Source organism: Planococcus sp. VCh962 (assembly GCF_057748275.1).
Genome location: NZ_JBYLHS010000001.1, coordinates 918,027 through 975,697, shown reverse-complemented (window position 1 = coordinate 975,697; position 57,671 = coordinate 918,027). Strand labels below are relative to the sequence as shown.

At 41.9% G+C, this 57,671-nt stretch carries 59 protein-coding genes, 2 pseudogenes, 1 riboswitch and 1 other annotated feature (1 of these 63 only partly in view); of the genes and pseudogenes, 46 read left to right on the top strand and 15 right to left on the bottom strand.

Annotated features, from left to right (window positions below; genetic code table 11):
• Positions 1-153 precede the first annotated feature (153 nt).
• The 13 genes and pseudogenes from AC3AQ9_RS04925 (at position 154) to AC3AQ9_RS04865 (ending at position 14,215) form a co-directional block, all read left to right on the top strand.
• Entirely contained in the window at positions 154-321 is a 168-nt protein-coding gene (locus AC3AQ9_RS04925; protein WP_488306327.1) for a DUF1541 domain-containing protein, read from the top strand.
• A 30-nt stretch (positions 322-351) separates the two neighbouring features.
• Complete coding sequence (locus tag AC3AQ9_RS04920; protein WP_488306326.1) at positions 352-1,794, top strand: MFS transporter; 1,443 nt, start codon at positions 352-354, stop codon at positions 1,792-1,794.
• 123 nt (positions 1,795-1,917) lie between these two features.
• Complete coding sequence (locus AC3AQ9_RS04915) at positions 1,918-2,205, top strand: metal-sensitive transcriptional regulator (protein ID WP_488306325.1); 288 nt, start codon at positions 1,918-1,920, stop codon at positions 2,203-2,205.
• 78 nt (positions 2,206-2,283) lie between these two features.
• Complete coding sequence (copZ, locus tag AC3AQ9_RS04910; protein WP_488306324.1) at positions 2,284-2,487, top strand: copper chaperone CopZ; 204 nt, start codon at positions 2,284-2,286, stop codon at positions 2,485-2,487.
• Between the two features lie 71 nt (positions 2,488-2,558).
• The gene (locus tag AC3AQ9_RS04905) at positions 2,559-4,685 is read left to right on the top strand and encodes a heavy metal translocating P-type ATPase (protein WP_488306323.1); all 2,127 of its coding nucleotides are present in this window, start codon (positions 2,559-2,561) and stop codon (positions 4,683-4,685) included.
• 316 nt (positions 4,686-5,001) lie between these two features.
• Positions 5,002-5,565, top strand: a pseudogene (locus tag AC3AQ9_RS04900) (SDR family NAD(P)-dependent oxidoreductase); the annotation flags it as partial.
• A 327-nt stretch (positions 5,566-5,892) separates the two neighbouring features.
• A complete protein-coding gene (locus tag AC3AQ9_RS04895; RefSeq protein WP_488306322.1) occupies positions 5,893-6,228 on the top strand; it encodes a hypothetical protein in 336 nt (111 codons plus the stop codon).
• Positions 6,229-6,725: 497 nt separating this feature from the next.
• Complete coding sequence (locus AC3AQ9_RS04890; RefSeq protein WP_488306321.1) at positions 6,726-7,394, top strand: DNA alkylation repair protein; 669 nt, start codon at positions 6,726-6,728, stop codon at positions 7,392-7,394.
• 396 nt (positions 7,395-7,790) lie between these two features.
• Positions 7,791-8,291: a site-2 protease family protein gene (locus tag AC3AQ9_RS04885; protein WP_488306825.1), complete on the top strand. Its 501-nt coding sequence runs from the start codon at positions 7,791-7,793 to the stop codon at positions 8,289-8,291.
• Positions 8,292-8,692: 401 nt separating this feature from the next.
• Positions 8,693-9,442 (top strand): hypothetical protein, encoded by a 750-nt coding sequence (locus AC3AQ9_RS04880; RefSeq protein WP_488306320.1) that lies wholly within the window; start codon positions 8,693-8,695, stop codon positions 9,440-9,442.
• A gap of 588 nt (positions 9,443-10,030) precedes the next feature.
• Complete coding sequence (locus tag AC3AQ9_RS04875) at positions 10,031-10,729, top strand: DUF5694 domain-containing protein (protein WP_488306319.1); 699 nt, start codon at positions 10,031-10,033, stop codon at positions 10,727-10,729.
• 268 nt (positions 10,730-10,997) lie between these two features.
• The gene (locus tag AC3AQ9_RS04870) at positions 10,998-11,762 is read left to right on the top strand and encodes an ABC transporter ATP-binding protein (protein WP_488306318.1); all 765 of its coding nucleotides are present in this window, start codon (positions 10,998-11,000) and stop codon (positions 11,760-11,762) included.
• Positions 11,759-14,215, top strand: a complete 2,457-nt coding sequence (locus tag AC3AQ9_RS04865) for an FtsX-like permease family protein (protein WP_488306317.1) — start codon at positions 11,759-11,761, stop codon at positions 14,213-14,215. Before AC3AQ9_RS04870 ends, AC3AQ9_RS04865 begins: the two co-directional genes overlap by 4 nt.
• Before the next feature lie 664 nt (positions 14,216-14,879).
• Here the strand turns inward: AC3AQ9_RS04865 and AC3AQ9_RS04860 are convergent.
• Complete coding sequence (locus tag AC3AQ9_RS04860; protein ID WP_488306316.1) at positions 14,880-15,443, bottom strand: cysteine hydrolase family protein; 564 nt, start codon at positions 15,441-15,443, stop codon at positions 14,880-14,882.
• 118 nt (positions 15,444-15,561) lie between these two features.
• Here AC3AQ9_RS04860 and AC3AQ9_RS04855 point away from each other — a divergent pair, with 118 nt between their 5' ends.
• Entirely contained in the window at positions 15,562-16,005 is a 444-nt protein-coding gene (locus AC3AQ9_RS04855) for an Lrp/AsnC family transcriptional regulator (protein ID WP_488306315.1), read from the top strand.
• A 376-nt stretch (positions 16,006-16,381) separates the two neighbouring features.
• On the opposite strand, the gene AC3AQ9_RS04850 is transcribed toward AC3AQ9_RS04855, so the two are convergent.
• Entirely contained in the window at positions 16,382-16,717 is a 336-nt protein-coding gene (locus tag AC3AQ9_RS04850) for a winged helix-turn-helix transcriptional regulator (RefSeq protein WP_488306314.1), read from the bottom strand.
• Between the two features lie 526 nt (positions 16,718-17,243).
• Here AC3AQ9_RS04850 and AC3AQ9_RS04845 point away from each other — a divergent pair.
• Both AC3AQ9_RS04845 and AC3AQ9_RS04840 read left to right on the top strand, forming a co-directional pair.
• Positions 17,244-18,007: pseudogene (locus AC3AQ9_RS04845) on the top strand (MBL fold metallo-hydrolase).
• Between the two features lie 98 nt (positions 18,008-18,105).
• A complete protein-coding gene (locus AC3AQ9_RS04840; protein WP_488306313.1) occupies positions 18,106-19,107 on the top strand; it encodes an LLM class flavin-dependent oxidoreductase in 1,002 nt (333 codons plus the stop codon).
• A 285-nt stretch (positions 19,108-19,392) separates the two neighbouring features.
• On the opposite strand, the gene AC3AQ9_RS04835 is transcribed toward AC3AQ9_RS04840, so the two are convergent.
• Both AC3AQ9_RS04835 and AC3AQ9_RS04830 read right to left on the bottom strand, forming a co-directional pair.
• Positions 19,393-20,613, bottom strand: coding sequence for an MFS transporter (locus AC3AQ9_RS04835; protein WP_488306312.1), 1,221 nt, complete (start codon positions 20,611-20,613; stop codon positions 19,393-19,395).
• Positions 20,607-21,650: an ArsR/SmtB family transcription factor gene (locus AC3AQ9_RS04830; protein ID WP_488306311.1), complete on the bottom strand. Its 1,044-nt coding sequence runs from the start codon at positions 21,648-21,650 to the stop codon at positions 20,607-20,609. The genes AC3AQ9_RS04835 and AC3AQ9_RS04830 overlap by 7 nt, the downstream gene beginning before the upstream one ends.
• Before the next feature lie 724 nt (positions 21,651-22,374).
• Here AC3AQ9_RS04830 and AC3AQ9_RS04825 point away from each other — a divergent pair.
• A complete protein-coding gene (locus tag AC3AQ9_RS04825; protein ID WP_488306310.1) occupies positions 22,375-22,917 on the top strand; it encodes a GNAT family N-acetyltransferase in 543 nt (180 codons plus the stop codon).
• 315 nt (positions 22,918-23,232) lie between these two features.
• Positions 23,233-23,979, top strand: a complete 747-nt coding sequence (locus AC3AQ9_RS04820; RefSeq protein ID WP_488306309.1) for a class I SAM-dependent methyltransferase — start codon at positions 23,233-23,235, stop codon at positions 23,977-23,979.
• Positions 23,980-24,169: 190 nt separating this feature from the next.
• Here the strand turns inward: AC3AQ9_RS04820 and AC3AQ9_RS04815 are convergent, their stop codons facing one another.
• Positions 24,170-25,045 carry an aminoglycoside 6-adenylyltransferase gene (locus AC3AQ9_RS04815; protein ID WP_488306308.1) on the bottom strand — a complete coding sequence of 292 codons (876 nt, stop codon included), beginning with the start codon at positions 25,043-25,045 and terminating at the stop codon, positions 24,170-24,172.
• A 404-nt stretch (positions 25,046-25,449) separates the two neighbouring features.
• Here AC3AQ9_RS04815 and AC3AQ9_RS04810 point away from each other — a divergent pair, with 404 nt between their 5' ends.
• The 13 genes from AC3AQ9_RS04810 to AC3AQ9_RS04750 all read left to right on the top strand — a co-directional run bounded on the left by AC3AQ9_RS04810 (position 25,450) and on the right by AC3AQ9_RS04750 (position 34,193).
• Complete coding sequence (locus AC3AQ9_RS04810; RefSeq protein WP_488306307.1) at positions 25,450-25,875, top strand: GNAT family N-acetyltransferase; 426 nt, start codon at positions 25,450-25,452, stop codon at positions 25,873-25,875.
• Positions 25,876-26,289: 414 nt separating this feature from the next.
• Positions 26,290-27,156 carry an ABC transporter permease subunit gene (locus AC3AQ9_RS04805; RefSeq protein ID WP_488306306.1) on the top strand — a complete coding sequence of 289 codons (867 nt, stop codon included), beginning with the start codon at positions 26,290-26,292 and terminating at the stop codon, positions 27,154-27,156.
• Between the two features lie 24 nt (positions 27,157-27,180).
• Complete coding sequence (locus tag AC3AQ9_RS04800; protein ID WP_488306305.1) at positions 27,181-28,182, top strand: ABC transporter permease; 1,002 nt, start codon at positions 27,181-27,183, stop codon at positions 28,180-28,182.
• A 757-nt stretch (positions 28,183-28,939) separates the two neighbouring features.
• Positions 28,940-29,416: a hypothetical protein gene (locus AC3AQ9_RS04795; protein WP_488306304.1), complete on the top strand. Its 477-nt coding sequence runs from the start codon at positions 28,940-28,942 to the stop codon at positions 29,414-29,416.
• A 215-nt stretch (positions 29,417-29,631) separates the two neighbouring features.
• Positions 29,632-29,964 (top strand): hypothetical protein, encoded by a 333-nt coding sequence (locus AC3AQ9_RS04790; protein ID WP_488306303.1) that lies wholly within the window; start codon positions 29,632-29,634, stop codon positions 29,962-29,964.
• A 103-nt stretch (positions 29,965-30,067) separates the two neighbouring features.
• Entirely contained in the window at positions 30,068-30,562 is a 495-nt protein-coding gene (locus tag AC3AQ9_RS04785) for a WapI family immunity protein (RefSeq protein ID WP_488306302.1), read from the top strand.
• Positions 30,563-30,696: 134 nt separating this feature from the next.
• Positions 30,697-30,843 carry a hypothetical protein gene (locus AC3AQ9_RS04780; RefSeq protein ID WP_488306301.1) on the top strand — a complete coding sequence of 49 codons (147 nt, stop codon included), beginning with the start codon at positions 30,697-30,699 and terminating at the stop codon, positions 30,841-30,843.
• A gap of 51 nt (positions 30,844-30,894) precedes the next feature.
• The gene (locus tag AC3AQ9_RS04775; protein ID WP_488306300.1) at positions 30,895-31,380 is read left to right on the top strand and encodes a barstar family protein; all 486 of its coding nucleotides are present in this window, start codon (positions 30,895-30,897) and stop codon (positions 31,378-31,380) included.
• A gap of 71 nt (positions 31,381-31,451) precedes the next feature.
• Positions 31,452-31,676, top strand: coding sequence for a hypothetical protein (locus AC3AQ9_RS04770; RefSeq protein WP_488306299.1), 225 nt, complete (start codon positions 31,452-31,454; stop codon positions 31,674-31,676).
• Between the two features lie 92 nt (positions 31,677-31,768).
• Positions 31,769-32,236, top strand: a complete 468-nt coding sequence (locus tag AC3AQ9_RS04765; protein ID WP_488306298.1) for a hypothetical protein — start codon at positions 31,769-31,771, stop codon at positions 32,234-32,236.
• Positions 32,237-32,736: 500 nt separating this feature from the next.
• Positions 32,737-33,024 carry a DUF1871 family protein gene (locus tag AC3AQ9_RS04760; protein ID WP_488306297.1) on the top strand — a complete coding sequence of 96 codons (288 nt, stop codon included), beginning with the start codon at positions 32,737-32,739 and terminating at the stop codon, positions 33,022-33,024.
• 139 nt (positions 33,025-33,163) lie between these two features.
• Positions 33,164-33,727 (top strand): hypothetical protein, encoded by a 564-nt coding sequence (locus AC3AQ9_RS04755; RefSeq protein WP_488306296.1) that lies wholly within the window; start codon positions 33,164-33,166, stop codon positions 33,725-33,727.
• Between the two features lie 103 nt (positions 33,728-33,830).
• Positions 33,831-34,193 carry a hypothetical protein gene (locus tag AC3AQ9_RS04750; protein WP_488306295.1) on the top strand — a complete coding sequence of 121 codons (363 nt, stop codon included), beginning with the start codon at positions 33,831-33,833 and terminating at the stop codon, positions 34,191-34,193.
• 408 nt (positions 34,194-34,601) lie between these two features.
• Here the strand turns inward: AC3AQ9_RS04750 and AC3AQ9_RS04745 are convergent, their stop codons facing one another.
• From AC3AQ9_RS04745 to AC3AQ9_RS04730, 4 genes are all read right to left on the bottom strand, one after another.
• Positions 34,602-34,859: a hypothetical protein gene (locus AC3AQ9_RS04745; protein ID WP_488306294.1), complete on the bottom strand. Its 258-nt coding sequence runs from the start codon at positions 34,857-34,859 to the stop codon at positions 34,602-34,604.
• 132 nt (positions 34,860-34,991) lie between these two features.
• A complete protein-coding gene (locus AC3AQ9_RS04740; protein ID WP_488306293.1) occupies positions 34,992-35,462 on the bottom strand; it encodes an immunoglobulin-like domain-containing protein in 471 nt (156 codons plus the stop codon).
• Between the two features lie 103 nt (positions 35,463-35,565).
• Complete coding sequence (locus AC3AQ9_RS04735; RefSeq protein ID WP_488306292.1) at positions 35,566-36,009, bottom strand: hypothetical protein; 444 nt, start codon at positions 36,007-36,009, stop codon at positions 35,566-35,568.
• A 610-nt stretch (positions 36,010-36,619) separates the two neighbouring features.
• Positions 36,620-37,075, bottom strand: a complete 456-nt coding sequence (locus tag AC3AQ9_RS04730) for an immunoglobulin-like domain-containing protein (protein ID WP_488306291.1) — start codon at positions 37,073-37,075, stop codon at positions 36,620-36,622.
• 290 nt (positions 37,076-37,365) lie between these two features.
• Here AC3AQ9_RS04730 and AC3AQ9_RS04725 point away from each other — a divergent pair, with 290 nt between their 5' ends.
• The 3 genes from AC3AQ9_RS04725 (at position 37,366) to AC3AQ9_RS04715 (ending at position 39,522) form a co-directional block, all read left to right on the top strand.
• The gene (locus tag AC3AQ9_RS04725) at positions 37,366-37,794 is read left to right on the top strand and encodes a DUF4275 family protein (protein ID WP_488306290.1); all 429 of its coding nucleotides are present in this window, start codon (positions 37,366-37,368) and stop codon (positions 37,792-37,794) included.
• Between the two features lie 249 nt (positions 37,795-38,043).
• Complete coding sequence (locus tag AC3AQ9_RS04720; protein ID WP_488306289.1) at positions 38,044-38,718, top strand: DUF2711 family protein; 675 nt, start codon at positions 38,044-38,046, stop codon at positions 38,716-38,718.
• Positions 38,719-39,060: 342 nt separating this feature from the next.
• Positions 39,061-39,522, top strand: coding sequence for a DUF2691 family protein (locus tag AC3AQ9_RS04715; RefSeq protein WP_488306288.1), 462 nt, complete (start codon positions 39,061-39,063; stop codon positions 39,520-39,522).
• A 354-nt stretch (positions 39,523-39,876) separates the two neighbouring features.
• On the opposite strand, the gene AC3AQ9_RS04710 is transcribed toward AC3AQ9_RS04715, so the two are convergent.
• The gene (locus AC3AQ9_RS04710) at positions 39,877-40,002 is read right to left on the bottom strand and encodes a hypothetical protein (protein ID WP_488306287.1); all 126 of its coding nucleotides are present in this window, start codon (positions 40,000-40,002) and stop codon (positions 39,877-39,879) included.
• A gap of 482 nt (positions 40,003-40,484) precedes the next feature.
• Between AC3AQ9_RS04710 and AC3AQ9_RS04705 the strand changes: the two genes are divergently transcribed.
• A complete protein-coding gene (locus AC3AQ9_RS04705) occupies positions 40,485-41,687 on the top strand; it encodes an aminotransferase-like domain-containing protein (protein WP_488306286.1) in 1,203 nt (400 codons plus the stop codon).
• A 274-nt stretch (positions 41,688-41,961) separates the two neighbouring features.
• Positions 41,962-42,048, top strand: a riboswitch (cyclic di-GMP riboswitch).
• A gap of 30 nt (positions 42,049-42,078) precedes the next feature.
• Positions 42,079-43,032, top strand: a complete 954-nt coding sequence (locus AC3AQ9_RS04700) for a hypothetical protein (RefSeq protein ID WP_488306285.1) — start codon at positions 42,079-42,081, stop codon at positions 43,030-43,032.
• Positions 43,033-43,347: 315 nt separating this feature from the next.
• Here AC3AQ9_RS04700 and AC3AQ9_RS04695 read toward each other — a convergent pair whose 3' ends face one another.
• Positions 43,348-43,581 (bottom strand): hypothetical protein, encoded by a 234-nt coding sequence (locus AC3AQ9_RS04695; RefSeq protein WP_488306284.1) that lies wholly within the window; start codon positions 43,579-43,581, stop codon positions 43,348-43,350.
• 118 nt (positions 43,582-43,699) lie between these two features.
• The gene (locus AC3AQ9_RS04690; RefSeq protein WP_488306283.1) at positions 43,700-43,942 is read right to left on the bottom strand and encodes a hypothetical protein; all 243 of its coding nucleotides are present in this window, start codon (positions 43,940-43,942) and stop codon (positions 43,700-43,702) included.
• A 336-nt stretch (positions 43,943-44,278) separates the two neighbouring features.
• On the opposite strand from AC3AQ9_RS04690, the gene AC3AQ9_RS04685 reads away from it, so the two are divergent.
• A complete protein-coding gene (locus tag AC3AQ9_RS04685) occupies positions 44,279-45,262 on the top strand; it encodes an alpha/beta fold hydrolase (RefSeq protein ID WP_488306282.1) in 984 nt (327 codons plus the stop codon).
• 197 nt (positions 45,263-45,459) lie between these two features.
• Here AC3AQ9_RS04685 and AC3AQ9_RS04680 read toward each other — a convergent pair whose 3' ends face one another.
• Positions 45,460-46,368, bottom strand: a complete 909-nt coding sequence (locus AC3AQ9_RS04680) for an alpha/beta hydrolase (RefSeq protein WP_488306281.1) — start codon at positions 46,366-46,368, stop codon at positions 45,460-45,462.
• A gap of 267 nt (positions 46,369-46,635) precedes the next feature.
• Here AC3AQ9_RS04680 and AC3AQ9_RS04675 point away from each other — a divergent pair, with 267 nt between their 5' ends.
• The 4 genes from AC3AQ9_RS04675 to AC3AQ9_RS04660 all read left to right on the top strand — a co-directional run bounded on the left by AC3AQ9_RS04675 (position 46,636) and on the right by AC3AQ9_RS04660 (position 51,707).
• Positions 46,636-48,135 (top strand): phytoene desaturase family protein, encoded by a 1,500-nt coding sequence (locus tag AC3AQ9_RS04675; protein WP_488306280.1) that lies wholly within the window; start codon positions 46,636-46,638, stop codon positions 48,133-48,135.
• A gap of 153 nt (positions 48,136-48,288) precedes the next feature.
• Positions 48,289-49,806, top strand: a complete 1,518-nt coding sequence (locus AC3AQ9_RS04670; RefSeq protein ID WP_488306279.1) for a phytoene desaturase family protein — start codon at positions 48,289-48,291, stop codon at positions 49,804-49,806.
• Between the two features lie 36 nt (positions 49,807-49,842).
• Positions 49,843-51,018, top strand: coding sequence for a glycosyltransferase family 2 protein (locus tag AC3AQ9_RS04665; RefSeq protein ID WP_488306278.1), 1,176 nt, complete (start codon positions 49,843-49,845; stop codon positions 51,016-51,018).
• Positions 51,019-51,164: 146 nt separating this feature from the next.
• Positions 51,165-51,707 (top strand): dihydrofolate reductase family protein, encoded by a 543-nt coding sequence (locus AC3AQ9_RS04660; RefSeq protein ID WP_488306277.1) that lies wholly within the window; start codon positions 51,165-51,167, stop codon positions 51,705-51,707.
• A 50-nt stretch (positions 51,708-51,757) separates the two neighbouring features.
• On the opposite strand, the gene AC3AQ9_RS04655 is transcribed toward AC3AQ9_RS04660, so the two are convergent.
• A complete protein-coding gene (locus AC3AQ9_RS04655; protein ID WP_488306276.1) occupies positions 51,758-52,009 on the bottom strand; it encodes a hypothetical protein in 252 nt (83 codons plus the stop codon).
• A 475-nt stretch (positions 52,010-52,484) separates the two neighbouring features.
• Between AC3AQ9_RS04655 and AC3AQ9_RS04650 the strand changes: the two genes are divergently transcribed.
• The 4 genes from AC3AQ9_RS04650 to AC3AQ9_RS04635 all read left to right on the top strand — a co-directional run bounded on the left by AC3AQ9_RS04650 (position 52,485) and on the right by AC3AQ9_RS04635 (position 55,248).
• On the top strand, positions 52,485-52,859 hold the full coding sequence (locus AC3AQ9_RS04650; protein ID WP_488306275.1) for a hypothetical protein: 375 nt from the start codon (positions 52,485-52,487) through the stop codon (positions 52,857-52,859).
• A 116-nt stretch (positions 52,860-52,975) separates the two neighbouring features.
• Complete coding sequence (locus tag AC3AQ9_RS04645; protein WP_488306274.1) at positions 52,976-53,389, top strand: hypothetical protein; 414 nt, start codon at positions 52,976-52,978, stop codon at positions 53,387-53,389.
• A gap of 238 nt (positions 53,390-53,627) precedes the next feature.
• Positions 53,628-53,921: a DUF2087 domain-containing protein gene (locus AC3AQ9_RS04640; protein WP_488306273.1), complete on the top strand. Its 294-nt coding sequence runs from the start codon at positions 53,628-53,630 to the stop codon at positions 53,919-53,921.
• A 67-nt stretch (positions 53,922-53,988) separates the two neighbouring features.
• A complete protein-coding gene (locus AC3AQ9_RS04635; RefSeq protein ID WP_488306272.1) occupies positions 53,989-55,248 on the top strand; it encodes a DUF3221 domain-containing protein in 1,260 nt (419 codons plus the stop codon).
• Positions 55,249-55,422: 174 nt separating this feature from the next.
• Here AC3AQ9_RS04635 and AC3AQ9_RS04630 read toward each other — a convergent pair whose 3' ends face one another.
• A complete protein-coding gene (locus AC3AQ9_RS04630) occupies positions 55,423-56,490 on the bottom strand; it encodes an S-layer homology domain-containing protein (protein WP_488306271.1) in 1,068 nt (355 codons plus the stop codon).
• A 676-nt stretch (positions 56,491-57,166) separates the two neighbouring features.
• Positions 57,167-57,429 (top strand) — a binding site (T-box leader).
• 51 nt (positions 57,430-57,480) lie between these two features.
• On the opposite strand from AC3AQ9_RS04630, the gene metG reads away from it, so the two are divergent.
• Positions 57,481-57,671, top strand: partial view of a methionine--tRNA ligase gene (gene metG / locus AC3AQ9_RS04625; RefSeq protein WP_488306270.1) — the 5' portion only. 1,450 nt of this gene lie beyond the right edge of the window; 191 of the gene's 1,641 nt are visible here — the first part of the coding sequence; its start codon is at positions 57,481-57,483; the stop codon falls past the right edge of the window.

The following is a 57,671-nucleotide window of genomic DNA, read 5'->3' as shown; positions in this document are numbered from 1 at the left end:
ATTTTTCTAATTGTTTTGCTTGGTGTCCTGTTAAGGGAATGTTCCAGTGTCGGACAGGAAGAGACACATACAAATATGAATCATGAAGGGATGCAGAGATGGGCATGGCAGAATGTCTAAGGGCTGAAAGTAGCTGAGAATCCGATATATGAAGTGGGCAGAAAAGCTATTATAAACACGGATCTTATGGAGGTAATGAACGGCGCTGAAACGGTTATTATCGGCGCCTGCGAAACGGCGTTCTATGCCCTTTCATACACACCGTCAACCGGCGGCGAACAAAAAAACATAAATGGGCTGCAGAAAGTGAACTTTCTGTAGCCTAACTAAAAATTAGAAGGAGATGTAACCATGGCAACACATACACCAACGATTCAACAAGCGGATCCAATACGCTGGAAAGCGTTAGCACTTCTGTGCTTTGCAAACTTTCTTGTGATGATGGACTCGGCGATTGTCCAGATTGCTTTGCCCTCCATTAAAGAAACACTCGGATATAGCCAGGAAAGCCTGCAATGGGTCATGAGCGCTTTTCTTCTTTTCTTTGGCGGTTTCCTGCTTTTGGGTGGAAGACTAGCGGATTTATTTGGCAACCGACGCATCTTTAATTTAGGTGTCATTATTTTAATCGTATCTTCGTTATTTGCCGGTCTGGCTTGGAGTGAAATGAGCCTGAACGTGGCACGGGGTGCCCAGGGATTGGCTTCTGCTTTCATTGCGCCAGCGGCATTGTCCCTAATTATGCTGCTGTTTTCCGCCAACCCGAAAGAAATGGGGAAAGCTCTGGCGTTCTGGGGGCTTTCCGGAGCTGCCGGTGGAGCACTGGGCATCGTGTTCGGCGGCGTGATTACCGAATTGTTCGGTTGGCGCTGGACGCTATTGATTTATGTCCCGCTCAGTCTTATCGTACTGAGCTTATCGCCAAAGCTTTTGCAAAAGAGCGTACGAAGAGCGGCCGGCCGTGTCGATTATCTGGGAGCGGTGTTAGTGACTGTTTCGCTTATGCTGATTGTATATGGAATTGTCATGGCGGAGCAAAGCGGCTGGCAGTCGTTTAATACCTTAGCGGCATTGACAGTCGGTGGCGCACTGTTCTTGATATTCCTGTCGGTTCAGGCCAAGAAAAAAGATCCGCTTGTGCCACTGAATATTTTTAAGTCGTCTAACTTGACCATCGGCAACATTTCCGTATTCCTGATTGCGGCATCGTGGTTCCCGTTAATCTACATTTTGGTGCTGTACCTGCAGCAAGTGCTGCAGCTTTCGCCATTGGGCGGAGCGATGGCCTTGCTGCCGATGCCGATTTTAATGGCCATCTTCATGATCGCAGTAGCAGAAAAGTTGATGGCTAAACTGGGCATCAAGAAAACCATGATTATCGGGTTTATCATTCTCGGAATCGGGTCCATCCTATTTTCCCAGACAGCGACAATCGAGGGGAATTATTGGACGAACGTCTTACTCGCCTCATTACTGGCAGCACTCGGTAATGCCCTTGCATATTTGCCGGCAACAACAGCATCGGTGTCTGCAGTCGAAAGGGAAAGATCGGGACTGGCATCAGGTCTGTACAATACGTTTTATCAAATAGGATCTGCTATCGGATTGGCCGCCATGGTGGCGATTGCCGGCGCGGCGACAGCTTCAAGCGGCTCCGCTGATCCGATCGTGGCATTGAATGCAGGGTTCCAGCAAGCGTTCTTCTGGTCTGGAATAGTAGCATTTGCCGGAGCAATCCTGTCGCTAATATTTGTACGTACGCCTGAGTTCGCACAAATTCCTGCAGAGGAATAGGCCTTAAAGGTGTTTATTTTCAAAACGAAAAATGGAGAGCTAAACGAATCAGTTACTTTGACAAACAAAAAAAATATCGGTATGATACGGGTATAGGGTATATTGATTCGGGAGGTTCGGCGAATGGAACAAACAATGAAAACCACAGTACAACCCAATAAGCAGCAGCTGTTGAACCGGTTAAAACGGATTGAAGGCCAGGTCCGCGGGGTCCATCAGATGGTGGAAAACGATCGGTATTGTGTGGATATCCTGCACCAAGTCAGCGCCATTCAATCGGCGATGAACAAAGTGTCGCTGGCTTTATTGGAAGACCACACCCATCACTGCGTGTCAAAAGCCATCAAGGAAAACCAAGGCGAAGAAGCGATCCAGGAATTGATGGATGTCATGAAGACCATGACAAAGTAAATGACGAAGCAAAACAATTAACATACCGCAAGAGGGTATTTTATGTTTAGGGAAATCTTATCCTAGGAGGCAAAACCAATGAATGAAACAGTAAAAGTACAAGGCATGTCTTGCGCGCATTGCGTGAATGCGGTCGAATCGAGCGTCGGTGAATTGCAAGGGGTCTCTTCTGTGAAAGTGGACCTGGGCAAAGGGGAAGTGACCGTGGCTTATGACAAGAGCCAAACATCATTGAACGAAATCCAGGAAACAATCGAAGAACAAGGATATGAAGTCGTATAAGGGTGCTGCACAGCACTCTTTACTTTTAAAATAAATATACCCCCAGGTAGTATAGAATGGAGGCGCACCAAATGACAAAGAATAAAACAAATCATCCTAATCACGATTCTCACTTTGAACATACGGATTATGTTAAAATGGACCATTCTGAACATGTCGGGCATGCCTATCATGAAGCACAAGTGGAAGAGGGCATTCATGACCACAGCCATCCATCCCAGAATCATGATCATCATGTTCATTCCAATCACAGCGGGCATGAACATGACCACCATCACCACGGGAACTTCAAAGAAATTTTTTTGAAGTCTCTGCCGTTGGGAATTGTCATTCTGTTATTGTCGCCAATGATGGACGTTAGGCTTCCGTTTCAATTCACCTTTCCGTACTCGGACATTGTAGTCGCTGTATTGGCAACCATATTACTGGTTTATGGCGGAAAACCTTTCTTTCAAGGTGCGATAGTTGAATTTAAACAAAAAGCGCCAGGCATGATGGCCCTTGTTTCATTAGGGATATCGGTTTCGTATCTGTATAGCATTTACGCAGTGCTGGCCCGTTATATGACCGGCGAACACATCATGGACTTCTTCTTTGAATTCGCTTCCTTGCTCTTGATTATGCTCCTTGGGCACTGGATTGAAATGAAAGCTGTCGGAGAAGCAGGGGATGCGCAAAAATCGCTCGCTGAATTAATGCCGAAAGATGCGCAAGTGGTATTGGAAGACGATTCGATTGAGACGCGTCCAGTAACCGACTTAAAAGTCGGAGACCTCGTACGTGTTCAGGCAGGCGAAAACGTTCCTGCCGATGGCATCATCAAGCGCGGGTCCTCCCGGATTAATGAAGCCTTGCTGACGGGAGAATCCAAACCTGTTGAAAAAGGAATTGGAAACAAAGTGATCGGCGGTTCTACAAACGGTGAAGGCATCTTGTATCTTGAAGTGCAGGAAACGGGAGACCAATCGTTCATTTCTCAAGTTCAAACCCTGATTAGCCAGGCTCAAAATCAGCCTTCAAGAGCTGAAAATTTGGCCCAAAAAGTAGCAGGCTGGTTATTTTATATCGCCATTGCGGCAGCCGTCAGCGCGTTCGGTGTTTGGCTGTATATAGCGGATATCCAAACCGCGATTCTCTTTACGGTCACGACCTTGGTTATCGCTTGTCCGCACGCTCTCGGCCTTGCCATCCCTTTAGTGATTGCACGAAGCACCAGTTTGGGTGCAAACCGCGGATTATTGGTGAAAGACCGGGAAGCATTGGAACTAGCAAACAAGGCCGATGTGATGATCCTGGATAAAACAGGCACATTGACTACTGGAGAATTTAAAGTACTGAACATGGAAACACTGGATGGCCAACATACCGTAACTGAAATCGCGGCCATTATGATAGGGATTGAAGGCGGATCTAGCCATCCGATCGCCCAATCGATTATTCATTACGCTGAGAAGCAGGGGATTCAGCCTGCCAGCTTTGATTCGATTGAAGTCGTGCCGGGTGCCGGTGTGGAAGGAAACGCCAATGGCCACAATTATCAATTGATCAGTCAAAAGGCATTTGGAAAAGATGTGTCAGTGAATGTTCCGAAAGGGGCCACATTAAGCGTATTGGTTGAAGACGGAAAACCGATCGGCACGGTCGCATTAGGTGATGAATTAAAAGAAACGAGTAAAACGCTGATACAGGCCTTGAAACGTAACGGTATACAACCAATAATGGCTACGGGTGACAATGAAACGGCCGCCCAAGGGGTAGCAGAGGAACTGGGCATTGAATACAGAGCCAATCAATCTCCACAAGATAAATATGACTTGGTTGAATCACTGAAAAATAAAGGGCAAACCGTTATCATGGTCGGCGATGGCGTAAACGATGCGCCATCCCTTGCGATGGCCGACGTTGGTGTCGCAGTCGGAGCCGGCACTCAAGTCGCTATCGATTCCGCTGATGTGATTTTGACGCAGTCGGATCCAGGGGATATTGAATCCTTTATCGAATTGGCCAATAAAACAACCGGTAAAATGAAGCAAAACCTCGTTTGGGGAGCCGGTTATAACTTTATTGCCATTCCTGTCGCTGCTGGTGTTTTAGCCTCCATTGGGATTACGCTAGCTCCTGCAGCCGGAGCGGTTCTGATGTCCGTTTCCACTGTGATCGTGGCTATCAATGCGATGGCATTAAAACTAACCAATTAAATCATTTTTATACCGTGTTCGATTGCCTACAAGAGAAAAGGTGCCTCTCAAAAGTTGATTTCACTTTAACTTTTGGAGGCACTATTTTTTAATAGGCTAAAGCCAAGCATAGGTTTGAATACTTTGGATAATTAAATAAAGTTTTATAGTTTATTTATGAACATTTCAACTGTAGCTCCTTGATTATAGAGGGGGAGAAGAGACTAATCACAACTTACACCCTTGCCTTTTATGGATAGGGGGCTTTTTAGGTTTAGAGGTTTTAACCTCTGAAAAAGATTTGTTATTATTTTTTTAAGAATATCAAACAGTAGTCGAAGCTATCGGCGAGACAGAGAATTTACTGACCGTAAAATTGGACATCACAAATCTTGCAGAAGCGGATGCTGCGATGAAGACAGCTGTAGGACGCTTTGGAACCATCGATGTGCTGGTGAATAATGCCGGCAACTTCGAGGAACTGAGCCTTTCCCATATTGAGAAGCAATTGGCCACGAACCTGATTGGCCCGATGAATGTTACGCGAGCGGTACTGCCCGTTATGCGAAAAGCCCGTTCCGGCCCTATCATTTCAATTTCTTCCACCGCCGGATTGGTCGGCGAAGACTTTTGTTCCGCTTACTGCACGTCCAAGTTTGCGCTGGAAGGCTGGATGGAAACACTGCAATTGGATGTAGAACCTTATGGCATCAATACCACCATCGTGGAGCCGGGCTTTTTCCGCACCGATCTGCTGGAGCCAGAGTCAAGAATCTGGCCGGACCTGTCAATCGATGATTACTGTGAGCGCATGGAACAAACGCGTACGGCATGGGATTCCATGAGCGGCAAGCAAGGGGGAGACTCAGCTAAGCTGGCGCTAGCGCTTCTTGCTATATAAAAATTCCGGAAGCGTGGAGGGCAGCGTTCCGCCGGATGGGCATTAAAGCTTAAGAAATAATTCGCGATGCCCAGTTACCCTTCGCCACGAACTTTGTACCAGCACAGTGTCCGCCGAGTGTGTTGGCTCCTTACCATGCGCGCAATTACCGGGATGCCTTGAACCAGATGGCCCGGTACAAGCAGCTTTGCTCTCCGAAACACTTTCGTATTAACGAAACGCGGGACAGTTGTACAGTTGTAGTGGAATGCCTCTTTAACGAGCAACCGGAACCTCCGATGCTCAAGCAAAGGCAACATTTAACGAACAAAGGAGGCTTAACGCCATATGAAGTATATTTGTCCGATATGTGGTTATAAAGATTTGAAAGAACCTGCATATGCTGACGTGAATGACTTGAAAGACGGCTCATTCGACATATGCAGTTGTTGTCGATTTCAATTTGGGGTAGATGACGATATTGAACTGGGTAATGGAGACTTTTTAGCAGTCAAAGATGCACACAAAATTTATCGCGATATTTGGCTAAGTTTTGATGCGCCGGTTTTTTCGACTAAAGAGTATCCAGTTGCAAATCAAGAAAACGGAAAAGTGAAACGAAAGTGCCTCGAAGATCAATTGAAAAATATCGGCATCGTTATTAATGAACAAAGCGATAATTAAAAAACAGTTGAGAAGACATACGTGTGAATATGACTTATCGGTAATCATGTTATGTAAAAAAATTTTTCTTAAGATAGGGGAACAACATGAAAAATCGAAACTCGTACATAAGTTTAGGTTTATTGATCATTCTTATTTTTGGAGGAGGTTTCCTAATCCGTTTCATACGTGATGGAGATTTTTATATCGCTGAATTTATTGGAAGTATAGTAGGCGTAGTCGTTTTGTTGATAGGAGTGTTCTCAAAAAAGAAAAAACAGCGATTAAAGGCTAAAACAGAGCACTGAATAAAAAAAGAAAGACAGTAGTTTTTAGGGTGCAGCACCGTATTATATTATAATGAGCTGCTCTTCTATTACAGGTGGAGAAAGCATTTAAACGATATATGCTACACTATTAACAAAGGTAATTTTTGGATTTATAACGAAATGATGTTCTTGATATATAGCGTCAAGGACAAATTACGAAACAGTGTTTTAATAAAGGAGCTGTATAAAATGGTTGAAAAAAAAGATACAGAAATCAAACGCTCTTCAAAAGCAGAAGAGATTCTATCTCATATTACTAGTAAAACTAAGCTAGGCGACTTACGAAAAATCGCGAAGGACATTAAAAAAGATCACGGACTAGCTATGGAACTTTGGTCAACCGGAGAGTTTTTGCCCCGACTATTAGCGATCTTAATTATGGACAAAAAACTTCTTTCTCAAGATGTGCTGAATGAGCTTGATCAGGATATGCAGACACATTCTTTTGATGAGAGAAATAACTTGATGGATTGGTTAATGGCTAAACAGCTCATGAAAGATAAGAAAAACATTGCATTGATGGAGTCTTGGGAAAATAGCCCTTCTGCTCTCCAAAGGCGGGCTTTCTGGTATCATCAAGGCCGATTGAGATGGACTGGGCAAACGCCGCCTGATAACACCGCAAATTTGCTGGCTGCAATAGAAGCGAATATTACGCAGGAAGAACCTGAAGTTCAATGGGCTATGAATTTCACCGCAGGCTGGATAGGTGTTTATGATGAAAAGAATCGTACACGCTGTATGAAAATTGGGGAGAATACGGGTCTTTACAAAGATGAAATGGTATCCAAAGGATGTACTCCCAATTATTTGCCGGAGTTCATTTCAATTGAAGTTAATAAACGAAATTATAAATAGTTACCGAAAGGAAAGAATCTTCAAATGAAGCTTCTTTCCTTTTTTGTTCAGAAAAGTGTCTTTTACGAACGGTTATTTAAGTGACAAAATTATAAATTATAGAAAGTAATAGATTGTATTATAATAAATGGTAAAATAAAATTTATAATTTCAAAATATTCTTTCTAGCATTGAACCATTTTAATCTGCTCCTGATTATCTAGAGAAAAAAGAAGGCGAAATGGCGGCCTGTATCCTTCCGAAATATATAGTCATAATTAGTCGAACTTTAAAAGTGGACCTAAGAAAGTCATTTTTCAGTGTGTAGCCAACTATTGAACTCAAACTGTTTATCAAATGTCGAAGTGTTGTAAAACCACTATTACGCTTAAGAAAATGGAGGCGAACATTTTGTGGATGCTCATTGAAGTGGTTGTAATTCTACTTATTATCTCAACGGCACTTTTTATACATGAAATGGGCCATGCAGTTGCAACAATTTTACAAAATAAGAAAGCAAAAGCAGAGGTCTTTTTGGGTTCATCAAGTAAAGAGAAAAAACTGAAGCTGCCTCTTGGCAGAATTACCTGCTATCTAACCATAGCGCTTTACGGGTTCAGCCAGCCTTCGAACCGGGAAGAATTGCTACCACTTACATTTAAACAAAGACTTCTTATCCTAACAGGTGGACCGCTCGCATCATTGTTAGGTTTTGCAGCACTTTACGTTATCTCCCATTTCTTTTCTGGTGTGGCAGGCAATATCCTGATCAATCTTGCAGGCGCTAGTTTTTTTCTATTTGCAACTCCATTAATTCCGTTTAATTATCCTCCATTTTTAGGTGGTGGTCCAAGTGATGGATTACAGATTTCAAACCTGATAAAAGAAAACCGAAAACAAAGTAAAGCAGTTTATTGAGAAGAATTTTTGAATGTATATGATGGTCATTTATCCAGGACTGGATGAATCGGCATGTTTGTGAAACCTTAAAAGCATTGTCTCAGCCCATTAAATGAGTTGATTATCAAAAAGGGATCTATTTGGATTAAAGATTCATTTTAGGTGTTTATTAAGGGAAAGTAAGTTTGCATATGGGGGACTATCGGTAGTTGCCGAAAATATAAAGAGGGAGAAGAGGCGGATTCAAGTAGCACTTTTCCCTCTTTTCGTCTGAAATACGGTCCTTTTACGAACGGTTTCTTGTTTAAAATATTCCTATCCATCATACGTTAAATTTCATATGAGAGTGTTGACACTATTTAAGGAGCAATAATTTTTTATATGGTCTAAATAAAATATAAAAAGAAGGGGTTTAATAAATGAAGCATATTTATGCCTTTGAAGACATAAGGGAGTATGAGGATTTTCAGGGTATTATTCAGCGTTTCAGCAAGCGGTTGAGCGACTATCAACGATTCTTAGAAGCAGAGTATGCCTTAGCAGACAAACCAAAAGGAGTGGTCTGGACTTCCGCAGAAGCGGCAACCACATTATTTTCGAATCTCCCAATTCCCGCCTTTACGAATAAAGAAACAATCTACATAACACCGGATATTACGGCTTGGAGAAAGCTGTTTATCCGGCAGTTGGATGGAAAAAACCTTCCTCACATTCAACGTTTCTATGAACAGCTTTCAGAGAATCACATGCTTACCATATTGGGCCATGAATTGACCCATCATTCCGACTTGTTTCTAGACGACTTCGAAGACGCAAGAGAAGACGGCGTTTGGTTTGAAGAAGGCATGTGTCAGTATTTGCCCAGAAAATTCCTTTTGATGGTTAGGGAATTTGATGAAGTATCAACAAACGAAAAGGAATTAGTGGTCGTGTTTACAGAAGAATACGGAAACCGGTCCCTTGACGAATTTGGAAGCAATTCCTATCAAGCCAGCTTATCCAGCATCATGTTCGATTACTGGCGAAGTTTTCTTTTTGTTAAGTACCTAGTGGAAGAGCGCTACCAATACAACATCAAGGCAGTTTTTAAAGAATACCATAAGTGGTACAACGTAGGTCGGAAACGCTCGCTAACTGAACATTTCGGATTAGATGAGGTGTCGATATAGAACCGGAATAGTCAGGTAAATCAGATTTCTGAATGTAACAAAAATGCAGTTAAGTTACATCAGAATGGACAAATTCTTATGAAAAGGAAGGTGCTAAATGGAAATATATATTGCTGCATTCTGCAGTATCTGGGTAGCATTTTTGCTTTACTTACTCATTGAAAAAAAGGTGGCTAAACGAGACAAACCACTCATATATTTCTGCATCGCATCGCTTCTTTTTGTCATTAGCATGTCATCCCCTTATTAAAGCCTTTAGCGGGTCCTGTTCGTCACTTAAATATATGACGGCCAAATCATTGATTTTAAAGCTCAAACAGAAAATGGTTGGCAGATGATAAGGTAGTATGGAGGCTTAAAAAGACGTTTGACCCAGAAATTCCCGTATGATATCGAGCCTTATATTATGTGGAAAGAGGAACTGTCCTTAAAAATTCAAAATGAAGCTTTAGATGGTATCGAAAAAGCAAGAAGTAATGACACTTTGTTTTGATTGAATGCAACAAAAGTTCCGATGAGTCGCATTGATCAGTATGAAAATATTTGATCAACGCACTTATCACAGAAAAGAAAGAGGTGAAAAGCCGAATGCAGAAAGACACGGAGATTATCTTAGTGGGTACATATCATTTTGCTTATCAAGAAGACGTCCTAATCAATAAGCAGGGTGAAATTTTGGACCTTGTTGATTTTCTTTCAGTATTTAAACCGACCAAAATTGCTGTGGAGTGGGAAAAAAGTGAGCAGGAGAAGTTAAACAAGCGCTTTACCGAGAGCGAAGCAAATTATGAAATGCATGAAATTGAACAAATAGGATTCAGGTTAGCAACGAAACTGAATCACTCTGAAGTATTCGCGGTTAATTGGACTGGGGCATTAACTCCGGAGGAAATGGTGGAATTGAATCAAACGGTTCAAGAAGACTACCCCGATGTTTTGCAAAAGGTGGAAGCTTTCAGCGAAAAAAGTGCTGCGATTCGCGCTGACCAAACCTTACTGGAAGCTTATCATTGCTTGAATAAGGAGGAATTGATCCAAGACTTGGAACAGATGTATCTTTCTTTTTTGTCCGTTGAAAAGAATGGACAAAATATCGGTGTATCCTTCTTAAGCAAATGGATTGAGAGAGAAATGACTATTGTAAAGAACATTAGTGAAATAGTAGAAAAACCAAAAGAACGGATCTTGGTAATCGTGGGAGGCGATCATATTTGGAAGTTAAAACAACTTTTCGAAGGAAGAGGCTGGCTGGTAATTAATCCATTTGAGAAACAAAATTTGTTTTAATCGAGAAAAAGAAACCTTGAGTAGAAATCGGTTTACGTATTAAAGCTCATAGTAAGAAAGGAACTTGATAACGAGGTTCCTTTTTTAGGGAGAAAACTCAAAATACAAAAAGACTTTTTGATCAGTAGAAAGCTTTTTCGAACAGTTGTGGCATTCCGATGAATAATGCCAACGTCGAAAGGGTTGATGAAAAGTTTACAGAATAGAATAGGAAGGAGTAAAAAAATCCCAAAATATCCAAAGAAAAATCAATGCGGGGTGAATGAAGATGGAAACAAAAGCGCCTGTCTTGTCGGTGAAAAATTTAAAGAAAACGTACGAAAGCAATGGCAATCAAGTGAATGCCCTTCTTGACGTCAGCTTCGACTTATTCGAAGGGGAATTGCTGGCCGTCATGGGGACAAGCGGTTCGGGGAAAAGCACGTTGTTAAATATTTTAGGCGCCATGGACAGCCCGACAGCGGGAGAAGTCAGCTTGAATGGCTCCTATCGGAAAGACCTGTTTCAAGAGCCGGCTGCTACCGCTTACAGAAGGGACAATATCGGCTTTATCTTCCAAGCCTTCAATCTTTTGAAGGACTTGTCGGTGGAAGAGAACACCGCCTTGCCGCTCATCCTGAAAGATGTTGACGAAAACGACATAACCTCCCGCGTACAGCACATGCTGGAACAGATGGGCCTAACAAATTGGAGAAAGCACCGTCCGGTCGAACTGTCGGGCGGCCAGCAGCAGCGGGTCGCCATTGGCCGGGCGTTGATCACCGCGCCGCCCATTGTCCTGGCAGACGAATTGACCGGGAACCTGGACTTCAATACGTCCACCGATATCCTGTCCACCTTGGTCCAGATGAAGAAGAATTTGAACCAAAGCATTGTCATGGTGACGCATGATGCATATGTCGCCTCCTACGCAGACCGTGTATTGTTCTTCCACGACGGGTCCATCGTGGATGAATACAGCTGTAGCCAGACGAAAGCGGACATGGACATCATCCTGCAGAAGTTCAAGCAGATCATGGAGAAGGCCTCATGATCCAGTCACTGACCGGACTCGCCTTCCGCTTCTTCCGAGAGAATAAGTTCATTGCGGTTTCCTCCATTCTGGGGGTGGCGATTTCCATCTCGCTGATCTTAACGATGGTTTTGTTCGTCTCCAATGCCAAACAATCGCTGATGGACGAAGTCCAAGAGATGTTTGGCAGCATGGATTTGGCGGTCGGCTACAATCCCGAACAGGGAAAAATCATCGATGCCGCACGGCAGAATGAATTGGTCTCATTTGAAGCGATTGAACAGTCTTCAGACGTCTTGCTGACGCGGCTTTACGTGGACCAGATCGCGAATACCGTCTATACCATCGGGGTGGAAAACGACACGCTGGCGAAAAGCCGGTATCACTTCACGGAAGATGTCTCGGAAAATGAGGTCATCCTGAACAAGCGTCTGGCGAAAGCCTTGAATGTGCAGACAGGCGACGGGCTGATGCTGGAGAACCGCATGTACACGGTTAAAGAGATCATGCCAAATCTGGAAGCAGCAGGGCCGGTAACCGATACATTGATCCTGGCAAAAGAACGGATTCAGCAAATCGAATTCGAGAAAACAGGCAACAAACAGGAAGCCACCTATGTCTTAATGAAAGCGAAAGAAGGTTGGGATGTAGTGGAGTTGGCAGGCGATTTAAAGTTGGTGGATCCGGACATCCGAATTGATATAGCGGTAGAGGACGAATTTGTAAGAAGCAATTTGGACATGCTCAATCAATTCATCATCGTCTTGTCCATCCTGGTATTGGTCCTGACGTCGTTGTTTATCGTGTCGAATTTCGAAGTGTTCTTGTACAAATACAAAAACCAATTAGCGATTATGCGTGCTTTGGGCGCCTCAACTCAGCAGCTGTTCAAAGTGGTTTTCCTGCAATCCAGTTTGATCAATCTATTAGGTGCAGCGGGGTCTTTTCTTCTGGTCGTAGCGACACACCAATTCGTACAGAGCTGGTTTGGTCCGTTATTTTCCATTTCCGTATCATCCGTTGATTTCAATTTCAGGCTAGCGATTCTGGTCATTGGCATCAGTGTACTCATCATTCAGCTTTTCATGCTGATTCCAGCGTACCGAAGCAGCAAGGTGCTGCCGTTGACGATTATGCAAGAAAACGAAACGATTCATCTTCCGTACCAGAAACTGCAGAGTCTATCGGGGATTGCATTGGTTGCAGGGGGCCTTGTTTTCATTTTGTTGGGCTTTCTCTTTTCCGATTTGATTCTCTTGTTCCTGCCGGGAGCTTTGTTTTTGATCATGGGCATGTTTCTGTTGTTGCCGGTCTATATCACGCCCCTAATGACGTGGTTCTTGCCGGCCGTCAAGTCCTTGTTCGGCAATACGTCTTACATAACGGTGAAGAACTTGATTCCCCAAGTCCGAAAGAACATGCTGGTCGTGCTGATTATAGCGGCGATGATGGTCATCGCCATTTTCGGTTCCACGTTCATCCAGACTATCCAGTACAGTGATAAACAATATGTCAAAAAACAGTTTCTGACGGATCTTCTGGTAACAAGTCCGGTCGGAAATCAATTGACCATTAATCATGTGGAATTAAAAGAAACGGTCCAGAAATTACCGGGAATCAAAAGCGTCAGTACTCATAGCGGCTTTTATCAAGCCGAGATGGATTCTGGGGAAAGGGTTGACTTGGTAGACTATGCGTATGCAGATTTGGAGGCAATGGAAAAGCAGGGACTAATACCAGCGATTAAAAGTACAGCAGAAGAACAGATGATCATTTCAGAAAATATAGCTGAAACCTACGGCCTCGAAATTGGAGATCAGGTGCGGTTCAAGCAATTCTTCGACAGTACAGCGAAGGGATTTATAGTGGCCAGCATTGCCGAAGAACTGCCGATGTGGGGAGAAGTCTTGATCGATTGGAAGAACAATCTGGAAGAACCCAGTTTTCAGAAGGCATTTATCCAGCCTATCAGTACGGAAGGTGCAATGAGTGGGGTGAGGGAGCTTAAAAGCCTTTTCCCGACATTGACGATTTCAAGCTTTGAGCAATCGCTGGAACAATCGAAACAGATGTCTTCTCAGCGCTGGTCCATCTTTGTCGTTGTCCTCGCAGTCATTCTTTTCAGTGTGATGTTTGGGGTTGTGAATACACTCATCAATAACATCCACTCCAGAAGAAAGGAATATGCGGTGCTAAGAGCCATTTCGCTTAGCCCCCAAAAAATCATCCAAGTGGTGATGACGCAAGTGGCCACTTACTTGTTGATCGGGCTGCTTTTCGGAAGTGTGGCGGGGTTACTCCTGACCTATTCCATTAGCAGGGTGGATCCTTTGACGCCCATTCGATATGATTTTCAGTTCATCGCTATCCTGATAGGCGGAATGGTAGCTATTTCTTTGCTGGTATTTCTACCGTTTGCGAATAAAATCGGCAAGCTGACACTCTCTGAAGAACTGACACAGGACAATAAGTGAAAGGATTTAAAGAAGAAAAACTTAATTTTATATGATAAAAGAGACTAGTTCGAACATGTTACAAACATACAGCTGGAGATTACTTAATCAGCTGTTTTTTCTTTTAGTTTCTGTATAAAAAATCAATTTATATATCAGCAGTTCTCACTAATTCTCTCAAATTTAATAAGCGGAATTGGTTCCCTTATTGTTAGTCGTTGATAAGGTAGGCGAAAGTTATAAAATCCAGATGTTAATTCTAGAAAGTCCAAACATGTGTCTATCCTTTTGTTTTCCACAAATGTATTAGACATAAAAAATAATCTCACTCCTAAAAGTAGCATTTGTTTTCGTTTTGGATATTGACGATTCAATAGGAATGGTGAATCCCCTCTTGATCAAGGTTTCTAAGGCGATCAGCAAGCAGGTGATGGCAAAAATTTATAGTAAAATAACGGCGTTAGATTCGGAAAAGAGCCGATTAATTTGCTTTCGGAATATCACTAGACATTGGTATTGTGCCTGCCGTCAGATTTTGGTAGGCTTGTTTGATGACCATCCAGCCTTGCACAAAGAACAATGTCATTTCTGTATAGAATCTCCGGCTTGATTTTATGCCTGGAGAAAAATGAAAACGAGCAGCTTGTAAAGAGACAAGCTGCCCGTTATATTGAAATCATCGTTTCTACCGGATTGTGGCTTTCTCTTGCAAGAAATCCTCGGTCGATGTCACTGCCGCATACATCCCTTGGAGTGCGCCGACAAACGAATAATGCACCTGTTCTGCTGGAACGACTTTATCCTGGTAAGATAAATCTCTTGTTGCACAGGCATCTTCGATCAATGTCGTTTCGTATCCCAGGTCCACAGCAGCGCGCACAGTGGCGTCAATGCACATATGTGTCATCATTCCTACCACCACGACCTTGGTTATTCCTTTTTCTTTTAATTGGCTATCCAATTCCGTTTGCAGAAAGCTGTTCGCGAAATGTTTAATGATGAGGCTTTCGTGTTCCAATGGACGAACAGCTTCATGAATTTCAGAACCTTCCGTATCTGGAAGAAAGAAGCCCATTGCAGGGTTGCTTGCAATATGTTGTATGTGAAAAATATTTTCTTTGTGATTTTTTCTGAACCATTCAAGAACTTTGGCTGCATTAGCAGCTGCGCTTTCAGGTTTGCTCAATTCCATTTTACCGTTTGGAAAATAGTCATTTTGAATATCGACAATAATCAATGCTGTGCTCATTTTTCCACCTCATTTATAATTTTTCCTACAATGTAATGATATACAGGTTCCAGATTTTTATCGATAGGCTGATGAAGTACTTTTGCGTTAAATCATTTCACCATGAAAGGAATCTATTATGGAACTTAACAATATTGATTTTCAAATCCTTCGCTTGCTGTCGGAAAATTCGCGTATCCAATGGAAAGACTTAGGTAAACAAATCCACATGACTGGACAGGCAGTAGGGAATCGCATCAAAAAACTGGAGGACAGCGGTGTCATCAAAGCTTACTCCCTGATCGTGGATGAAATGAAATTAGGACTTTCTTATACCGCGTTTGTCATCATTTACATGAAAACAGCTGATCACGAGAAGTTCATCGGTTTTCTCGACGGGCGGCAAGAGGTGGTGGAAGCACATCGGGTGTCGGGAGATGGCTGTTATCATTTGAAGATAAAAGTGGCTTCCCAGGAACAACTGAACCTTTTTCTGAATGCAATTCTCGATTACGGGAACTATGCCTTGTACCTTTCCATAAAAGACATCAAACAGCGCGATTCATGGATTGACGGCATTTAACTACAGATGTTTTATTCAGTGGATTGATGCTTGCAAACCCTCGCTTTGTTCATTCATGAAGTATGATCTTCTTATAGGGTACATTTTTCAATAATACCAATTCCGAATTGAACATGCTTTTGCTTTTTCAATAAAGCATTTTTCCAATTATCTTGCGATGTACGCCAATACATCTGAACGACTCTGTTTGGCTGCCTTAAAAAATAACCAATCAGAAAAAATTACAAACTCCTCACAGGTCGTTATCAAAAAAGGCTGAAATTCTTGTTTAATCAAGAATTTCAGCCTTTTCCCTTTTCAGCAACTCTCCAAGTTTTGTGCAGTACCCATGCTTGCTGATGTTGTTAGAAAGCTTGAGCGCTTGGTATCAATTTTTTTATTTCTCTTTATTGAACTCTCCCCAACGACACATTTCTTGAATGATCGGCCAGAGCGTTCTCCCTTTCTCCGTAAGGCTGTATTCAACCTTTGGTGGAATTTGCGGGTATTCCTCACGATGAACTAAGCCATCCTTTTCCATTTCCTTCAATGTTGAACTAAGCGTCCTGTAAGTTATTTTGCCAATCATACGCTGAAGTTCGTTATACCGCACGGCATTGTTGTTCGATAAATAGTAAATAATCAGCAGTTTCCATTTTCCGTTGATGATGGAAAGTGTATAGCCAAAGAAGGTTTCCTGGTTATCAGCGATATTAATCTTGGATGTTTTCATGTTTACACTATCCTCCTTGATAGTATATGCGAAAAAAGTGCATACTTGTTAGTGGATTTGTACTCACTATATAATACATTTAACTTCGAGTAAAGAGTTGCAGCATTTTTAGACTTGAAAATTCAAGTAGTCTACATCTTGCGATTCCTTTAATAATCAACGGCGTCGAAAAATAAGTTAAATCGAAGTTCTTTTTAAATCAAGGAGCCATAGTGAGGAGGATATGAAAAATGAGATTATGCAGCATTGCAAGGCTTTTATAGGCGTATTGCTAGAAAAGTTGAAGAAGCTGATGCCATTTTAGTCGGCCGTGCTTTAAGTTGGAAGCTTTTATGATAACAACTTCGGCAACGGAGAAAAACTTATAAATTTTAGAAATGAGGTTTTAACAATATGAAGAAATTCAAAAAAACATCTATGCTGACATTGACAATGCTTTTGGTGAGTAGCACATTAGCTGCTTGCGGAACACCTCAGAATGCCGATCCAGTAGATAAGCAAAAAAAACGTTTCTCAACAACAAGATATGACGATACAGCAAATACGAAATGCTACAGTAACGGTAGAATATGGTGGTCAAAAGTTCTTGATCGATCCTATGTTTTCCAAAAAGGGTGCGTTTGAATCTTTCGGTCCTGCCGAGCGTGATGACCGGAATCCAATAGTTGAATTGCCGATGACGGTTGAAGAAATTCTTGAAGGTGTAGACGCTGTCATCGTAACTCATACACACGAGGATCATTTTGATGACGCAGCAAAAGAACAGCTGCCTAAAGACATGAAGCTGTTTATGCAGGATGAAGCGGATGCTGAGATGGCCAAGGAATCAGGGTTCACGAATGTCGAAGTCATGGAAGAAGGAGTGGGCATAAGCTTTAACGATATTGAACTGACTGAAGTGGATGGCCGTCATGGATATGGAGAAATGGCAAAGGCCATGGGAAATGTGATGGGGCTTGTCTTCCAACATCCGGAAGAAAAAACTTTATATCTAGCTGGCGATACTGTCTGGTATGAAGAAGTGCAAGAGAACATCGATGTCTATAAACCGGAAGTTATTATTCTAAACGGTGGCCAAAATCAATTTCTTGAAGGGGGCCCTCTGATTATGGGCAAAGAAGACATATACGAAGTATTTAAAGCTGCACCGGAAGCTGACATCGTTGTGAGCCATATGGAAGCAGTGAACCACTGGGATTGTCCAGAGAAGAATTGAAGAACTTTATCAACGAAAAAGAAATGGAGTCTAATGTAGTGGTGCCGGATGACGGAGAAGCTTACTCCTATTAAGGGGAAGAGTGAAGGGATGGAACCTTTTCGGCTGTAAGGAGAAGGCATTCGATCGGCACAGCACCGAAGCGAACAAAAATAATTTTAGAGGTGAAATGATGAAGAAATTTGATGTATCTGTTTTATCTGTTGCTCCATTAAGGCAAGGTGAAACGATGAAACAAGGAATTGATTCAGCGGTATCGTTAGCGAAAGCGGTCGATAAGATGGGCTATAACCGAATTTGGTTTGCGGAACACCATAACCACGATGCTTATGCAAGTGCCGCTACCGTATCAATCGTACAACATATATTGGCAAATACAGAAAACATCCGGGTAGGTTCCGGCGGGATCATGCTGCCGAACCATTCCCCGTTAGTCGTTGCGGAGCAATTCGGGACGCTTGAAACCTTGTACCCGAACCGCGTGGATCTGGCATTGGGCCGGGCGCCGGGAACGGATCAAAAAACGGCCGATGTGATCCGCCGTTCCAATCATAATGGCGTGTTTTTCTTTGAACGGGAAGTCCGGGATATTTTGCGTTATTTGGGGGAAGAAGAAGCGCAAGGAGAGGTGCGAGCCTATCCAGGGATCGGGACGAATGTACCTGTTTTTGTGTTAGGTTCTTCAACGGGCTCAGCTAAAATCGCTGCTAATCTAGGTCTGCCGTATGCATTTGGTGCTCAATTTTCACCTGAGGCAATGGAGGAAGCGCTCGCGATTTACCGGGAAAACTTCCAGCCGTCTGCTTATTTACAAGAACCCTATGTGATCGCTGCCATTAATGTGATTGCAGCCGATTCCATGGAAGAGGCAGCTTTGATTTCCGCCAGCCATTTGCAGGTGTATATCGATATTTATACAAACAATTTAAGCCAGCTTATCCCACCAACCAAGGACTTTCTTGAATCGTTGTCACAAGTAGAATTGGAAATTCTGCATCATCGATTAGGGTATACCATCATGGGGGATGCAGAAACAATTCATCGGGAACTCACGGCATTCCAACAGACATACCAAGTAGATGAAATCATTGCCATATCCAATATCTATGACCCCGAAAAGGAAATTCATTCGTATGAAATTTTCAAGCAGGTGAGCGCTGCTTTGTTTGAATAAAAGGGAATACTTCTACTAATATCTTGTTAGAAGTAGGATCTGTTACAACTACAAAAACAGAGGGAAGAGTGATGCTGAATTAGCACTGCTCTTCCCTCTTTTTCAGAAAAAAAGTTACAGTCATTTAATTGTTCTGTCTAACTTTAAAGTTGAATTAAAAGAGGAAATAAAATTATAGATTCACAACTATAAGTAGGGAAGTGGCTTCGTGGGAAGTTTCTTCCCTGCTTCTTTTTGTATTTTTAAAGAAAAATTTAAATAAAGAACAAAACGCTTTCAAAAATCTCAACTTTTATGTTTTTCTGGAATCAGCGTTTCCTTGGATTGAAGGGACACAATCAAGTAATATAACCCGGGAAAGATAATAAGGAACCCGATTCCGATATAGACATGGCGAATATTCAAGGCTAAAAAAGGCAATGAAGCGAACAGGATGCCCAACGGCATTGTGACCCGGAGGAACAGCAGACGGACGGCACTCAATTGGGCCAGCCGGTCCCTGGGCGCTTCCCGTTGGAAAATGGCGGCACTTTGGGCATTGAACAGCGGGAACAGGATGCCACCCATCAGTTCACACATCCACGCGAACGGAACCGAGTGGACAAAGTACAGCAGCACAAAAGAAAATCCGCCGCCAACCAAACCGGCATACATCGTTTGGGGACTTTTCGGCAGTTTGGCCAGCAGAAGCATGCCCAGCACATAACCGATGGGAAAAGCCCCTTTGAAAATGCCATATTCCCATGTTTCGCCTCCAAGTTCGCCCCGGATGAACGGGACACTCAAGACCAGCGTTGCGCCTACGGCAAACTGGACGGTCGAAGATAGCAGCGTTAGCCGCAGGAGCTGTGGGTAACTGAAAAAACTCTGGTAGCCTTCTTTCATTTCGGACCACCAAAATCTCTTGGTCCAAATCGCCGCCTTTTGTTTACTGGATTGCGGGATACGGGAAAGTGCCAGGAAACTGATGAAGAACAAGAGCGCCGAAATGCTGTAAATCCACTGCATCGGCACAAGCAACAAAAGGAGCGATGTGACACCGGGCGCCAGAAACCCCATCAGCCGGAGCGTCCCGTCCAGCAAGCCGTTGGCATCGGCCAGCTCTTCATCGGGACAGATTTCCGGCAACAGGGAAAACGACAGGCTGGCAAAAATAGGTTGAAGCAGTCCCAAGATGCATTGCAGCACCACCAACCCGAGGATGGCCGTGGTATCCGTTCCCATCCAGAATCCGGCTAGAGGAAGCAGGTAAGCACCGGCCCGGATCAGCTGGATATTTTTCAGCATTTTTTCTTTGATGACGTGATTGAGAAAAGGAGAGCTGATGCTCTGCAGTACCAACGAAGGAATGAAGTAGACAAGCCATAGGATGCCCATCCACTCGCGCGAACCGGTCAGTTCGTACAATAGCAACCCATTGATGATGGCGCCGGCTGCACCACCGAACTCCGAGACGATTTCCCCAATCCATAGCGATTTAAAGGACTTGGAATATTTCTTCAACATCCGGCTTCCATGTATCGAGCCAATTGGCTGGAGAACGCTTCAAGCTTTCCAAGATTGACCGAATAGATCCCTTTCTCCACACGGACGAATTTCGCGGCTTTCAACAACGCCAGCTGATGATGGAGCGTTGTTTTTGAAGTATTGAATTGTCCACTCAGCTCTTGAAGGGATAAGGGATTTTTCTGAAGCTGAAATAGCAATTTCAATCGCAGTTCATCACCTAACGCTTTATGGCCGCGAATCAGCTCACTTGAAGGAACTCTCGGTTCAAGAAGGTGTTCTTCTTTGACCGGATAGAAGAAGAACTTGGTGTCTGCGGTACGGATGGTCAGCACCCACGGGCGATAGGAAACCTGCGGGATGAGTTTGACCGACCAAACCGAGGGTTCGGGCAGGTACTCGACACCGTCCGTCACTCGTTCGATTTCAGCTACGGGATTCAGGGCATCCAGTTGGCGATGCTGTTTCTGTTCAAAGGCCAGTGCTTGCAACCATTTCTCCCATTCCTTTTTCTTTGACACCCAATTTTCCCATTCGGTTAAGGCACGAGTCATCAGATCACCTATTTCATATTGTGAGAGCAGGTGAAGCTGGTGAACATACCCCTCTAAATAGTCATGTCCTTTATATAAGTCGGCATATTTTTTCCATACATCCCTATGTTCAGGATTGCAGGCTGCTTCTTTTCGTAGGGGTTCCGATTGGCGATTGTGATAAGGCAGAAGCCAATCATAGAAATCAGCAGTTGAAGCAGTGAAGAGTGAAGTTGAAAATTCGGAAACGGAAGCCGCAGCGAACTGATGCTGCAACAGAAGCATGCCGTACCAAAGATTCGTTTCTTGAATCTCTTTTAACAGCTCTGTCAGTGAAGTGGACATCGCATCTTCATTGGCTGTCCATTCATCATTCAAATCAAACGTGTGCCGCAACTGTTCGTGCGTATATCCGGCTATCCCGAGAATCAATTCCCAGACCGGTGATTGTTCTACTTTCAACTGAATGGTTTCGCTAGATGAAACTGAAGTTAAAATTTTCAAAGAGAAACCCTCCTAAAGTTTCTTTATAAAATTATTCTATATTATTAGAATTTTAAATTCAATATAATTAGAATTTTAAACTATCGAAGAACCTTCAACAGAAAGTATGGTATTGAAGTTCAATATCATTATCTAATTAGTATGCCTATCCTGACGCGAGAGGAAGAGGAATTTGGTTAGGCAAGATTGGAAAGCAGAGGAAACGCACTCTTTTTTTAGAGCAACCCTCTGCTTTTGTATTCTTTTATCTTTTTTACACTGACTAACTTATGCCTGCTTTCTGTCCGTCCTTTTTAAGAAAATTATCGTGACAAACCTCAGGACGCCAAGCTTCACCACTAGCAAGACGAATTTTAAATATTGGGGGCAAATGAAAGTTTTTTTGATGTTCATTTGATGTTCGTTTCTACTTTGTGGCGTGCTGCTCAAAATGGAGAAGGAAGAAATAATGCTAGTTTTTAAGAAAAAGTGAGAACTGGCAGGCTTCTTATATTATCGCTGTTATAGAAAATAACTATGAACACCCATGCAATTTAACTTAGGGCAAAGTAAAAAACTATATTTTCCAAAAAGTTTCCTGTTCTCGACAAATGGAACCTGTGATAAGCTATAATTATCAAAATTTACCAGTTAATAGATTTGTGCTTATCCATTCTAAAGATCTAAGTGTTCAAATCAGAAGCGGACATTTAGTTAACGTCTATAAAGGAGGCAAGGTAACCACATGGCAACCGTTCATTTAGTGAAACATAATATAGACTTTTGTAATCGAATATTCGAACTATCTTCCGATTCACTGGTAAAAGAAGCGTTAGGTCTTCCAGACGGTACAGTTGAAAACACAAAACAATTTGTTGAAGCTATCATTCAAGAAGAACTTGAAGGGAAGACGGTATCTCGAGTAATTCTTAATGAAGATCACCTTGTCATTGGAATCACTACGCTGATGCTCATAGACCAGCATAAGAGCTCTTGTCATATCGGGTCGTGGATTGGCCAAGAGTACTGGGGCAAGGGGTATAACCAGGCATCCAAAATAGCCATATTGCGAATAGCTTTTAAAGAGCTAGGTTTGAAGCGTGTTTTTGCAGGAGCACGGAAAGTGAATATCCGTTCCCAAAAAGCGCAAGAAAAATTACCTTTTATTAGTCTGCATGTTGAAGCAACGTTTCCTGAGGAACATAAGGCTTTGGAAAAGAAGGAAAAGCAAGCTTGTGTCTTACATGCTTTCTACAGAGAGGATTTCAATAAATATATAAATGAATAAAAAGAGAATTTCACTTTCCACTAAATAAATCTTACATTAAATGAGTCAATAGCCATTTTAGTTTGTCGATAACTATGTGTAACTCAATCAATGATTGTTCACAAAAGACGGCTCATTAAAAGCAGATTGTATAAAGGAAAGAAGGTGAATTTCTAAAATTGGCATCTTTCATTCTTTCTTACTGTAAAAATGTAATTTTGCGAACGGTTATGAGGCTAAAAGAAGGAAATCTCGAATCGATAATGGGATTTATCGGCATGATGAAAGTGGATTTGGCAAATGGACTTGAATTTAATAGGGAAAGGAAGCATTCCAGTGAATGAACAAAGTGGCATCAATAAAAAGGCTTGGGAATACCGGGCCTATGAATTTTGGACGAAGCGGGACGGGGCTCCAAAAGACAAGGCAAAGGAAATTGTGAAAAATCCGAAAGCGGCTTTGAAAAAACACCAGGAATATTTTGGCCAACTTGATGGAATGAACGTGGCCAATATCTGCGGGTCAAATGGAAGAAAAGCTGTTTCTCTCTCTATTTTAGGGGCTAACGTCACGGTTTTCGACATATCAGAGGAGAATAGAAGATATGCGTTAGAATTGGCCGAATGTGCAAATACGGTGATCGAGTACGTAGTGGGGGATGTCTATGACATCGATGTGGATACATACAGGAACCGCTTCGATCTGATTTATTTGGAAGGCGGGGTGTTGCACTACTTCAATGACATCGATCAATTGGTCGGGATTCTTTTTTCCATCCTGCGTGACGAAGGAAGACTGATTTTGAGTGATTATCACCCTGTGAAAAGATGCATCACTCCGGACCTTCACTATATTCCTGCTTATTTTGATAAGGAATTGCACAACGAAAACATCGCTTACAAATCATTCTTTGAAGAGCGGGAGCAACCGGATTTTCCGGATGTCTCGCTCAGGTTCTATACATTAAGCGAAATCATCAATTCCGTGGTTTCGACCGGTTTTGACTTACAGCGATTTGATGAACATCGCGGTTGGAACGATGAAAATATCCCTTGGGAGTTCACCTTAGTGGCTGCTAAATAACGGTCATGCGAATGCAGCTGCAATTCTTCATTAGCCGAAAAGTTAAATAGGCATTGCTCTACTCTAAACTTACCGTAATGTGCCTAAATACAAAGGGAGAGAAGATGCGCTTAAATCAGCGTCTTCCCCATTTAAGTTTATATAAGAGTACTTTTATTGACATTAATTTTTGATGGAATTTAGAAATAACTTATCGATAGATGGATCCACTGTTCTTTGGCAACTTCTCAATATGCTTCAAATAAGGCATGACCTTTTTGCCGAAATCAGGTAGGGCAAAATTCAATTCATGGCCAACGCAAATTGAAAGTTCTTCGAAAAGCTTGCACATGTTGAATAGCGCTTCCCATATATTTTTGTAGCTGCCATCAGGGTAGGTGAGAAGCACCTTTTCCCACAAGCCGCTTTCAACATACTGTTTAATATTTTTGCTGCCTTTGCCGGTACTGATCGCAAAGTCTGTCCGGATGCCCACGTGCCAATTCAACATCGTTAGGAACATCTCTCTAACGGGTCCTTCCATGATGTACTTGGCAAGCGGAAGTTCTTCACGCCATAGCGCTTTGGCAATATAGGTACTCACCCACCAAAACTCATTCGAACAATCTTGAAACGCCTTCAGGTCCGGCTTGGAAATCCGGTACGGGTTTTCGGGCGTGGTGTTAGTTTGTTTGATTCTATTGTCTTTATCCAACAGGATTTTGCGAAGTTCTTTTCGTGTTAACCAATCCTCTGCGAACGTTACCGGGGTTAAGGTTAAATCGATCCGATTACCGTCTGTAAAAAGCATTAAATAAGAAAAGCTCTGACGCGTTTTATCGACAGGGGGAATCACCATTTGGTCGGGCATTTGCAACATAATTCTTTCCCCGAAATAGTCTACCCAGGAATGGTCATTAATGAAAGGCTGCATGTCTTCGACATAATATACGATGTCATAATCTTGAAACGGATCTGCTTTATTTTGCGGGTCCACTCGAGATCCATTCATTTCTACCAAGCGGATATTTTCGCTTTCTGTTGCTTTGGTTAAAATCAAATCCAGCATTTCCTCTTCATTCCTCATTTTAGAACCCTCCTATTTCCCCCGGCAATAAGCTGCCTTCGTAGAAACACGAATTAGTAGTATAAGATTTATTGTTACAACCATTCTGTTGAAATACAACCTATTACTAAACAGACCTATAAAAAACTAGGGTTGAATCAATTTAATATAGGTAAAACCCGATTCAACATCTCATGAATTATATGGTCACCATTTCCAGAACAGTGAAAATGAGCATGACTGTGAGCGCAATCTCGATATTCATGTTCCAGACGAACAGGGAAGTGCCTAAAAATATATAAAAGACCAGCAAGAAGAATGAAAAAGGTTAATAAGGACAAGCTCTTAGTTAAATCAGTGAAAATTTAACTGGATATTTATGTTAAAGTAGTAAGGCTGTAAATGTTAATTAAGGAGAGAAAACAATGAAGATCATGCAACAGTGGAAGCAAGAAGATAGTGACTATATCAAGAAGAAAGTAATCGAACATAATCTTTTAAATGTCCCGGATCATGTTAAACATCCAGTGAAAAACGTAAGTTTTATGCTTAGAGATGAAAATGAAAATATTTTAGGCGGAATAACCGGGACAATTTTTTGGTATCACTTACATATAGATTTTTTATGGGTTGACAATACTTTAAGGGGTGAAGGTTATGGTGAGAAGCTATTGCAAAGCATAGAAGAAATCGCCATAACAAATAGCTGCAAATTGATTCAACTGGATACTTTTAGTTTCCAGGCACCAAAGTTCTATCAAAAGTACGGTTATGAAGTGGTTGGAATAGTTGAAGAACATCCTACAAAAGAACATCAACAATACTATTTACTGAAGAGATTGGCTGATTAAAGCATGCTTCTAACCAAAGATACGGGATTAGACTGCCGACTGAATGAACTTCCCATTGGGTTTTAAAATTAGAAGTCCAAAAAGCACTCCTTTTCAAATCATCAGATTATCAGAAGCTAGTTGAAATAAAGAGCGGGAAGAGGCTGTTGCAAACTCATCTTCTCTCTCTATTTTTCTATACTAATACACTTTTAGGAATGTTATATATACACTAATTTGATAAGTGATTGAAAAAATTCGTTTAAAATAAAGTGAATATTAAAACATTTCGTGTATTAAATGGTTTTATTTGGTATATTGTTAATGAAGCTCACAGCTCTTGTAAGTACAAACTAGTTGTAAATTTACCAATGTATATCCCTTTTTAGATAATATGATGTGCAGCTCAATTGTGGATGAAAGCGAGGAGGGTGAATGAAAGCTCTCGTGGATGTTTTGCTTAGGTTTTTTTATGTAGCCATCGGACTGATTTTGATAAGCGCTTTCGTCGGGTTGTTTACTGAAGGCATTCAGCTGAAGGGGGGATTGTTCTTTTCTCACCTCGTTCAGATCCTAAAGTCGCTGGTTTACCCGGAAAATTTAACGGTCATCGGCCCGAACGGAATGGAATACTCCATTTTCCTCCAATTTTGGAATCATTATTTCTATTCATTAATCATTTTCTTGTCGGCGCTGCTTTTGTCACTGGCCATCGGCATTGGATTGGCTTATTTGACGACACTGCTTCCGGAAAAGCGGCTCCAGTTTGTTTCGAAGACAATTTCGCTGCTGGAAGCGCTGCCGGACCTGTTTATCATCATAGTCATGCAGTTCGGGGTATTGTTCTATTTCCAGCAAACCGGAAAGTTGCTGTTTCCGGTTGCTGGAACCGGACAGAACAAATCGTATTTGCTGCCGATTTTGGCATTGGCGCTCATTCCGACGTTGATGGTGTACAAAGTGATTTTGTTCCTTGTCCGGGATGAACTGGGAAAACCCTATGTGAATTTGGCGAAGAGCAAAGGTTTCAGCAAAACCTATGTGTTTTTCCGACACATTTTGCGGAACATCGCCCCGAGCATCTTCAGCCACAGCAAGTCGGTGGTATTGCTCTTGCTGTCATCCATGGTGATCTTTGAACGGATCTTCAACATTAATGGCATTTTCACTTATATCATGACGTATCCGGAACCCAATGTGATCGCCTTTACACTGATCCTGTTTTATTTACCCATTTTTATGTTGTATGCGATGGTGACACTGGTCCTCAACAAAACGACGGGTCAGAGATTGGAATGGTGAACTATGAATCTGATGAAGCGACTAATGAAAAATAAATCCTTCTTAGCCGGTTTCAGTTTGATTGTGTGCTGTTTTTGGGTGAGCGTCTTTTATTTCATTTTTTTCAATGACCACATTCCAACGGCTTCTTTGCTGTACGGTGAAAACGGCAAACCGCTTCCGGCACCGTACAGCGGATCCGTTTACCCGCCTTTCGGAACGGATGAATTCGGACGGGACATTGCCATTGTGATACTGGTCGGCGCGAAATACACCATCGGAGCTGCCTTGCTCATTACGATGTTGCGGGTATTTCCAGCTGTCTTGATCGGTTTGTTCCTCCATTTTTTCCTGAAGGGGCTTAAACGGCCGTTAATATCCATTGCCGATTCCATCACTTACTTTCCAATTACCTTGCTGGCTTTTTTACTGTTGAACTGGGCCACTCGGGAAGGGGTCTTGATATTGGAAGATGTCCCTTCTTTCGGGGTGCAAGTTCTACTGTATATTGCGGTGCTTTCGCTCATTTTCATACCATTGAACTCGGTATTGGTAGCCAATGAAGTTGAGCTGATTTACAGAAAGGAATTTATTGAATGCTCGAGGACTCTGGGAGCCGGGACATGGCGAATCATTACCCGTCACATACGGCCATTCCTCATACCGCAGCTGTACGTTATCTTTATCCGGGAGTTTATCCAAACACTGATTTTGATGTCCCATCTGGGAATTCTCGGCATTTTCATCGGTGGAACGGTTTTTATGGAAAATCTGTTTGGCAACAGTACCGCGGCTTCGCGTTCCGGTGAGTGGGCCGGGACACTCGGCATGTGGTGGGATTTTCTGTGGACGTCCTATCCCTGGATCGCCTTCATCCCGATTGTCTTCCTGACGCTGCTGATACTGGCAGCAAAAGCGATGCTTGACAGCTTGAACCAGGTTTTGTCTTCTGAAGAAGTGACCCCCGCTGAACTTCAGAAATCCGATGAATATCCAAAGTTAGATAAACTTTCGCCGTTTCAGTTATTGCATACTAAAAATCATTAATTGGACTTTGTCTTGTTTGATCAGAAAATCAGTTTACCTATCATCAGATTATTGGACACAAAAGCCCAGTAGACTTAAGACCATCAAGAATATGAGAAACAAAATTCCGCTACTGAATTGGATAAAGAAGCAAAACGATATGAATATTGTTCTTACGATTGCCACAAATATTCATCGTAATGAAGCTCGTTAAAAATAGTAATAAATTTTTTTATATACTTCACATTCTTTAGAAGTGTAACTAATTTTTAAATTGAAAATCACCGAGGAAGAGGAGTCCTGATTCGTTATGCTTTTCCTCCTAAGCCTATAAACCTGCACCTTTATAGCACACAATGATGACTTGGAGTATCGGACAGAAAGAATTACAACTAGCTGATGGTTATCCTTCTTCAATTAAAAGTCTTCCAGGATTCTTCTAGTCGATGTCCGTAATGTCAAATTCCATCTGGTCAGGATCCCACACATCCGCCTCGCTATTTGAGTATACGGCCACGTTGATCTATTGTCCGACTTCATAGCCTTTGAAGCTGTCGACTGGAATCTCATATATGTGTTCATTTTCACCCTCTTTTCCTGAGCAGTTTGGATACAAAGGGAAGGTGAAGGTTGGTCAAAGTACCTTTTCTCTCCCTTTCGTCTGAAGAGCATACTTTTCCGAATGGCTATATTTTTACTGTCGAATAATTATCCAATCAACGATTGATTATAATTAGTAGATATGTATTGAATTCAATCCAAGGAGTCGGTTCAACCAATGTATCAAAAAGTAATTATTGAAAATGTAGAAGCCATTGATAAGAATTCACGTTTTTCACTTATTAATTATGATAAGGCATATTACTGTGATTTTGATGGTCGAGTTGAAGTTAAAATATTGCTAGAAGAGATAAAATGCGATTATCTAGTAATTGGAATAGAAACATATAACTTTTTCTTGGAGAATCTGAACTCGGTCATTTCTAATTCTCACTACAAGATAAGAAAAATCAATAGCAGAGTGTCGCATATTGAGATTTATTTGAAGAAAGAAGAGGTTGTCGAAAACGATTCTCTGCTGGCTCTTTTGATGATGATTGCGGAGAGTAACGATCTTGTCTTTATTGCAATAGATCCAGTTAGAGGCGTAGATCTATACAATATTAAGAACAGAAAATTACAAGTGAATACAAAATGGGCGAACGTTTTTATAGTTTTTAATTATGACGCCGATAGCTTAATAATATTCGAATAATTTTTTAAAGTTTACATATCACTAGTCATCAGAAGATGCTCTTTAATTAGCATTTTTTCTGCTCATCTTTAAAAGTGTGCTTTTACGAAAGCTTATATTCTAATAAATTTCCTTCAATCATTAGTTTTAATTTTTCAATATGGGACTATTGGTAAAAAATGAAAATCATAAATTTTTTCTACTAATAAACTACATCAGAAGAGGAGGTCTATATTGTGGAAAGGAATAAGACCCGTATCGAGCTTCCCTACTCTTATAAAAATCTAAAATCTCTTTTAAATGCCGTATGCAAGAAAGAGAACCAGTTTTCTCAAGCGGATTTTTATATGTGGTGTGATCATTTAACGACAGTATGGTTAGATGAAGATTTGAACGATCAGGATCAATTGGCTTATCATATTGCCATAGAGATTGAGGTTCAGTGGGATCTGCATTGGTACGAGTTCTATTCCCATGAAGAACTGATGAAGATGGATTTGTCGAAATTGGAATTGCCCCCTGAATGGTTTACAGAATGGGCAGCTGAGTTAAACGGAACTAACCAATGAGAGATAGGAAACGAATGGAACAAAAGTGCGGGTAAGTTACATTCAATTCAAAGATTACTAGATGAAAAATAAAAAGAAGAGGCTCTAGAAGAAGAGGGAACCCATGAAGAAACTGTATATTTTAGGATCAGACACGAAAATTAAAGTTGAAGTGATAGAAAGACTATATCCGGAATCAATCGGATTATGGGAGGGAGACTGGGTTAAGACAGCCATAACAGTTGAAATCCCTGGGTATTCTGCAAATTTTCTAGCGGATTTAAGGACAGAAGAATTCAAGGGATTTCGTGATCAATTAGTTGCCATGACTCAAAAGTTAGAAGGAACGGCCTCCCTGATTTCGATAGAGAATGCAATCGAAGCCAAAGCCGTGATGGATTCTTTAGGAGGAATTTGTTGGGAAGTGAGCACTCGTTACCCAATCAGTACAGGAGCCATTCTTACTTTTGCATTTGGTTCAGATGAGAGCTATTTAAATCCATTAATCAAGGAACTGGATGAAGTGCTGACAGAATTCCCCGTGCTTGAACACCAAAATGACTTAAAAAGCACTTTAACTAATTTTTTCAGAAAAATACGCGGTTTTTTAAAAAAATAAAACCCATTCTACCAGGAGCACTTAACCTTAGTTCTGCAATCAAGTCAGGAACCAAATGCTGCTTGGTTTTGAATGCAACTAGTTGATAGCTAAGTTACATTTAAAAGAAACAAAAGCATAGGGAGGGGAGAAGTATGGGCTTAGAACACGAATTTTTCTTAGTCACCAATACAGTTATCTATCAAGAGTTGATAAGGCGCGATGAGAAAAACCCACATATTATTGACTGCATAGATATCCCAGACGATTTGATTCAATACATAGCAGATTCGTTGAACTGATTTCCAAACTATTATCACAACTAGGCGAGATAGGAGGGCGAAAACCTAGATATGCAAGCGACGACTTGGAAACAATTGATGCTAAACGGCAGTGTAATTTTGTATGGAAAAACGGATATTTTAGAAAAAAATATACGAAAAATAGCAGCGGAAGGGTTTGAAGTAGTCCATTTTGATTGTAGGGAATGGGATGAGGTGCTTTTCCATAAAGAAGTGGCACGGAAATTGGATTTTCCGATTTACTACGGTGAAAATCTAAATGCTTTTGACGATTGTCTATCGGAGTTGATAATAAATAACACGGGCATTTTATTGGTTTTCACGCATTACCAGTCCTTCCTTGCGAAACATCCTGAATTGGCAATTGATATATTAGAGGTCATCCAGCTAAATTCGTGGAGATTTTTACTTGAAGGAAAAGCGTTATTGAGTTTTATTCAATCAGCTGACCCGAAAATATCGATTCCTGCCATCGGTGGAATGGTTCCTCAGTGGAATGGGGAGGAATGGTTTGATAAAGGGAGAGGAATTAAATAAAGTGACTGTAATTAATTGTGAAGTAAGTTACAGTCAAACAGCCAATATAGTTTAGGAGCTAGGAAAAGAAGATGAAAAAAGAATTTCTAAGACAGGAGAAATGGAATGTACTGCTTTTTCTCTTTGCAATGATAGTCGGATATGTTTCCAGTGTGATCTTCATTGGGGGTCCTGTCACTTATTCAGCACCAGGTGGTGCACTAATTGGATTTCTAGTATTCGAAATATGGAATTATAGAAATTTTAAAAAAGAATGGGAAATTAAAAGACAGAGCAGCCCTTTCAGGAAGTTTTAATTTTTTTCAGAGCGTGTAGCAAAATGGCAAGTAAGTTACATTCATGCACTGAACAGAGAGTTACATGCAGAAAACGAAGACAGGAGGATTTCATGGGAAAAGCCTATACAAAAAGGGATTTAGAAAACTTGGAAGATCGGTATGAGTTTTTATTTCCAGTTCCATATAAGACGAATACGGTACCAGACAAGTTGATGGAAATGAGTGAGATTTCCTTCCCTGCAATCACTAATCAGTTGATTAAGGATAACTTTTCTTTGATTATATGTATTCCACTTCTTCCAGTTATTAAAGTATTAAAGCAAGCCGAGGTGCTTAGTGAGAGTCGTTCTTTTAGACTCTTTAGAATACCGCCTCATAATTACAATTCTGCTATCGAAGAATTTCTAATAGAGCAGGCCACTTCTTTAAACTTTTTTTGGATAAAGGATATTCAGAAGTTGCAGTATGAGTTGCCAAAAACCAGTTACGAAAGAATAAAATTAGTGAACATGAATCAAAATGAAATTTATAGTTTTTGGCTAGAAAATCAAGAAACAACATTAGCAATATGGGATTAATTGAGATATTATTCATCGTTAAATACTAATCCTATTCTTAACTAATGCCTTATAAAAAATTTTCATTTTAATCTTTTACTTAACAAATTCCCTTCTCTTTTAAATTTTAAAGAACAGCTAAGAAAGATCAATTTGCAAAAAAATGATACATTCAAAAACTAATCTACAAGTCTTGGAATCTGGAAGTGCAAAGGAGCTAATTTACATACCAGTCGTCAAAAGCGGGATAAATGAAAGGTGAGAGAAGATGCTGTTAAAACCGCATTTTCTCTCACCTTTCGTATGTAAAAGTGTACTTTTCCAAACGGTTTTATTTCCAATATTAGCTAGCATTCTTCAATTCTAGTCAGTATATTAAATAGAAAGATATTGCTACAGATTCGAAATGGAACGTTACATTGCAAAGTACTTCTGTACAGAAAAATCAAAGGAAATGAATAGCAGATTTGCAAAATGCGCATAAATTTCTTTGACCAGCTAAATGGAAGGTGAAATGTCTCGTGAGTAAAAGAAAAAATAGTTTGCAATCGGGTGATGTATATGCGAATGAGTATATAATTATTAAAAAAATTATTGATAAATGGGACCCGATCGGTTTACTGGAAATGGGATGTCCAGAGGACGAATATGACTTTGAAATAAGAGATATTGAAAGACTGGCCTATCATGCGAAATCGGTTGATGAACTCGCATTAGGAATCCAACAAGTTTTAATAAAGTGGTTTGATGAGTATTTACCAATTGAAAAATGTTATCCCGTGGCTTTAAAAATATGGACCAAGCATTAAGAAAAAAACTAAAAGTATCTTAGTGATTGAGTTACTTTAAAATCAAATTTTTAAATTCGCCTTTTTCTTTTGGGTTTTGAATGTAACATTTTGTGAATTAAGTTGCATTCGCTTATAAGTCTAAGTAGGAGGGAAGCAATTGAAAAAGCAATATTTTGTCCAATATCCAGACGCCAGTTTAATCAAAGATTTTGTTCTTCCGAAAGGTAGGTTTGAATCAATTGCAATTGGAATTAGGGACATGGAAACTGATTTTCTATTTACGTTGATCCAAAATATCAGTAGCTTCCCTGTTTTTTTCGTACTGGAATCTGTGGTTTTTGAACATACAGAAACGAGTATTTCCGAGAAGAACATTTCTCACTATAAATTTTCTTCGGACGGTTATATCATCAAAATTGGTTCGACTGACATATTAGAATGGGTTTGCACTAGTACGGTTGAATTAGTTTTAAATGGATTGGAAGTTTTTATTTTCTTTGGAGAAGATATTTCTGAAGTGGATCTAGTCCCAACAAGAAATTGGGATAGCCCGACTGAATTCAAAAACCTTGATTTTGATAAAGTCGAAACATTCATTGATGTGCATGAGGTCGACCTTACGATATTTACGAAGAATGAAAAATACAACTTACCTAAAAAAGTCACACCATACATATCGGCAGATTACTCGCTTGATTTAGAGAATAGTGACACTGAATAGTAAAAGGTTTTCAGTTTTAGCAGCACTTGTTTTATTCTAGTTTGAATGTAACTTAATACCAAGTAAGTTACATTCAATCATGACGCAAATAGGAAGTGAAGATATGGGGCGTTTAAAAAAGTTTTTGCATAAACTGTTCTTTGAAAAATACGATCAATTTGCGAAGGAATTAGGTTATCCGGATTGGAACGTTGCTTTAAAAAATACCTTTGGCATCTATGAAATGGAAGGCGATACTTGGTACCATGCTACTCAGCTTCCTGATAAAAAATGGGCGGTATGGAATGATGATGAGGCAGAACCACCTTATACTTTCGAAGTATTTTCGTCCTGGGAAGAAGCCATTAGAAAGCTGCGGAAATTGTTTGAGGAGAGTGGCTTGTCGGAAAATCATTGGAGGCCTGAAGGATTTGATGAAGGTGAAGAGGCTTTTCTGACAGAACCCGACAGAGAGAAAATGTTGTAATAACCAAGAATTCAAATGTAACTTATTGATAGTTAAATTACACTCAAAAACAACATGAAGTAATAGGTCAATACTTTTGAGCAAATTTATTTGAAGTGCGTCATTCAACAGTAGCCGCGAGTGCTGAAACCTTAGAATAGATATTGAGAAGCGGAGATATGAAAATGTTAAAACGAAGTTTAGCTGTGATACTCAGTTCGATTGTATTTACCTTAAGTCTGTCATTAATCAGCTATAACCCAGAAGAACAAAGAGAATCCAACGTCTATTATATGGGCACAGCAGAAAGTTTCATTTTCATTATTTATGTTTTACTTATTTTTTATACCGTTATAGGATTACCTGCTTCTTGGATAAAATACAAAGGGGAGAAGCAGAATTTATCACTAAATCAAGAGTTCAATGCTCTTATTTTCGTAGTATATATTCATCCCATCCGATTTCCTGGATTTCTTCTGATGAAGGGGTCACTATTCGGTTCTCGTTATGCTCTTTACTATTGATATTGAATTGAGCATGTAGCGGATGGTCCCACTCCGTCTTACACTCGTCACACATCACACCATATTGAATTGTGTCAGCATCCTTTATGATGGTTGCCCAGCCTTGGTCGCAAATCTTGCACCAAGCAACTTTGGAATCGTAGAATTCGTTCAATCTGATCACCTTTTCTCGACTCTGTCTGATGGTCTTCACTAATTCACTAGCCATCATACTATAGATGAATCGTTAATGGCCCTCTGGAGCTACACCGGTCTGTATAGCACCATTTTCCAAAACATTCGCTGTCTTTTCTTCTCAGTTGCCTCTGATAGTAAATGCAGCACCCAGTCCATTGAGGGTGGCACGATATTCTCCTGGTATCAATTCGTAATCCAAACCCTCCAGATCGACCTTCATTTCAGTTGAATCACCGGGAAAGTGAACGATTGCCTCATCAGTGAAAAATTCCTTTTTCATCGGTACACGAAACCATCTACCTTCCACCTTTTTTTCCAGAAATACATCAGCACCTGTATAGTATGCTTCCGTACCGTCGTTTGTAAGGACAATGACAATGTCTTTGACGGGCAGTGGGTATTCATTCTCTGCCGTATGGATGGTGACTCCTTGTTCTGACGATGGGCGTTCGAACGGGACTTCCTGGATAAGAAGGGATTTGTCTTCGGCTGCCGCTTCCGGAGCCGGTCGGGAATCCGCTTTTTGGCAACCCATGGCGAATAAAACGACCATGAGGAAACCCAATGAACCCCATACGTATTTCTTCATTCTTTTCCCTCCAAAATTCTTTCAGAATTAAGCTTCCAAAACCCTTTCATGCAGCGCAGAAGGGACAAAAAGGCAGTGAATGTATAGACGCAACGCTAAACAATCAGGGCGAATTAGATAGTGATTTCTTCTCTCTTTCTATGATGTCCATTATTTTCTGCGCATCCCCTTCGTCAAACAAATAACGAATATCCTTCTCCTGGGGCGCTTCAAAGCTTTCCGAATAGCTGTCAATCCAGACTTTATAATGTGAAGACTCGCCGTTTTCCTGAATCAAAGTGAAGCCGAAATTATTCCCTTGGGTGGCAACCGGCCCATCGGTCGCAATTCCCGCTTCAATGGCGTCTAAAAAAACTGCCATATCTTGTGCATCTTCGATTGTTAGTTGCCGGTTGCAGCGAGATGAATCTGAAGTCGGGCTATCCACTCCGCACCCTTCGATCTGGATCGATGTGACCTCTTCAGGCGCAAGAGGAGTCGCCTCGCTGCCGCAGCCGGATAGAAGGGCGAAGGACACTCCTGCTAAAAAAGCGTAGCGTATTCTCATCTTTCCGCCTCCCGTTTTTTTATCTTGGTCCAATCAGTCAAAGAGGCGAAGGAGGAGGACAGGAGTATTCCTCCTTGAACCCCTCGTTTAAGTTCCGCTCCTGCGATTTCAAAAGGGGCTGCCATCACCTTTAGCACTGCCCGATAGGCTCTGGGGGTAAGGTCATATTTCAAGTCCTTTGCAAAAATCTCAAGTGTACTGGAATGCCCGGGCTGGAGATCTAATTCATTTGGATAATGAGTTGTTACAGCATCCCGAAATTCGTACCATGTACCAGTTGCTTTTTTTCTAATACGAAAAAAGTAGGAGAAATAAATTGAATCTTTCCATCGTTTTTTACGTTGAGAACCACGGATTCTGAAGAGGCAGTGTACTGCTCTTTTTCCATTTGAATTGTCACACCATTCATGGAACTTGGTAAGCTTTGCTGGGGAGCCTTGATTGCAAGTTCCGCTTTCTGTTCCGTATGGGCATAATAGGCAGTCAAATAGAGCGAAAGGGCAAGGCAGAAAAAATGGCCAGAGAAGTCTTTTTCACCGGAGTACCTCCTTAACAGTTTGAAATCACCAAAGGATAAGCGGCAAATGGTGGAAGCGCAAGTCATGGAGCGTTAAGGGGTGGTCACTTTAAACTCCGCAGCCAAGCGTGCAGCGCCAAAGTATTTTACCAACCTGTAAGTGCCAGGCGCTATTTCAGCTTTCAGATTCTCCAAGGAGTAGGCCTCTTCTTTGGTGCCGCCAGGTGGAAGCGAATTCCCTTCATCGGTGATCCCGTCTCCATCGGACGTCATGTAGCGCCAGGTCCCTTCCACCTTTTTTTCTACGCCAAAGCCCCCTCCATACACATGCTCCTTGCCGGAATCGTTCACATACAAGGCTCGGATTTCTTTTTCGGAAGCAGAATACGCGGTCTTTTCGAGTTTGATGGCAAGGCCATGGGAAGTGGCGGGAATCTCCAGTTCCTTCGCTTCGGGCAAACTGCCTTCGGGAACGGAACCTGATTGACAGGCACTTAAAAGGAACGAGACCATTAGGAGAATGGTGAAGGCAATAAGTGGGTGCTTCATCTTCGGACCCCTTTCTTTCTGAATGAGTCAGTACCGGCTTGCATACCGTTTTATTTTCGGGTTTCTCTCTTGATTATAACAGTAATTGGTAATTTCTGTCTATACCCGTTGAGGCACTGAACAGGTGCGGACAGTTGTTTCTTTCGCTACTTTTTGTGCGGGGACGTGTCCTTCTTTTAAGGATCCAAGTATATTTAAAGAAGCCGTTAGTGAATTTCAGCTGTTAGAGAAAGAGAAACATATGGAAAATAAATGGACATAGGTGCCGTTAAGAAAAGGGAGTGAGTAGGTTGGATGAAATTTTACATGAGCTTACAAATCGATTGCAGAATAAGAACATTAGCTTCACGGCAGTGCAACACAACGGGATGGAACTAGCGCAGCGATGGGAAGAGGCTTTTGCCAAAGAGATCAGCACATCCCAAAAGTGGAAGATGGCGTTTATGCAATGCATGTGGAACGTCTTCAGCTGGGGGAAAATTGAGTGCCTGAAAGGGCAGCGGGCAATGGAGGCACTCGATTTGCAGAAAAAGGCGGGATGCCATCTGTTCTGTACATCAAGCAAAGACGCCATATATATCCCAAAGGCCAATCGCCTAAAAGCGAAAGACATCACACCGATAGGAGACAGCGACCTCTATCTCGTGGATGAAACCTTCACCTGGACCTATGTCCTGACCCACGAAGAGGACTGCGGCCCTTATTTCCATAAGCCCTAAGATGTCAGCGTTCATCGGTGAAGCTAACTAGAAGGAACGGATCACAGTTGCAAGACGGTCTTTTCCAGTTGGTATATGACTGTCTATTGAAAGAGAAGAAACCTTCACTTGAGTTTCTTTTTTTGTTTAGCTAAGTGCGCTTATACAAATACTTTATATTTCCACGTCCAACTCGATATCCATTCCATTTCTTGGTATATTAAAAAGAAAAGGTATGCAGATGAAGTCCGCAGGACAGGAGGTGGAGCGGTGCTGGAATACCCACGATTCAATGAGAAGGAGCCCCTTTTAAAGCAGTTGGCCAATGAATTCCCTTCAGCGGCTTTTCTGCTGCATCCGTTTGTCCGGATGCCGGAAGGATGGACGGAGGAGAAACGAGAACGACCTTTTCAATCCATTTATCCGACTAACGATGAAATGATGACAATCGGCCAGCCCATCAGCTGGGAAACGGTCCGGCGGGAATGCCAGTTTGCCTCTTTGAGCGAAGTGGCCATCGCGCTCGCTTCTAACAGTTTGAAAGCGGTCTACAGGAGAGAGGACCTGGAAGTGAAATTGACTGATGCGTTTCCTCCCGACTTCTACTGGCCGATGGAAGACCAGCCGTCCTTCTTCCTTTGTGAAGGGATTTTGCAGCACTTTGCTTCCACTGGATCCTGCACTTTCTATTTTGCAGAACCGATCGAAGACACCACCGGGCAAGTTGCCATCGCCGAGTGTCATCCGCTGGAGATCCCGAAAATCGCGCCGGCTGAAATGGTGCTTGCCGATGAAAAGGGGCAATCCATTTTTATTAGCCAATACGACCGGTTCACCACCCTGTTTTTATCGAAAGAGACAAAGATCCAGGAAGCCATCGGCAAACAGGGCTGGGAAGCGGTGATTTGTGGGCCGGATACAAAGATTGACTGGTTTTGGGAATGACCAATTCGGTTCGAGTGGAAACTTTAAGATACAAATCAATCCGATTCTAAGCCGTTGATTGAATAACGGAATACTAAAAGAAACTAATCATTAGATGTGGTAGTTATCACAGCCGGGTAAAAGGATCTAAGCAAAAGTAATGATGCATCGGTAAGCAACCTAGCTCATAAGTTGTATTGGCTTTTTTGAATGGGATTACAAATCGCCGGACCATAAAACTGTAAATGAAAGGGATTGGAAATCGTTTATTAGTTTAAATATATAAAATGCTTGGGGGCCAAAGTATGTTGAAATTCAGACGGACTGTTGAGTTCTCAATTCGCATTAGGAGGAGATAAATTTATGAGGAGAGGGATCAGCTTTGAAATTCCCAATGAGTATGGAAGATTCCTGGGAGAAGTGTTAAAACCGATTGAGATTGCTGATTTTGATTGGCACATTGGATATTGCGAGGCATACAGAGTGGATAATGGCCAATCAGATAAAGATCTTTTCTCGGATGAACGAGAGGTAATCGGCGGAGCGGAACTTAAAGATCTATTGGAGACGAATGAGTATTACGTGATTTTCGCTGAGTTACAAGCCTTTCCAAAAGGCCAAGTCCGCCCTGTGCATACATACGAAGAATTCAGGGAAAGTGATTGCGAACTGGTTCTGCTGGTGGTTGATTGCAGTTATGTCACCATTTATTGCAAAAATCAGGTGGCAATCGAATTGCTGAACCGGCATGCACTTACTTGTGGATTTGCAGAGATTGAATATATCACCGATGACAATGACTCAAGGACCCGGTTATCGGTATGATAAAGAGAAAGGAGACTTTTATCTGAAGGTCTCTAAAACCGGCAAATGATAGAACAGGGCTTGGTTCAATAGACAAATAGATAAAAAAGAAAGATGGGATAGGCAAGCATTTCCTGTCTCATCTTTCTTTAATGGGAAAGTTATTCAACTTGTTTATCAAGCTAAATAGGCTTATAAACACTAATTGGCCAGATTTCCCTCCATATAACTCTCCATATTGGTACTCATCGCCTTCGATAGCAGGCTGTTTTTTTCTTCAGAGGCCAGCTTGATCCCTTCAAACATCGGTTCTTCCAGTATATTGTTGCTTTCGTCGGCTTCCGATTCCGAATGAACAATTTCCTCCGGCTTCCCTTAAGCATGCAAATAAGTGTATGCCAGTCTGGTCAATCGGTCGCCGTATTCATCCATGATGGCTTCCAGCCATTCTTCTCTATCCTTCCCGATAAAGGGGTTGTCCTGACCGGATGCCAGCTTCATTGTCCCACCTCTTTTTATCAGCGTCCCTAAGACGAGGATCTCTTTAGCAGGGCTTTGCATAAGTACCAGCTGTTTTTAGAAACTGCTTGAAAGCAGAGGAAGAAAAGAGATTAATCGAAGCGCGTCTCTTCTCCTTCTTTGTAAATTGAAGTATATTTTTACGAACGGTCTCTACAGCAAGAACTTTCTTAGAGTAAAGAGGCACGTCACTTTTCATTTAATATTTCGTCAAAGTGAAAATAAGCCTTAAACATGAATGCAACAAATTATGCGTCACTACTAAACTTTAAACGGGTATTGAGGGCGAAATTAATGTAATATGTTTTCTTAAGGAAATAGGATGTATTTCTATTGCCTGCTATCGGAGTCACATACTTAAACAATTATTTATAGAGTCGTTACACCCATTTGAACGGCTAATGATCAAACGAATCGACAATAAAGTTGATTTTTACAATTCACAGTATACAGGAGGATCAGACATGATTCATAAATTCACCAAGAGAGCCAACGCGATGAAACCTTCGGATATGCGGATTATCTTAACCGCTTCAGAACAGCCCGAATTGATTTCTTTTGCCGGAGGACTTCCGGCCCCGGAACTGTTTCCCATGGAGGCCTTGAAAACGGCAAGTGAAGCTGTTCTGACAGAAGATGGACCGGTTTCCCTTCAATACAGCCCGACGGAAGGCTTTGCTCCGCTCCGCAAAAAAACGCTCGAGCGAATGGAAGCGATCGGAATTCATGCGAATTTGAATCAAGTCATGATCACCTCCGGTTCCCAGCAGGCAATTGACCTGACGGGACGCCTTTTCCTGGAAGAGGGGGATACGGTTATCTGTGAAAGCCCCACTTACCTGGCAGCTCTAAACGTTTTTAACATCTGCAACGCCCATATTGTAGACGTCGAGATGGATGAGAACGGCATGCTCATGGAAGACTTGGAAAAAAGGCTTCAGGAGAATCCGCATGCGAAATTTATCTATACGATTCCTGATTTTCAGAACCCGACGGGCCGTACGCTGAGCTGGGACAGAAGAAAGCGGATGCTGGAGTTGGCTCAACAATACGACGTTCTGATTTTGGAAGATAATCCGTACGGCGCTATCCGTTTTTCCGGAACTCCCATTCCGCCGATCAAACATTTTGATACAGAAGGCCGCGTTATTTACATGAGTTCTTTCTCGAAAATATTCGCACCAGGGCTGCGGCTCGGCTGGATATGTGCCGACGAAGCAATCATCGAAAAATATGTGGCATTCAAGGAATCCGCAGATATGCATTCTGATGGCTTTGCACAGCGGATTACCTCAAAGTACATGGAACAGAACGATATCGATGCGCATATCGAGAAAATCAACGCTGTATATCAAGGCAGATGCCATACGATGTATGCTTGCGTGAATCAGTACTTCCCTGAAGCGGTTTCCTGCGTGAAGCCGGAAGGTGGACTGTTTATTTGGGTGGAACTACCCGATGCCATTGATTCCAGAAAAGTCTCGATAACTTGTCTTGAAAACGGCGTCGCCGTGCTGCCGGGAGACGCCTTTTTCGCAACTAGCTCACAAAAAAATGCGCTTCGGCTAAACTTCTCAAACGCTTCAGAAGAACGGATCATTGAAGGCATGAAGCGCATCGGAGAAGTACTGCATCAAGAATTAAGAACAGAAGCATCGGTGAAATAGCCTCTTTTTTACTTTTCATGCAAGTAATGCGTTTGCCTCTTTTATTAAAAAGAGCCCCTGCCGGACTATTTTATTGGTCCAACAGGGGCTCTTGCGATTTACATGCAAAGAACGCTTCAACCGAACAGTGGAAGCGCAGGAATTGCATTGAAAAAATAAGATTTAAGAAGAATGCCTTCGCTAAAAGAAGGGGATAAGTAAATGAATAAATGTTTTTATATTACTTAAAAATAGATCATTATAATCATTATAGAATGCCGCCTACCCAGTATACTCCTACTAAGGGCAAACCATGTGAAAACATGGGACGCAAAGCTAAAGGGGCTTCTGCAGGATACTGCCATGCCAGCCAGCTGCCGTTCACGGGATAAAAAGAAGAGGAGTGGATGAAATGAAGAAAATAGTGGGAATGACACTGGCAGCGTCATTGGTTTTTTCTCAAGGCTTGGATATTGCGGATGCTGCTGGAAGAGAATCCGAACCGGCGAAAAAGGCGAAAGCTGTAAAGGTAGATAAAGACAAAAACGGAATACCCGACGATTGGCAGGAGAAATACCATTTAGGTTTCGGGAAATCAGTTGCTTCAAAAGACAAAGATAAAGACGGATTGACCAATTTGCAGGAATACCAATTAAATTCTAACCCGGCGAACAAAGACACGGACAAAGACAAGCTGGCGGATGGAAAAGAAGATCCGGATAAAGACAAGTTGACGAATCTTCAAGAAATTCAAGCGAAACTGAATCCGTTAAAAGCCGATACGGATAAAGACGGCATATCGGATGCCAATGAAGACAACGACCTTGACGACTTGTACACGATAGAAGAATTTATAGTGGGAACAAATCCTTTGAATGCCGATACAGATAAAGACGGCTTGAGCGATGGGGAAGAAGATAAAGACCGGGATACACTTGTCAATGCATTGGAATTTGCAGTGGGCTCCAACCCGGTCACTTCTGACAGCGACAAAGACGGTGTTAAGGATAGCCATGAAGACTTTGACAAAGATGGAGTGCCAAACGCCAACGAAGTGAAAGAACTTGAAATAACATTGAAGAATGAACAAGGCGACAAGTTTAAATTCAAGTACAAGCTGAAGAAGCATAAGCTAAGTGTAGAATTTAAAGACGAAATTGGTATAAAGAACGCGGAAACGATTATCACACGTTTAGCGCTGGCACCTGATATGACAGAAAATCAGCTAATTGATCATGTAAAAGAAGCTCTTGGCGTCGATACTTTTGAGGAGTTGGAAATTGAAGTGGAATTCTTCAGTGGCAAAGAGTTGGAAGCCAAGCAGGAATTTGAAGACAAAGAAGATGAAGACAACAACGATGAATAAATCAGCGTTTCTCGAAAGATAGACAAATAAGAATAGCGTCTCTAAGATCCAGTCCTCACTATAAGAGGGCTGGATTTTTTTCTTAAGAAATCAGTAAAGAACCGAATGGAAGATCAACGTACCGACGCTATAGCATAAATTTTTTTGGCAAGGAAGTAGCTTCTCGTAAAATTTCATTCCTTTTTTGTTCATATATACTTTTACGAACTTTTTGTTGTGGCAAGCTCATTTTAAATGGATAGAAAGAGCAAATCTTGGATATTTCCTGTATTTCCTATAAGGAAGGAAAGGAGAAACTTTTCTATAATAAGGAAATCAGTCCACTTTATTAAGTTGAATTTTTTTATACAGTGCTTCAGCCGCTTCGTCAATTGAAATGTAATATTCAATAGGCGAATCTTCACTGGATGAGACTTCAAGGATAAATGTCTCTTGGATACACTTAACCGTTACCGTATCATTTAAGCCAATGCTGAAGGAGTGGCTGATGGAAGAAGAATTAAAAGTACACGATATCTGCAATAGTTTCTTGATGTGTTCCAATTTCACAATGCTCGCCTTCTTTTCTTTGGTGTGGCAATTGGCTGATTCTCAGATGGTTTTAAGTTGGTTAATGACATTGCATCCAGATTTAATAGGCTTCAATCGAAAAAAAGCTCCTGACTCATCAGGAGCTTTTGCTCATTTTAGAATAAGCTAAAAACGCAGCGATGTATTCAGCTGTGTCTTCAAGTGAACCGTGTTGAATAAGCTCTTGCGTATGGCCATTGGAAATTTCAAATGTCATTGTACCAGACAAGCAGCGTATGGATAAGCTTTGGCCGTCCTCTGCTGTAAATACTTGGTAGATGTTCACAATGTTGTATTCAAACATCGTCTCTAGAAAAACTTTGATGCTGTTGAGTTTCATAGTAGAGGCGCTTTTCCCAATATGGAAAGTGATTAGGAAAAGTCTTTAAGATTTCATTGAGTTCTTAAAAATCAGTGTAACACTCAATAAGGGCAATCCCTAATGTTTGGATCCCTGATGATTAATTTGTTCAGCTATCGGGCCAGAGCGTGGACCAATACACGATAAGCTATGTTGATCGATACAAGAGAATAGAAACGCCTATTAAATTATATACGTAGATTTTAATCAGCCTCAAGGCGGAGCTTAAAATAATTCCTAGGTTCATTACACAGAAGGCGTTCACACGCTAAGATGTAGTCAAAGAAAAAGAAACCATAGAAAGCAGGGAAAACGATGAAAACTGAAAAGATAAGCAGATCTTGGAAAGTTTTAAGGAATGTTCTTTTAGCTATGGCAGCAGTCTTTGTTCTTTGGGCCCTTACCAGTAATGTTTCGACTGCATATGAACAAAAAAAGTATCCGGCAATCGGTCAATTAGTTGAAGTAGATGGCAACAAGATGCATATCTATACAAAGGGCAAAGGGGACAATACGATCGTTTTATTAAGTGGATTAGGAACTGCGGCACCGGTATTGGATTTTGAACCTCTAATAAACGAAATGTCGAAGAAGAATAAGGTGGTAGTGGTAGAGTTATTTGGCTATGGCTGGAGTGATATGACTGAAAAGGAACGAACAGTGGAAAATATAGTGGAAGAAATAAGAATAGCATTACAAAAAGCAAATATAGAAGGTCCGTATATACTTATGCCGCATTCCATTTCCGGGATTTACAGCATGTATTACGCCAATAAATATCCAGAAGAGATTGAAGCGGTTATAGGAATCGATCCAACATTGCCTAAGCAATTTGATTATCGTGGTGATTCTGCCCCTACACTTCCCAAATTGATAGGTTTTGCAGTACCAACTGGAATTACAAGAATGGTATCTTCTTTGAATCCGGATATTTTTCTTCCTGAAGCTAAAGAAACTGCTTATTCGGAAGAAAAGTTAAAAATGCTAAAAAAATTATTTGCTTGGAACGGCTACAATGAAAATGTAATCAACGAAACAAATGAAATTCAGCAGAATGTTGATAAAATGATTGATATGAAGTTCCCGTCTGATTTACCTGTCATGATTTTTACCCCGGAAGAAAATAAAGTAATCGATGAAGATGGAAAATCAAAGGAGATTTATTATCAAGCTCAGTTAAGTCACGGATCATCAAACAAGCTTGTCACTTTAGAAGGAGGGCATTACATGCATTGGACGCAATATAAGGAAATGAGCAAATATGTTAATGAATTCATGGAAACACATATAAATGAATAATGTAAACTGCCTTGGACCATCGAGTCATGATGGAATTGAAAGAAAAATGATTGTAGAAAGCACATCTTTTCTCTATTTTCTTCTATGAAATAGCCGTCCTCAAAAGAATCAATGATTCTGAGAACGGCTATTTTTTAATTTAACAAATGAGAGAAGCAGCAGTAATTGACTCGTCAATATGGAAAGCCGACTGATAATTAACGAAGTGTATTTTTGTTTTGATCCTGATATGAAGCAATCGCTTCCTTGATTTTTTCCGCTACCAGCTTCCAAGCTTTCACAGCCTCAGATTTTGGTCCTAAATGTGTAAATGCATGAGAGACGCCTTCGAAAATCTCATCATGGACTTGTATCCCGGCAGCTTTTAATTTCCCGGCATAGATTTCGGCTTCCGGCCTGAATGCGTCATGCTCGGCAATGAGAATAAGGGCAGGGGCTAAGCCATTTCCGATATCAGCACAGACAGGCGAGGCCAGCGGATGGGAAGCTTGTGCTGGATCCGGCAAATAACATTTATTCAAAAAATTAGCGACTTGAGGGTACCGGGCACGCAGCCATTTCGGTTCGGGTTTAGCCGCGTGCGGCGTGACGAAATCCAGCATCGGGCAAGACAATACTTGAAGAAGAGGCTGCACGTCTGAACGTTCTTCAAGATAAAGACAGAGGGCTGCTGCGATATTTGCACCTGAACTTTGCCCTCCCACCAGGATCTGGTTCGGGTCGATATTCAACTCGTCACCTCTGTTCTTCAACCATTGAAGAATCTCATAACTCTGTTCAATCGGTTTCGGAAACGGGTACTCCGGAGCTTTTGCAATACCAATATTAAGGATTACGCAGCCTGTCTGGTTCGCCAGGAAGCGGCAGTATGGATCATCCAGCTCTTTGTCATTCATAATGAATGCTCCGCCGTGGAAATTGATGTAAACAGGAAGTTTTTCCTGTACGGCACCTAAAGGATAATAGAAAGACAGGTAAGTGGGCTGAACCTTTGTATCCACCAGGAAATCTTTTTTCATTTTAACCGGTTGCGGAGAAATCGTAGGATTTTTATATGACGGATCAGGAAGGAGCCGCAGCATCTTTGCGCCAATAGTAGTTAACATAAGGACCTCCCTTTTTTTCAACCATTTTATCCATAGGAGCGGTTATTAGTCAATTGCCGCAACTCTCAGCTGTCATAAGAGTTCTGCTGCTGCATTCTTTATTTGAGACAGCCTACAGTTGCCGAAGCCGGTAATGTGTTTGTTTTATTGGCACGAAGAATTTCCATGCAGGTGTTGAAGCGGGATGATGAGGGTATTAGAGGAAAAGATGAAAATCGATGCTGCAGCTTAAAATTGTATTTAAACTTCGGGAAGGTGCTGGTTCCATTGACTGAAAATAAAAAAATTTTAATTATCGGGGGAGGGCTTGGCGGCATCTCCGCCGCCATTTCCCTTGCACAGCGCGGCTATAAAGTTTCGTTATTTGAAAAAAATAACCACATCGGTGGAAAACTGAACCGGCTTGAACAAGATGGTTTCGGCTTTGACCTTGGGCCGTCCATCCTGACGATGCCGAAAATTTTCGCGAAATTATTTGCGGACAGCGGAAAACGGATGGAAGACTACGTGCCGATTGTCCGGCTGGATCATCAATGGCGTTCTTTTTTTCCGAATGGAAACGTTATTGACTTATATGAGGACTTGAAAGAAATGGAAGAGAAGAATCCGTCATTGAACAAACGGGATATGCGTGAGTATGCAAATCTCCTGCAATACTCCAATAAGCTGTACGATATGACCGAAAAAGGCTACTTCAATCAGGGGCTGGACAGCGCGAAAGAGCTTGGGAAGTACCACGGAGCGTTTGAATCCCTCAAAGGTTTCGATCTTTTTTCGACCGTACATAGTGCCATTGACAAACGGATCAGCAATAAGCAATTGAAGGATATGCTTTCCTATTTCACTAAATATGTCGGCTCTTCCCCTTACGATGCGCCAGCCGTTCTGAATATGATGATCTACATGCAGCATGACCAAGGCGTCTGGTACGTGCCCGGCGGGATGAACCGGCTTGCGGACGCGTTGGTGCAGCTGGCTGAAGAAATTGGCGTCAATATTTATACGGGGGTGGGGGTCGCCCACCTGTACAAAGAGAAAGGCAAGATCACCGGCGCCCTGTTGGAAGACGGGGCAAAAGTGGCGGCGGATTATTACATCTCCAATATGGAAGTTATTCCGTTTTATGAGCAACTGCTGGATGAAAAGAAACATTACGTTAAAAAGCTGAAGAAGAAATTTGAACCAGCCAGTTCCGGGCTCGTGATGCATCTGGGCATCAAAAAAAGCTACCCACAGCTCCGCCATCATAATTTCTTTTTTGCGGAAGATATGAAGAAACAGATGCATACCATCTTCCATGAACACAAGCTGCCGGATGATCCCGTCATTTATTTGGTGAATGTGAATAAAACTGATCCATCCCAGGCGCCGCCCGGACATGAAAATATAAAAGTGCTTCCGCACATTCCGTATATCCAGGATAAACCTTTCACCCAGCAGGAGTATGAGCGCTTTGCAGAGAAAGTTTTGATCAAATTGGAACGAATGGGCCTGGACGGCTTGCGGGAAAACATCGTGACGCAGGATATCTGGACGCCTGAGGATATCCAAAAGGTTTACGGCTCCGACCGCGGAGCGATTTACGGAACGCTGTCGGACCGCAGCGTAAACAAAGGATTCAAGCACACGAAACAAAGCGACCGCTACGACAATCTGTATTTTGTCGGCGGAACTGTGAACCCGGGCGGCGGCATGCCGATGGTCACCTTGAGTGGCCAGCAGGTCGGAAGAAAGATTGTTGAACGTGATATGCGCCAAGGCAAATGATGATCGAATTCCGTGCAAAGCATGAAGTCTTTATACGGCAAGCTGGGCAATGCTTGCATTCGCGGTTTTATTCAAGTTGCCGCTCATCATTGCCTTGCGCTCTAATTGAGGTCGCATCAACACCATCATATCCATTGAAAGGAGGGATGAAGCGTGAAAAAGAAGGTAATTGTCATCGGTGCAGGAGTGGCGGGACTGGCAAGCGCCATCAGACTTCAGAATGCCGGATACCAGGTAGCTTTATACGAAAAAGAATCTACTCCCGGCGGAAAAATGAACCGCATTGAAATGGATGGCTATAAATTCGATTTGGGACCGAGTATTGTCATGATGCCGGAAGTTTATCAGGAACTATTTGAACTGTGCGGACGCAACCCCGATGATTATATCCCGATGGAAAAATTGGATCCGATGTACAGAGCTTATTTCAGTGATAGGCCTACTGAGCCTATTGATATGTCCTCTGACCTTCCACGGCTGACAAAAACTCTTGATTCGATCAGTCCATCGGATACAGGCGGATTCCTTCAGTATTTACAAGAAGCGCATAAACTTTTTGCGTATGCACGGTACGATATTTTGCAGAGGCCATTCCGCAGACACCGCGACTTTTATAACCAAGCCATAACGAAGCGGAGTTCGAAAATACGGGTGCTGGACACAGCCGATCAATTTATCGGCCGCTACATCAAGAACGAACGATTAAAGCAGATTATCAGTTTTCAAACGCTTTACATAGGCATTTCCCCATATAAAAGTCCATCGTTTTATACCATGATCCCGATGCTCCAGTTTTTATATGGCGTCTGGTTTATCAAAGGCGGCATGTATACGATGGCGTCCTCGATGGAAAAACTCTTCAAAGAACTGGGAGGCGAAATCTTTTATAATCAGGCTGTGCAGGAAATCTGCATTGACAATAAAAAAGCCACCGGCATCCTTGTGGAAGGAAAGAAGATTTCTGCTGACTTTGTGATGTGCAACGCAGACTTCCCATACGCCATGAAAACGCTGATCAAAGAACCGGCGGCCAAAGGAAAGTTCACCGATAAAAAAATCGACAATATGAAATACACTTGTTCGTGTTTTTTATTGTATTTGGGCATGGATAGAAAATACACGGAAGTCGAACATGTTCATAATTTCATTTTCAATGAAAAACTGGACAAAAATTTGAAAGATATTTTCTCAGGGGAAAAACTGACGGATGCCTCTTTCTATGTTTATATCGCTTCGAAAATGGATCCAACCCTGGCACCTGCTGGAAAAGACGGCTTGTATATCTTGATGCCGGTCTCAAACCTTGCGGCATCCCTTTACGATTGGAACGACGAAACCGTCGCGTATTATCGAGGGTACATTTTAGGCGCGTTGAAAAAAATTCCGGGATTTGAGCACGTCGAGGATGAAATTGTTGCGGAAACGTGCATAACGCCACTGGATTTCGAGACGAAATTCAATGCCTATAAAGGTGCCGCTTTTGGTCTGCAGCCGACCTTGTCCCAAAGCAATCACCTGCGGCCGCAAAGCAAGGCCACGCATTGTTCGAATTTGTATTTTACCGGAAGCAGTACGCATCCGGGAGCAGGGGTTCCGATCGTCCTGTTATCCGCGAAGATTGCCGCGCAGGAATTGATCGATGACGATCTAGGTGCCATTGCTCACAGTTAAAAGGCGAAAACCAAATTCGGCTAAGGAGGTGTTCAGTTGGAAACTTCAAACATTATCAATCTTGCAATCGGCTTTGTCGCAGTTGGTGTTGGCTTTATGATGTTCAAGTCATTGCCAACGCCTAAACGAAGTGACCAGTCAATAGCGCGGCCTGAGCCGCTTAACCGTTCCTCATCAAGGCCGGATAGGCGTGAACAGCCAGATGAATTGCCGTTCCTGTCCATCGTTATTCCTGCCAGAAATGAAAGCAACCGGATTACGCCGTTATTGGAATCTTTAAATAGCCAAAATCACCGATCTTTTGAAATATTGGTTGTGGATGATGATTCATCGGATAATACGGCTGAAGTCGCGGAAGCTTTAGGCGCAACGGTTCTCCAGAAGAAGGAGGAACGGCAGGGGGCAGGGAAGTCGGCGGCCTGCTGGTACGGTGCAAATCAGGCAAATGGGGAGTGGCTCTTATTCTTGGATGCGGATACCCATTTCACGGACGCTGACGGCATCCGGAAATTACTTCTTTCCTATAAAGAAAAAGATGCAAAGGGCATTCTGGCTTTGCAGCCGTTCCATACTGTCCACCGGCTGTATGAAAACCTCTCTGCCGTATTCAACATAATCGTGGTTGTCGGGATGAATGGTTTTACCGTTTGGGGAGACCGGTTTAAGACGGCCGGTTCGTTCGGTCCGTGCATATTATGCAATAAAGAAGATTATTTTTTAACAGGCGGCCATAAAAAAATCGAAGGCGCCCTTATGGATGACTTGGCGCTGGGTGAGGCGTTTCTCGAAAAAAACCTTCCCGTCCACTGCCTCGGCGGCAAAGGGATCCTCTCGTCCAGGATGTATCCGGAAGGTCTCAAAAGCCTGATCGAAGGCTGGTGCAAAAGTTTCGCCATCGGTTCAAAATCCACCCATCCGCTTGTTATGGGGATGACCATCATTTGGATTGCCGGCAGTTTCACCAGTGCGATTGCCTTGTTCTCCGCCATTGCATCAGCAGACGCTTCTGCAATCTTGATCAGCGGTCTTTTATATACAATTTATGCGTTTCAAACCGGGTTGTTCGCGCGCAGATGCGGGGACTTCCCACGCTCTATTTTCTTGTTCTATCCCGTTCTGTTTTTATTCTTCACTGGCATTTATCTGTACTCCTTGTTTCGGGTGAATGTCCTGCATACGGTAACTTGGAAAGGGCGGAAGATAGATGTTTGAGTAAACGGATTCGTTATTGAAATGTAGCATAGAGCTCGAATATTAACTTGCAGCCCGGATCTGTTCTATGGGCTGCTTTTATTTCATAAAACAAGAATTCTGGAAAAGTCATTCGATAAATCAATGGAGAAAAGGGAGGGAGCAATGTGGCAAAAGTCTGTTTTGGGATGGTTGTGTCACTAGATGGATTTGTCAATGACCGGGACGGGGGGATGAACAAGCTTTATGCCAGTTTTGAGCCGAACGAGGAAATCAATGCCGTCATGGCAAGGACCGGAGCAGTTGTCTTGGGGCGCCGTACTTTTGATTTGGCAGAAGCGGATTCTTATGCCGCCGACTACGAGTTTCAAGTGCCGATTTTCGTGGTGACCCATCATCCGCCGGCTAGGCATCCGAAAGAAAATGAACAGTTGACGTTCACTTTTGTCACCGATGGCGTTGAAAACGCCATCCAGCAAGCAAAGGAGGCAGCACAGGAAAAAGACGTCCTGGTTTTCGGGGTGGATGTTTTCCGGCAAGCGCTCAAAGCTGGCTTAGTTGAGGAATTGCAGATTGCAATCGCCCCGGTCATTCTCGGAAAAGGGCTGCGGCTGTTTGAGCATTTGGATGATCTCGAAATCGTTTTGGAGAAACTTCATTCCATTGAAACCAATCAGCAAGTGGAAATTTGGTATAAAGTGCTCCGATGAATACAAAAGAGAAGAAGTTGCAAGACTCGGGCTTCTTCTTTTTATTTTTCTTACTCCTTTACGCCGTTCTTCTTTCGCCATGTAGCTCCAAGCAAACTGAGGATGGCGATGGAAATAACGATGACTGGTAGAAGGATTAGTAATATCTTCCATAATGGTGTCTGTTCGGGAAAAGCCATCCCGATGAATGCTCCAAAGAATGAATAAAAAATGATAATAAAAGGGTCTGCTTTTTTCGATATGATTGGTTTTGCCAAATCAACTTTAAACTTCTGCAAAATCCCCTTCTTCTTTTGAGTCATTTTCCTAACCCCTCTTCTTGTTAGAATGCAATTTAATTTGGTCGGTGGAGAAAATAGAGAATCATTGAAAGGAACTGGTATTCTTCTCCTTTAATACGTATATTTAGTTAAGAAGATTCATGATTCGAGTAATTGAAGAAATTCTTTTTGACTTTGAGAGGCGGCTAGCATTCATATTCTATTCGGATTTTCCGGAAGTGATGTTCATTAGCGATGGCAGCGGATCAGTGAAAGGTTCTTCCGTTTTGTTTACCTTGAACCGAAAGGGAGAATGAACAATCATTCGTTTAGCAGCAAGCCTGCTCATTATGATTTTATGTAAAAAAGATAAGCAATAAGTTCAGTCCGCTTTACATATGTAAGTGAGATAACAAAAATGCCGTTAAGTTACTTTCCAATTATTTATTGGAAAATGAATCGATTGCTGATAATAATCGTATACTATTTAGAAAAACAAATTGAAGGAGGAGCAAAGATGAAGTTTCAGAAATACTCACTGTTTTTCGCTTCAATTATATTCATGGCTTCCTGTTCCAATGAATCAACTGCATCTACCGGCTCACGATATCCAGCCACCGAGATAGTGGAAGAAGAACCGGTGGTTGTGGGGCATGTTGTCGAAGTATTAGAAGAGAAACAAATAATTGTTGTGGTTGAAGGGATCACAAAGCAAGAAGCGCTAAAAATTGACGTTCAAACTTATGAATCAAGTATGGCTTCTTTTGCGTCTAATGCCACCAGGTTTGAAGGGGCATTTAAAAAAGGCGATAAGGTAGCCGTATGGAAGTTTGAAGAAGGACCGGAGACTGCTGGTGAAGTTGCAAAGAGGATAATTCTTTTGGAAAAGTAAGGAGAGATTATCCTCCTTCAATGGAAACTTGAATGTAGCATCTATGCAGTGAAGTTAAATTTGGAGACGAAAAGAGCTCGTTCAGTTTGTTGCTTGTACAAAGGAGGATACGTACTGTGAAAATCTTGAAAAAAACCTTAATTCTTTTTCTGCTTTTATTTATCAGTGGTTGTGGTTCCAGTCCCAGCTTTGGAAATCTTGAAAGAGCAATAATACAAACTTTTGATGAAAATGGGCAGGAGATCGCTGAACATGTCATAAGCAACGAGGAAGAATTAAAAGGACTTTATGGTTTAGTAGAAGCAGTAGATTGGACGGACAGTAGTGGGCCAGTAACAAGCAAGAAGATGGCCATTACTTTCTTTCACAATATATACAATGGCGAGCCTGAAAGATTAGTCAGATACGATATTTTGTTAAACGAAGCAGGCCAGTATTCTATACTGTCACAGGAAGAGGGAAACCAAGGGAGCCGGGGAGATTTAAATGATGCCAATTCTTCTTTCCTTCAAAATCTTCTTAAAGACTAGTTTCAATTTAAATGCCTAAATCAGATTTATATTCTTTTCAGCAAGAGGAATATTTAGCGGTTTGAAGTGAAATGAAAATAAGTGATTTGGAAATAAGCTATATTCCCAACCTTCATTTTAATTGGATTGAAATTTAATTTTATATTATATAGAAGGCAGGAAAGGGTGCTGGAAAAGCAACCAGGAAAATCAATGGAATCATTTACGAACACATGGCCTATTACGGAGGGGGAAGTGAATGAATGAGAAATATGAAATTCCAATTGAAGAAAGAGATAAAATATTGGCTAATTACTTTAAAGGTAATTTTAATAATTTGATTGAAGTATTTCCTAGCAAGGAAAAAAAGAAGATAGTGATTTTAGAGTATATCGTGACACGATTTGAACAAAATCGAATGTATTCAGAAGCGGAAGTGAACGATATTCTCAAGAAAATCTACCATGATTATGTATCTATTCGCCGTTATTTGATTGAGTTCGGTTTTTTTGAGCGCAGCAAAGACGGCTCTTCGTATTGGATAAAAGAATAAAGGGGCATTTGGGCAATAAACGGCCATCACATTGGCTGGGAAAGAAATAAAATAGGAGGCCACAAGGATGAAAAAGATTTTCGTATTGCCCGGTATGCTGCTTTTATTAGCTGCATGCGGAACAGACAAAGAACCGCAAGCTGCTAAAGATCCAATTGAGGAGGCCGCGGCAAGTGAACAGGATAAATCAGTTGCGAGCGGAGAAGGAGATGTAAAGAAGGTGAGCGGCCGTGAAATTCTCGTAACACTTAAACAGACCGCAGAACCGGTAAAGCGGAACGAATCGGCTGGAGCTGTGAAGGAATCGAAAGAGTTTAAAGAAGGATATTTTGGAGAACCCACGGAAAAACTTGCGGAAGACATGGCGGTTCAGCAAATTGAGGCGGAAGCGGTATTTAAAACGGTTGAGGAAGTGTATGGCGGACAAGCGGAACTTGAGAAAGCCGGCATCATATTTCTTGAAAACCAGACGTCTGGCGCAGATCAAGCCGGCATCTGGCTGGGCATCAAGAATCCCGATGAACGAGTCCAAGAACTTGCGGCAATCTTGCAGAAGCAAGTCGATGCCGGTGAAGTTCTGGCAGAACCGATCTACATTTATAAAAGTGCCCATACTCGGGCTGAACTGAATGATCTTATGTATCAGGCAGGAAAGAAAGTGAAACCAATGGCAGCGGCCCATCCGAATCCCGACTCCATCTCTTATTCTATCTCTGCGGATACAATAACGGGGGCTATCGAAATTGGGCATAACTTTCTGACAGAAAGTCAGGTTGAGGAACTGAAAAATGCATTTCCGGACCGGGAAATCATCATCGAACAGGAAGGTGTGATGGTGCCGGAACCAGGGGAGACAACTGTTAAGTATCCTGAGCCTGCCATAACAACAGAGCCTTCGAATGAAGGAAATTACATTATCAGCTTAGAAGAGGACCGTTTCCTCGCGGTGGAAGCAGCTTCGAAAGACTTCAGTGAGAATGGAGGACAGGAAGAATTTTATTCAGCCATACATTTCAATTTCAATGCTGCTAGAGAGCTGCTGGAAATTGGCCAGCGAGTCAAAATTGAGGCAGCCGGACCGATTCTAGAATCCTATCCGGGACAAGGACGGGCCGTGTTAGTTGAAGTACTTCCGACGTATCAGCCGGAATCAGCCGATTTGTCGGAAGCAGAAGTGGTGAAACGGGCACTGGAAGGCATTGAGCCGATAGAGTTTGGCGTTCCGGCCATCCGGTCCGTCACTTTCAATGCCGAAGAAGATAATTGGACTGTCGTAATCAAATCAGGGGATCAGGAAACTAAAAAAACGATAGCAGATAAAAACTAGCATAATACGCCTCCTATCCATCATGGATCTTTTTAATTGATTTGAAATTTCTCTTGGATTGATTCTTCTAATAAATAGGAATGAGGAATACAGCATAGTAATCGCTAGTTCAAAACAAATGATAATTGAAAAAGGAGAGAAGGGGCTGATTAAAGCGCATCTTCTCTCCCTTTTTCAATCCACGTTAATTAATTCGAAAATCGTTCCGTATTTATTCACGGTTTTGATCTTTCCGAACCCTTCAACAAAATATTCTTTATAACCGAATTCCACCGTTACCTCGACTGCATTGGTGAATGTGCGGTAAGGCGTTTTCACTGTTACGCCGACAGCTGTGATTTTATGCGACTCTTCAAAGACATTATCTATACTATAAGTTGTACCGACTTTAATCGGATAGGCGATAATCGGTGGATCGAAAACGTCAGCTACCGGATGCGCAAGAATTAAATTTTTTCTGGTCTCCACTTCACCGTACAGATAAGTTTCATTTATTTTCGGTATATGGCGTGCCCAGCTATAGCCAATCGGTTCAGAAGCAGCACTGTTAGAATATTTGAAAGTATGCGTTTCGATTCCGTGAGTTGCTGTATTATACGTATAAGTCTTTGTCTTGTCTTTCATATACGAATTGGGAATTCGCGCGTCATTCTTGAACTCCGGTTCTAGTCCGCGGGCCAGGAAAGCAGCGAATTGCCCCCGCGTCACATGGTTATTTGGCAGGAATGTATTGTTCGCATAGCCAATCGTAATGTTGATTGACAAAATTTCTGAAATCGCTTCGTACGCTTTCATGTTTGGCGACACATCCGTAAAGTCCGCCGTCACTGAAAACGGTGTCGGGAATACCCGTGATAAAATGATGGCCATATCACCACGCGTAATCGGATCATATGGGCGGAATGTGCCGTCTGGATAACCGTTTATAAAACCGGCTTTCTGAGCTTCAACAATGTATCCGCTCGCTTTCTGGCCCTTCGTCACATCTGAAAATGTGGAATCTCGCTGCGTACCGTCCAGATTCTGCATGCGCCCAATCATGATTGCCGCTTCTCCGCGTGTCACGATCTTCTCAGGACGGACTGTGTCATCCGGGTATCCGGTTAAAATATCTTGGTCCATCAAATATGTAATTTCATCGTAAAAACCGTGCCTCTCAGTTAAATCTGTTGCAGCAATTGCGGGAGAACCTAACCCCCCTGCAAACAATACCAGTACAATTCCCATCATCAACTTTTTCAATACACCACTCCTCCAAATAAGATAATTAAACTCTTTCCTGATATACCCAATTATATTACAAAGAAACACATTAATGTAACAATTGTAATTAATTTAAAAATTTAGAATAAATTATATGGTATTATAATGGAAATTTAATATTATATTGAATAATTCTTAGCTATTATTGGAGGACTGATTTCAATGGAGGATTCTTTAAAAACTGCCTTAGAATTGCGCCGGGGTCATGCCGCAGCATGAACGGAAATATACAGGTGACTAGAACCTGAATAGACCCTATTTCGAGCTCAATGGCTCTATCCGTGCTTTTTATTCGAATTTCAACTCTATTCAGCAGAAAATTCCAGTTAGGACAGCCTATATTGTTGATGCACTGGGGCTATTGTTGAGAGGAGTAGGATCGGTTTGGAGCAGGAATTGCCTATACAAAAAAGATGAATCTGGTAATTAAAGTGACAACTTCGAAGCCTAAACCTGCAACACTTCCAGCGATTCCATCCCCAGTAATCGTGCCGACTATTCTAGCTGCAAGGAAGTTTTCTTTTAAGAGATTTGATATATCCACTAGGATAAGTAAAAAGAGCCGCCATATGACTCTGCAGTACAAGCGACCTTTTTAAAAAATTTCTAGTTATTGTAAAAGATTGGAGCACGAGATATACTATTCAAAACAAATAATTAAGCGTTGAAGAGAAAAGTAGATTGAATGCGTTTTTCCAAGAGAGCTTCGGTAGTTGAAAAGAAGCAAAAATGCCCAATCGAAAAATGGTCTCGGAGCTTCGTTTTGAACGTTCCATTCTGGAATCAGTAGAATGCGACAAGAGTTGGTACTTGTTATCAAAACCACAGTATAAAAGCAGCGGCTTTGTACTTGTTGAGGCTGTTAATGTAAATTAGCGGTGAATTAAAGTGGAACCACGAGTAAACCTCGTCTTTATCGATTACGGATAAAGACGGGGTTTTTTATATTTTTATAAAGGAGTGGAAAGTATGAGCGTACTTATTGGTGGAGCATGGCCGTATGCAAATGGGTCATTGCATTTGGGACATATCGCAGCATTGCTGCCAGGGGATATACTGGCAAGGTATTACCGGTTAAAAGGCGAGAACGTTTTATATGTCTCAGGCAGCGACTGCAACGGGACGCCGATTGCCATTCGGGCCAATCAAGAAGGAAAGAC

Coding starts and splice junctions, on each gene's coding strand:
- AC3AQ9_RS04875 (WP_488306319.1), top strand. CDS start 10,031: ATGCAGAAAGACACGGAGATTATCTTAGTGGGTACATATCATTTTGCT.
- AC3AQ9_RS04920 (WP_488306326.1), top strand. CDS start 352: ATGGCAACACATACACCAACGATTCAACAAGCGGATCCAATACGCTGG.
- AC3AQ9_RS04780 (WP_488306301.1), top strand. CDS start 30,697: ATGGGCTTAGAACACGAATTTTTCTTAGTCACCAATACAGTTATCTAT.
- copZ (WP_488306324.1), top strand. CDS start 2,284: ATGAATGAAACAGTAAAAGTACAAGGCATGTCTTGCGCGCATTGCGTG.
- AC3AQ9_RS04840 (WP_488306313.1), top strand. CDS start 18,106: ATGAAGAAATTTGATGTATCTGTTTTATCTGTTGCTCCATTAAGGCAA.
- AC3AQ9_RS04690 (WP_488306283.1), bottom strand. CDS start 43,942: ATGAAACTCAACAGCATCAAAGTTTTTCTAGAGACGATGTTTGAATAC.
- AC3AQ9_RS04815 (WP_488306308.1), bottom strand. CDS start 25,045: ATGAGGAATGAAGAGGAAATGCTGGATTTGATTTTAACCAAAGCAACA.
- AC3AQ9_RS04765 (WP_488306298.1), top strand. CDS start 31,769: ATGGGAAAAGCCTATACAAAAAGGGATTTAGAAAACTTGGAAGATCGG.
- AC3AQ9_RS04655 (WP_488306276.1), bottom strand. CDS start 52,009: ATGACTCAAAAGAAGAAGGGGATTTTGCAGAAGTTTAAAGTTGATTTG.
- AC3AQ9_RS04795 (WP_488306304.1), top strand. CDS start 28,940: ATGTATCAAAAAGTAATTATTGAAAATGTAGAAGCCATTGATAAGAAT.
- AC3AQ9_RS04805 (WP_488306306.1), top strand. CDS start 26,290: ATGAAAGCTCTCGTGGATGTTTTGCTTAGGTTTTTTTATGTAGCCATC.
- AC3AQ9_RS04915 (WP_488306325.1), top strand. CDS start 1,918: ATGGAACAAACAATGAAAACCACAGTACAACCCAATAAGCAGCAGCTG.
- AC3AQ9_RS04750 (WP_488306295.1), top strand. CDS start 33,831: ATGGGGCGTTTAAAAAAGTTTTTGCATAAACTGTTCTTTGAAAAATAC.
- AC3AQ9_RS04880 (WP_488306320.1), top strand. CDS start 8,693: ATGAAGCATATTTATGCCTTTGAAGACATAAGGGAGTATGAGGATTTT.
- AC3AQ9_RS04730 (WP_488306291.1), bottom strand. CDS start 37,075: ATGAAGCACCCACTTATTGCCTTCACCATTCTCCTAATGGTCTCGTTC.
- AC3AQ9_RS04895 (WP_488306322.1), top strand. CDS start 5,893: ATGAAGTATATTTGTCCGATATGTGGTTATAAAGATTTGAAAGAACCT.
- AC3AQ9_RS04685 (WP_488306282.1), top strand. CDS start 44,279: ATGAAAACTGAAAAGATAAGCAGATCTTGGAAAGTTTTAAGGAATGTT.
- AC3AQ9_RS04775 (WP_488306300.1), top strand. CDS start 30,895: ATGCAAGCGACGACTTGGAAACAATTGATGCTAAACGGCAGTGTAATT.
- AC3AQ9_RS04855 (WP_488306315.1), top strand. CDS start 15,562: ATGGAACTTAACAATATTGATTTTCAAATCCTTCGCTTGCTGTCGGAA.
- AC3AQ9_RS04710 (WP_488306287.1), bottom strand. CDS start 40,002: ATGAAGCTGGCATCCGGTCAGGACAACCCCTTTATCGGGAAGGATAGA.
- AC3AQ9_RS04785 (WP_488306302.1), top strand. CDS start 30,068: ATGAAGAAACTGTATATTTTAGGATCAGACACGAAAATTAAAGTTGAA.
- AC3AQ9_RS04870 (WP_488306318.1), top strand. CDS start 10,998: ATGGAAACAAAAGCGCCTGTCTTGTCGGTGAAAAATTTAAAGAAAACG.
- AC3AQ9_RS04635 (WP_488306272.1), top strand. CDS start 53,989: ATGAAAAAGATTTTCGTATTGCCCGGTATGCTGCTTTTATTAGCTGCA.
- AC3AQ9_RS04890 (WP_488306321.1), top strand. CDS start 6,726: ATGGTTGAAAAAAAAGATACAGAAATCAAACGCTCTTCAAAAGCAGAA.
- AC3AQ9_RS04905 (WP_488306323.1), top strand. CDS start 2,559: ATGACAAAGAATAAAACAAATCATCCTAATCACGATTCTCACTTTGAA.
- AC3AQ9_RS04740 (WP_488306293.1), bottom strand. CDS start 35,462: ATGAAGAAATACGTATGGGGTTCATTGGGTTTCCTCATGGTCGTTTTA.
- AC3AQ9_RS04850 (WP_488306314.1), bottom strand. CDS start 16,717: ATGAAAACATCCAAGATTAATATCGCTGATAACCAGGAAACCTTCTTT.
- AC3AQ9_RS04640 (WP_488306273.1), top strand. CDS start 53,628: ATGAATGAGAAATATGAAATTCCAATTGAAGAAAGAGATAAAATATTG.
- AC3AQ9_RS04735 (WP_488306292.1), bottom strand. CDS start 36,009: ATGAGAATACGCTACGCTTTTTTAGCAGGAGTGTCCTTCGCCCTTCTA.
- AC3AQ9_RS04705 (WP_488306286.1), top strand. CDS start 40,485: ATGATTCATAAATTCACCAAGAGAGCCAACGCGATGAAACCTTCGGAT.
- AC3AQ9_RS04800 (WP_488306305.1), top strand. CDS start 27,181: ATGAAAAATAAATCCTTCTTAGCCGGTTTCAGTTTGATTGTGTGCTGT.
- AC3AQ9_RS04680 (WP_488306281.1), bottom strand. CDS start 46,368: ATGTTAACTACTATTGGCGCAAAGATGCTGCGGCTCCTTCCTGATCCG.
- AC3AQ9_RS04770 (WP_488306299.1), top strand. CDS start 31,452: ATGAAAAAAGAATTTCTAAGACAGGAGAAATGGAATGTACTGCTTTTT.
- AC3AQ9_RS04865 (WP_488306317.1), top strand. CDS start 11,759: ATGATCCAGTCACTGACCGGACTCGCCTTCCGCTTCTTCCGAGAGAAT.
- AC3AQ9_RS04650 (WP_488306275.1), top strand. CDS start 52,485: ATGAAGTTTCAGAAATACTCACTGTTTTTCGCTTCAATTATATTCATG.
- AC3AQ9_RS04860 (WP_488306316.1), bottom strand. CDS start 15,443: ATGAGCACAGCATTGATTATTGTCGATATTCAAAATGACTATTTTCCA.
- AC3AQ9_RS04825 (WP_488306310.1), top strand. CDS start 22,375: ATGGCAACCGTTCATTTAGTGAAACATAATATAGACTTTTGTAATCGA.
- AC3AQ9_RS04810 (WP_488306307.1), top strand. CDS start 25,450: ATGAAGATCATGCAACAGTGGAAGCAAGAAGATAGTGACTATATCAAG.
- AC3AQ9_RS04885 (WP_488306825.1), top strand. CDS start 7,791: ATGCTCATTGAAGTGGTTGTAATTCTACTTATTATCTCAACGGCACTT.
- AC3AQ9_RS04835 (WP_488306312.1), bottom strand. CDS start 20,613: ATGTTGAAGAAATATTCCAAGTCCTTTAAATCGCTATGGATTGGGGAA.
- AC3AQ9_RS04700 (WP_488306285.1), top strand. CDS start 42,079: ATGAAGAAAATAGTGGGAATGACACTGGCAGCGTCATTGGTTTTTTCT.
- AC3AQ9_RS04715 (WP_488306288.1), top strand. CDS start 39,061: ATGAGGAGAGGGATCAGCTTTGAAATTCCCAATGAGTATGGAAGATTC.